At 41.3% G+C, this 57,671-nt stretch carries 48 protein-coding genes, 1 tRNA gene and 1 pseudogene (2 of these 50 running past the window's edge); 35 read left to right on the top strand and 15 right to left on the bottom strand.

What is annotated here, in order from left to right; all coding sequences use genetic code 11:
* The 3 genes in view from QJ048_RS16410 to QJ048_RS16400 are tightly spaced (at most 37 nt apart) and all read left to right on the top strand, a layout consistent with a single transcriptional unit that may run on beyond the window.
* Positions 1 to 2,735 carry the 3' portion of a SusC/RagA family TonB-linked outer membrane protein gene (locus QJ048_RS16410; protein WP_282335485.1) on the top strand. The gene continues 559 nt to the left of window position 1, outside the view, so 2,735 of the gene's 3,294 nt are visible here — the last part of the coding sequence; its start codon lies beyond the left edge, outside the window; it ends in the stop codon at positions 2,733 to 2,735.
* Positions 2,736 to 2,744: 9 nt separating this feature from the next.
* Positions 2,745 to 4,112 carry a RagB/SusD family nutrient uptake outer membrane protein gene (locus QJ048_RS16405; RefSeq protein ID WP_282335484.1) on the top strand — a complete coding sequence of 456 codons (1,368 nt, stop codon included), beginning with the start codon at positions 2,745 to 2,747 and terminating at the stop codon, positions 4,110 to 4,112.
* A gap of 37 nt (positions 4,113 to 4,149) precedes the next feature.
* Positions 4,150 to 5,472 (top strand): TlpA family protein disulfide reductase, encoded by a 1,323-nt coding sequence (locus QJ048_RS16400; protein WP_282335483.1) that lies wholly within the window; start codon positions 4,150 to 4,152, stop codon positions 5,470 to 5,472.
* A gap of 83 nt (positions 5,473 to 5,555) precedes the next feature.
* Here the strand turns inward: QJ048_RS16400 and QJ048_RS16395 are convergent, their stop codons facing one another.
* From QJ048_RS16395 to QJ048_RS16385, 3 genes are all read right to left on the bottom strand, one after another.
* The gene (locus QJ048_RS16395; RefSeq protein WP_282335482.1) at positions 5,556 to 5,846 is read right to left on the bottom strand and encodes a hypothetical protein; all 291 of its coding nucleotides are present in this window, start codon (positions 5,844 to 5,846) and stop codon (positions 5,556 to 5,558) included.
* Positions 5,847 to 5,879: 33 nt separating this feature from the next.
* Positions 5,880 to 6,326, bottom strand: coding sequence for a MauE/DoxX family redox-associated membrane protein (locus QJ048_RS16390; protein ID WP_282335481.1), 447 nt, complete (start codon positions 6,324 to 6,326; stop codon positions 5,880 to 5,882).
* A gap of 131 nt (positions 6,327 to 6,457) precedes the next feature.
* Positions 6,458 to 7,429 carry an AraC family transcriptional regulator gene (locus tag QJ048_RS16385; protein ID WP_282335480.1) on the bottom strand — a complete coding sequence of 324 codons (972 nt, stop codon included), beginning with the start codon at positions 7,427 to 7,429 and terminating at the stop codon, positions 6,458 to 6,460.
* 477 nt (positions 7,430 to 7,906) lie between these two features.
* On the opposite strand from QJ048_RS16385, the gene QJ048_RS16380 reads away from it, so the two are divergent.
* The 17 genes and pseudogenes from QJ048_RS16380 to QJ048_RS23475 all read left to right on the top strand — a co-directional run.
* Positions 7,907 to 8,647, top strand: a complete 741-nt coding sequence (locus QJ048_RS16380) for an RteC domain-containing protein (protein WP_282335479.1) — start codon at positions 7,907 to 7,909, stop codon at positions 8,645 to 8,647.
* 161 nt (positions 8,648 to 8,808) lie between these two features.
* Positions 8,809 to 8,991, top strand: coding sequence for a hypothetical protein (locus QJ048_RS16375; protein WP_282335478.1), 183 nt, complete (start codon positions 8,809 to 8,811; stop codon positions 8,989 to 8,991).
* 116 nt (positions 8,992 to 9,107) lie between these two features.
* Positions 9,108 to 9,443 (top strand): DUF4134 domain-containing protein, encoded by a 336-nt coding sequence (locus QJ048_RS16370; RefSeq protein ID WP_425607792.1) that lies wholly within the window; start codon positions 9,108 to 9,110, stop codon positions 9,441 to 9,443.
* A gap of 9 nt (positions 9,444 to 9,452) precedes the next feature.
* On the top strand, positions 9,453 to 9,773 hold the full coding sequence (locus tag QJ048_RS16365) for a DUF4133 domain-containing protein (RefSeq protein ID WP_282335477.1): 321 nt from the start codon (positions 9,453 to 9,455) through the stop codon (positions 9,771 to 9,773).
* Positions 9,773 to 12,220 carry a TraG family conjugative transposon ATPase gene (locus tag QJ048_RS16360; RefSeq protein ID WP_282335476.1) on the top strand — a complete coding sequence of 816 codons (2,448 nt, stop codon included), beginning with the start codon at positions 9,773 to 9,775 and terminating at the stop codon, positions 12,218 to 12,220. The genes QJ048_RS16365 and QJ048_RS16360 overlap by 1 nt, the downstream gene beginning before the upstream one ends.
* Positions 12,221 to 12,254: 34 nt before the next feature.
* The gene (locus tag QJ048_RS16355) at positions 12,255 to 12,644 is read left to right on the top strand and encodes a hypothetical protein (protein ID WP_282335475.1); all 390 of its coding nucleotides are present in this window, start codon (positions 12,255 to 12,257) and stop codon (positions 12,642 to 12,644) included.
* A 9-nt stretch (positions 12,645 to 12,653) separates the two neighbouring features.
* Positions 12,654 to 13,328: a conjugal transfer protein TraI gene (locus QJ048_RS16350; RefSeq protein ID WP_282335474.1), complete on the top strand. Its 675-nt coding sequence runs from the start codon at positions 12,654 to 12,656 to the stop codon at positions 13,326 to 13,328.
* 23 nt (positions 13,329 to 13,351) lie between these two features.
* Entirely contained in the window at positions 13,352 to 13,966 is a 615-nt protein-coding gene (locus QJ048_RS16345) for a hypothetical protein (protein WP_282335473.1), read from the top strand.
* A gap of 26 nt (positions 13,967 to 13,992) precedes the next feature.
* Positions 13,993 to 14,625: a TerB family tellurite resistance protein gene (locus tag QJ048_RS16340; RefSeq protein WP_282335472.1), complete on the top strand. Its 633-nt coding sequence runs from the start codon at positions 13,993 to 13,995 to the stop codon at positions 14,623 to 14,625.
* 31 nt (positions 14,626 to 14,656) lie between these two features.
* Entirely contained in the window at positions 14,657 to 15,775 is a 1,119-nt protein-coding gene (traJ, locus tag QJ048_RS16335) for a conjugative transposon protein TraJ (protein ID WP_282335471.1), read from the top strand.
* Positions 15,776 to 15,806: 31 nt separating this feature from the next.
* Positions 15,807 to 16,412, top strand: a complete 606-nt coding sequence (traK, locus tag QJ048_RS16330) for a conjugative transposon protein TraK (RefSeq protein WP_282335470.1) — start codon at positions 15,807 to 15,809, stop codon at positions 16,410 to 16,412.
* Between the two features lie 2 nt (positions 16,413 to 16,414).
* Positions 16,415 to 16,870: a hypothetical protein gene (locus tag QJ048_RS16325; RefSeq protein ID WP_282335469.1), complete on the top strand. Its 456-nt coding sequence runs from the start codon at positions 16,415 to 16,417 to the stop codon at positions 16,868 to 16,870.
* 6 nt (positions 16,871 to 16,876) lie between these two features.
* A complete protein-coding gene (gene traM, locus QJ048_RS16320; RefSeq protein WP_282335468.1) occupies positions 16,877 to 18,250 on the top strand; it encodes a conjugative transposon protein TraM in 1,374 nt (457 codons plus the stop codon).
* 26 nt (positions 18,251 to 18,276) lie between these two features.
* The gene (gene traN, locus QJ048_RS16315; RefSeq protein WP_282335467.1) at positions 18,277 to 19,119 is read left to right on the top strand and encodes a conjugative transposon protein TraN; all 843 of its coding nucleotides are present in this window, start codon (positions 18,277 to 18,279) and stop codon (positions 19,117 to 19,119) included.
* A 51-nt stretch (positions 19,120 to 19,170) separates the two neighbouring features.
* On the top strand, positions 19,171 to 19,452 hold the full coding sequence (locus QJ048_RS16310; RefSeq protein WP_282335466.1) for a hypothetical protein: 282 nt from the start codon (positions 19,171 to 19,173) through the stop codon (positions 19,450 to 19,452).
* Between the two features lie 457 nt (positions 19,453 to 19,909).
* Positions 19,910 to 20,050, top strand: coding sequence for a hypothetical protein (locus QJ048_RS16305; RefSeq protein WP_282335465.1), 141 nt, complete (start codon positions 19,910 to 19,912; stop codon positions 20,048 to 20,050).
* A pseudogene (locus tag QJ048_RS23475) lies at positions 20,047 to 20,823 on the top strand (recombinase family protein); the annotation flags it as partial. The gene QJ048_RS16305 and the pseudogene QJ048_RS23475, both read left to right, overlap by 4 nt.
* Positions 20,824 to 21,556: 733 nt before the next feature.
* Here the strand turns inward: QJ048_RS23475 and QJ048_RS16300 are convergent.
* Positions 21,557 to 21,630, bottom strand: a tRNA-Arg gene (locus tag QJ048_RS16300).
* Positions 21,631 to 21,714: 84 nt separating this feature from the next.
* Between QJ048_RS16300 and ung the strand changes: the two genes are divergently transcribed.
* The 9 genes from ung (at position 21,715) to QJ048_RS16255 (ending at position 34,411) form a co-directional block, all read left to right on the top strand.
* Positions 21,715 to 22,386, top strand: a complete 672-nt coding sequence (gene ung / locus QJ048_RS16295) for a uracil-DNA glycosylase (protein WP_282335464.1) — start codon at positions 21,715 to 21,717, stop codon at positions 22,384 to 22,386.
* A gap of 126 nt (positions 22,387 to 22,512) precedes the next feature.
* Complete coding sequence (locus QJ048_RS16290) at positions 22,513 to 23,271, top strand: lysophospholipid acyltransferase family protein (protein WP_282335463.1); 759 nt, start codon at positions 22,513 to 22,515, stop codon at positions 23,269 to 23,271.
* Positions 23,272 to 23,532: 261 nt separating this feature from the next.
* Positions 23,533 to 24,033: a carboxypeptidase-like regulatory domain-containing protein gene (locus tag QJ048_RS16285; RefSeq protein ID WP_282335462.1), complete on the top strand. Its 501-nt coding sequence runs from the start codon at positions 23,533 to 23,535 to the stop codon at positions 24,031 to 24,033.
* A gap of 404 nt (positions 24,034 to 24,437) precedes the next feature.
* Entirely contained in the window at positions 24,438 to 25,202 is a 765-nt protein-coding gene (locus QJ048_RS16280; RefSeq protein ID WP_282335461.1) for an MBL fold metallo-hydrolase, read from the top strand.
* Between the two features lie 296 nt (positions 25,203 to 25,498).
* Entirely contained in the window at positions 25,499 to 26,029 is a 531-nt protein-coding gene (locus QJ048_RS16275; protein WP_282335460.1) for a DsbA family protein, read from the top strand.
* 138 nt (positions 26,030 to 26,167) lie between these two features.
* On the top strand, positions 26,168 to 27,391 hold the full coding sequence (locus QJ048_RS16270; RefSeq protein WP_282335459.1) for a Pycsar system effector family protein: 1,224 nt from the start codon (positions 26,168 to 26,170) through the stop codon (positions 27,389 to 27,391).
* A 90-nt stretch (positions 27,392 to 27,481) separates the two neighbouring features.
* Positions 27,482 to 28,354 (top strand): SdiA-regulated domain-containing protein, encoded by an 873-nt coding sequence (locus tag QJ048_RS16265; RefSeq protein ID WP_282335458.1) that lies wholly within the window; start codon positions 27,482 to 27,484, stop codon positions 28,352 to 28,354.
* A gap of 98 nt (positions 28,355 to 28,452) precedes the next feature.
* A complete protein-coding gene (locus QJ048_RS16260) occupies positions 28,453 to 32,058 on the top strand; it encodes a BamA/TamA family outer membrane protein (protein WP_282335457.1) in 3,606 nt (1,201 codons plus the stop codon).
* Between the two features lie 4 nt (positions 32,059 to 32,062).
* A complete protein-coding gene (locus QJ048_RS16255; protein WP_282335456.1) occupies positions 32,063 to 34,411 on the top strand; it encodes a GAF domain-containing protein in 2,349 nt (782 codons plus the stop codon).
* A 406-nt stretch (positions 34,412 to 34,817) separates the two neighbouring features.
* Here the strand turns inward: QJ048_RS16255 and QJ048_RS16250 are convergent, their stop codons facing one another.
* The 4 genes from QJ048_RS16250 to QJ048_RS16235 all read right to left on the bottom strand — a co-directional run bounded on the left by QJ048_RS16250 (position 34,818) and on the right by QJ048_RS16235 (position 44,043).
* A complete protein-coding gene (locus QJ048_RS16250; protein ID WP_282335455.1) occupies positions 34,818 to 36,089 on the bottom strand; it encodes a glycoside hydrolase family 99 protein in 1,272 nt (423 codons plus the stop codon).
* Positions 36,090 to 36,176: 87 nt separating this feature from the next.
* Complete coding sequence (locus QJ048_RS16245; protein WP_282335454.1) at positions 36,177 to 38,435, bottom strand: glycoside hydrolase family 3 N-terminal domain-containing protein; 2,259 nt, start codon at positions 38,433 to 38,435, stop codon at positions 36,177 to 36,179.
* 327 nt (positions 38,436 to 38,762) lie between these two features.
* Positions 38,763 to 41,324 carry a Kelch repeat-containing protein gene (locus tag QJ048_RS16240; protein ID WP_282335453.1) on the bottom strand — a complete coding sequence of 854 codons (2,562 nt, stop codon included), beginning with the start codon at positions 41,322 to 41,324 and terminating at the stop codon, positions 38,763 to 38,765.
* A 427-nt stretch (positions 41,325 to 41,751) separates the two neighbouring features.
* Positions 41,752 to 44,043: a GH92 family glycosyl hydrolase gene (locus QJ048_RS16235; RefSeq protein ID WP_282335452.1), complete on the bottom strand. Its 2,292-nt coding sequence runs from the start codon at positions 44,041 to 44,043 to the stop codon at positions 41,752 to 41,754.
* An 834-nt stretch (positions 44,044 to 44,877) separates the two neighbouring features.
* Here QJ048_RS16235 and QJ048_RS16230 point away from each other — a divergent pair.
* Entirely contained in the window at positions 44,878 to 47,073 is a 2,196-nt protein-coding gene (locus tag QJ048_RS16230) for a GH92 family glycosyl hydrolase (protein ID WP_282335451.1), read from the top strand.
* Between the two features lie 225 nt (positions 47,074 to 47,298).
* Positions 47,299 to 48,585 (top strand): L-fucose:H+ symporter permease, encoded by a 1,287-nt coding sequence (gene fucP / locus QJ048_RS16225; RefSeq protein ID WP_282335450.1) that lies wholly within the window; start codon positions 47,299 to 47,301, stop codon positions 48,583 to 48,585.
* 190 nt (positions 48,586 to 48,775) lie between these two features.
* Here fucP and QJ048_RS16220 read toward each other — a convergent pair whose 3' ends face one another.
* The gene (locus tag QJ048_RS16220) at positions 48,776 to 49,222 is read right to left on the bottom strand and encodes a PepSY-like domain-containing protein (RefSeq protein WP_282335449.1); all 447 of its coding nucleotides are present in this window, start codon (positions 49,220 to 49,222) and stop codon (positions 48,776 to 48,778) included.
* A gap of 401 nt (positions 49,223 to 49,623) precedes the next feature.
* Positions 49,624 to 50,061, bottom strand: coding sequence for a DUF6526 family protein (locus QJ048_RS16215; RefSeq protein WP_282335448.1), 438 nt, complete (start codon positions 50,059 to 50,061; stop codon positions 49,624 to 49,626).
* A 152-nt stretch (positions 50,062 to 50,213) separates the two neighbouring features.
* On the opposite strand from QJ048_RS16215, the gene QJ048_RS16210 reads away from it, so the two are divergent.
* Together QJ048_RS16210 and QJ048_RS16205 are read left to right on the top strand one after the other, a co-directional pair.
* Positions 50,214 to 50,660, top strand: coding sequence for a PepSY-like domain-containing protein (locus tag QJ048_RS16210; protein ID WP_282335447.1), 447 nt, complete (start codon positions 50,214 to 50,216; stop codon positions 50,658 to 50,660).
* Between the two features lie 170 nt (positions 50,661 to 50,830).
* Complete coding sequence (locus QJ048_RS16205; RefSeq protein ID WP_282335446.1) at positions 50,831 to 51,280, top strand: hypothetical protein; 450 nt, start codon at positions 50,831 to 50,833, stop codon at positions 51,278 to 51,280.
* Between the two features lie 126 nt (positions 51,281 to 51,406).
* On the opposite strand, the gene fabF is transcribed toward QJ048_RS16205, so the two are convergent.
* The gene (gene fabF, locus QJ048_RS16200; protein ID WP_425607798.1) at positions 51,407 to 52,651 is read right to left on the bottom strand and encodes a beta-ketoacyl-ACP synthase II; all 1,245 of its coding nucleotides are present in this window, start codon (positions 52,649 to 52,651) and stop codon (positions 51,407 to 51,409) included.
* 273 nt (positions 52,652 to 52,924) lie between these two features.
* Here fabF and QJ048_RS16195 point away from each other — a divergent pair, with 273 nt between their 5' ends.
* On the top strand, positions 52,925 to 55,075 hold the full coding sequence (locus QJ048_RS16195) for an alpha-galactosidase (RefSeq protein WP_282335444.1): 2,151 nt from the start codon (positions 52,925 to 52,927) through the stop codon (positions 55,073 to 55,075).
* Between the two features lie 100 nt (positions 55,076 to 55,175).
* Positions 55,176 to 55,478 carry a thioredoxin gene (gene trxA, locus QJ048_RS16190; protein WP_282335443.1) on the top strand — a complete coding sequence of 101 codons (303 nt, stop codon included), beginning with the start codon at positions 55,176 to 55,178 and terminating at the stop codon, positions 55,476 to 55,478.
* 42 nt (positions 55,479 to 55,520) lie between these two features.
* On the opposite strand, the gene QJ048_RS16185 is transcribed toward trxA, so the two are convergent.
* From QJ048_RS16185 to QJ048_RS16170, 4 genes are all read right to left on the bottom strand, one after another.
* The gene (locus tag QJ048_RS16185) at positions 55,521 to 56,000 is read right to left on the bottom strand and encodes a DUF488 domain-containing protein (protein WP_282335442.1); all 480 of its coding nucleotides are present in this window, start codon (positions 55,998 to 56,000) and stop codon (positions 55,521 to 55,523) included.
* A gap of 214 nt (positions 56,001 to 56,214) precedes the next feature.
* Positions 56,215 to 56,400, bottom strand: a complete 186-nt coding sequence (locus QJ048_RS16180; protein WP_282335441.1) for a hypothetical protein — start codon at positions 56,398 to 56,400, stop codon at positions 56,215 to 56,217.
* A gap of 223 nt (positions 56,401 to 56,623) precedes the next feature.
* A complete protein-coding gene (locus QJ048_RS16175) occupies positions 56,624 to 57,418 on the bottom strand; it encodes an MlaD family protein (RefSeq protein ID WP_282335440.1) in 795 nt (264 codons plus the stop codon).
* Between the two features lie 5 nt (positions 57,419 to 57,423).
* Positions 57,424 to 57,671 carry the end of an ABC transporter ATP-binding protein gene (locus QJ048_RS16170; RefSeq protein WP_282335439.1) on the bottom strand. It continues 538 nt past the right edge of the window, so the window shows 248 of its 786 coding nt (coding positions 539-786); the start codon falls outside the window, past its right edge; it ends in the stop codon at positions 57,424 to 57,426.

Raw genomic sequence — 57,671 nt, 5'->3', positions numbered from 1 at the left:
CCGAAGAATTTACTGTTCGCGAAGCAACGTTTTCTCATGTGTTGAAAACGGCGGTTACAAGCCTTGACGAGACTGTCGTCATCGCCTACGGCACCACTACCCGACGTCTGAACACCGGTGCTGTAGGCAGGCTTACCGCTAATGATATCGGAAAGCAACCAGTAGCCAATCCTTTAGGCGCACTCGAAGGAAGAATTACCGGCTTGCAGATCAGTCAAACCAATGGCCTACCGGGCTCCAATTTCAAGGTATTGATACGTGGCACCAACTCCATCCAGAGCGGTACGGATCCCTTGTACATCATAGATGGCGTACCTTTTATTAACAACGTGAACAGTTTCACTCAGAGAAGCGGACTCGTTGCGAACAGTCCTTTCAACAATATTGATCCGGCAACGATTGAAAGCATCGAGGTATTGAAAGACGCGGACGCTACTGCCATTTATGGAAGTCGTGGTGCAAATGGCGTCATCCTCATCACCACAAAAAAAGGCAAGGAAAGCGGTACGCATCTGAGCTTCAGTTACACGCAAAATTTTTCTAAAGTCCGCAATGCTTTGCCTTTCATGAATACCCCCACCTATTTGATGATGCGCCGGGAAGCTTTTAAAAATGACAATATCCGACCTACTGAGACCAACGCGCCGGACTTACTGGTTTGGGATACGACGCGATACACCGACTGGAAAAAGATGCTGATCGGCCACACCGCTCATTCAGAAAATGCGCAAGTCCAGTTAAGTGGTGGAAATGCCCACACTAAATTCGGATTTGGACTCGGCTATTTACATGACGGCACTGTGTTTACCGGTAGCTTTTTTGACAAACGCATCAACGGTAATGTATTTGTGTCCCATCTGTCCGACGATAAAAAATTCAATTTTAATCTTACCGCCTCTTATACGGATGAGCAAATGCATTTGCCACAGCAGGATTTAACGGCTTATATTAACCTTCCACCGAACATGTACCTGCCTTACGACTCGAGAGGAAAATTGCAATGGCGTGAAAAACCGGGCTCTATCTCGATCGGCAACCCATTGGCATCGCTCGAACAACCTTATAATACAATCACCGACAGGTTTACTACAACCGGGCTTATCAGCTACCAACTGCTGCCGAAGCTTACTTTTAAGGCGTCGCTTGGATATAACCAGTTTATGTTTAATGAAAAGTCATATTACCCGATTTCATCCCAAGACCCTTCTTACGCGCCGCAGGGAAGCAACTCTATTGGCATCAGTTCCGAAAAGACATGGAACCTGGAACCACAAATTGAATACGCCAATGACCAGGTGGGAAAAAAAGGAAAACTATCCGTATTACTGGGCACCACCTTCCAGGAAAGTATCGACCAGTCGCAGGTGACAGATGGTTCCGGCTATACCAGTGATTTGTTGCTCCAATCAATAAAAGCAGCACCGAGTGTCACCGTTTCAAGTGCGTATAGCCAATACCGGTATAACGCGCTATTTGCCAGGATAAACTACAACTGGGCAGGAAAATACCTGCTCAACGTAACGGGCAGAAGAGACGGCTCCAGCAGGTTTGGGCCAGGCAAGCAATTTGCTAACTTCGGCGCGGTAGGGGCTGCGTGGATATTTTCCGAAGAACGTCTTCTTCAAAACATGTTACCATTCTTGTCATTCGGTAAACTTCGCGGAAGCTATGGCATCACGGGTAACGACAAGATCGGGAACTACCAGTACCTTGATTCGTACGCGGTCACCACTTATCCTTACCAGGGGCTGTCAGCACTCAGGCCCGCAAGACTCTATAATCCTGATTTCAGTTGGGAAAATAACCTCAAGGGAGAGATCGCGGTAGAGCTTGGGTTTTTAAAGAACAGGATCCTGTTGAATGCTGCGTGGTTCAAAAACAAGAGCACCAACCACATCATCCAGTATAGTTTGCCCGGACAAACCGGTGCCAGCAGTATACTCATGAATTTTCCAGGCGTAGTCAGTAACCGTGGTTGGGAGATAGAACTTCAAACCCTTAATATCCGCAAAGGAGGATTTGATTGGAAAACCGCTTTTAACATCAGTATAACGCGTAACCGGCTTGACCAGTTTCCGGGCTTGGCAAGTTCCACTTCCGCGACAAGATATGAAATCGGGCAACCTTTGAATCTCAAACGAGGTTACCAGTTCCTGGGGGTGGATCCTGCTACCGGCGTGTATAAGTTTAATGACCTCAATAAAGATGGCCTGATCAATACCGCGGATTATATTACTATTGGTACGACCGATCCTGTTTTTTATGGTGGCTTACTCAATACTTTTCATTACAAGAACTGGCAACTGGATGTTCATTTACAGTTTACTAAACAGAAGGGGAATGACCCGGTGTATAATTCATTGATAAAACCGGGCACAATGACCAATCAACCGGACCTCCTTCTGCAACGTTGGCAACAGGCCGGAGACTTGCAACCTTATCAACAATATACGCAAACAAGCACCAGTAATGCCGGCAAAGCAACGGCCCTGGTTACTAAATCAAGCGCCACACTGACGGATGCGTCTTTTGTCCGGCTTAAAAATATTGCGTTACAGTATAGCCTCGGCAATACTGTAGTGAGCAGGTTAAAATTAGCCTCCGCTCAACTATTTGTGCAGGCGCAAAATCTTGCCACCATAACGAAATATAAGGGTCTTGATCCGGAGTCTCAAAGTACCCTTACGCTGCCTCCGCTATTTACTGTTGCAGCAGGTATTAAACTAATCTTTTAAAAACAGGCTATGAAAACATATTTAATATTGTTGTTGATAACGCTTATCATTATTGGAGTAGGTTGTAAGAAGTTTGTGACCATTGACCCTCCTGGCGACCAGATCGTCAATCCCAAACCCTTTACTGATGATGGAACTGCCACCTCCACGATCACAGGCATCTACAGTGAAATGATGAATAACCCCCAGCAATTTTCATGTGCTTACACTACACTGCTCGCCGGCATGTATGCAGATGAACTCTATTATTACACGCCCGGCAATTTCGATGAATTTACCACCTGTAATATTTCAGAGGTCAATCACGGGCTTATTGAAAGTGCTTTTTGGCTGCCTGCGTATAAATACATTTATGCCGCCAATCTTGCACTGGAGCAATTGAATGCGACGACCACACTTAGCTCTTCCGTAAAGCGGCGGCTCACCGGCGAGGCGTTGTTTATTCGTGTATTCTGTTACCAGTATCTTGCCGGTCTTTTTGGTGACGTGCCACTGGTCCTGGGATCTGACTACCGCCAAAGCATCTCCCTTCCAAGGACTTCAAGGGAAGATGTCTATGCCCAAATGAATAAAGACATTGCGAAGGCCGTTGATCTATTGCCGGCGAATTTTCCCGAAAGTGATAGGGTAAGACCCAACAAGTGGGCGGCTAAAGCTTTGCAGGCAAGAATTGCACTCGTTTCAAAAGATTATGCTACCGCATCGGCAGCAGCAGGCGAAGTCATCAATAATTCTTTGTTTGTTTTGGAAACAACTGTCAACAATACCTTTCTCAAAGACAGCAAAGAGGCGATCTGGCAATTACAACCGGTGCGCCCGACCTATAACACCACAGAGGGTAACCTTATCTTACCGGCTAACAATAATACACAACCGACATTTGTCGTATCCAGTTATTTGCTGAATGCCTTTGAGGCGGGTGACCAAAGAAAAACAGCCTGGATAGGTCAACGTGTATACAATGGGAATACAATATTCTATCCTTATAAATACAAGATCAGAACTAATCAAACGGTAACTGAAAACTATGTCGTGTTGAGACTGGCAGAAATGTATCTCGTCCGGGCAGAAGCGAATGCACGCCTGGGGCAAATGCAAGATGCATTGAAGGATCTAAATATCATTCGAAAGAGGGCAGGACTATCTAACGCTACAGCGAATGACACGCAAAGCGTATTGCAAGCCATTGAACAGGAAAAAAGAATAGAGCTTTGCTTTGAATGGGGGATGCGTTGGTTCGACCTCCAACGAACCGGTCGGGCTGCTGCGGTTTTAAGCCCTATCAAACCTGGCTGGTCGCAGCATGATACTCTTTGGCCAATCCCCATCTATCAGCTTAACCTTAATCCATTTTTGACCCAGAACCAAGGGTATTAATCACCACTTTTTTTACGTTTAAAATTTATACAACAGTATGAATAAGTTATTTTTTTGCCTATGCCTGATGGTGTTGGTAAGTCCAAGCTATGCTCAAAAAACTACGAAGAACGGGCTTCAAATCGGCGATACTGTTCCCAATGTATTTTTCGGCGAAACCTTACAAGGCGATTTGCCAGTTAAAAGTATGACCGATCTGAAAGGAAAGCTAACCATCCTAGATTTTTGGACAACGGGTTGCGTTGGATGTATTTTAGGTATGCCAGCACTCGACAGCTTGCAGTCAACATTTGGCAACAAGATCCAAACGATCATTGTTTGTAAAAATGAAAGACAGGAGGTTGAAAAAGTTTTTAAGAGGATCAAAAAGCCGTTTCCTAAAACACCGATTGTTTTAGCGGATTCCATTTTAAACGCCTGTTTTCCGCATAGAACCGTGCCCCACCATGTTTGGATAGATGGCAATGGCGTAGTGAAATTCATCACTTATGACCATAACGCGACAGTAGAAAACGTTCGAAAATTCCTACAGGGAGAACACTTACATTTTTCAGTAAGAAAACAGATCCCCGATTTTAATGATAAGGTTATGTTGTATAATGAGGGAGGTGGAAGATGGAACCAGGAGATCAAATTTCATACACTTTTTGCCACTTTTCTCGACGGTGTTGAACATGCAATGCCTCAAATGATTTACGACCCTGTGTCCAATACTCAAACACTTCGGGTAGTCAATTATCAGTATAGCTACTTATTTGGAGTAGCCTACAATGAGTCATTTGGTGACGGATTATATAATCAACCTGCGAGGTGGTTGCTTGAGACTAAAGACTCTGTTGATTTTTTTCAGAAGGAAGTTGAAACAGACAGCTTGATTGATGATTGGAACAAAAAATATATGGCCAGTTATGAGGCAGTGATTCCGGGCAACCATCAAAAACAATTATTCAAAACCATGCAACGGGACCTCAATGCCTATTCTCCTTATGTTGCCCAAGTTGAAAAGAGAAAAGTGAAATGCCTCGTTCTCGTTAATAAAGGAATTCGTCCGACTACATATAAAGGGAAGGATTCTGTTTTTGTAGAAGAAGCTGATAAATCATGTGTTGTCAGGAATTATACCATCCGGAATTCTGTACTGGCTGCATTAACAACACATAATTATTTCTTGAGAATACCCATTTTAGACGAAACAAATTTTACCAAAAAAACCGATGTACATTTTTCTAATTCGCTCGATAACCTATCAGATCCTACACAACTTAAGCGCGTGCAGGAAGAATTGCGGGTGAACGGTTTAGGATTGGAATATGGATATAGAACCCTTGATATGCTGGTCGTTCGGGACAAGCACGAATAATGCAAATGGGCTGCAGTACTACCAATGTGCATAGAAAAACTTACCTATGATGTAGCTGGTTTTCCTGCAACCCATTTTTCATCCTAGTTCCTGGTCACAATTGTAAAAGCCTGGGTTAAATCTGGTAAACCAGTGCCATCGTCTTGTGCGATAACGCCACACCTGTGCGAATTGCCATCCGGGCAGTCCAGGTCATCTGTTCCATCATGACCGGTCAGGGTATAATAATTCGGATCGCTGGCATGGCTGTCATTCGGATAGGCCGTGTACGTGAAATTTTTCGTGATGGTAGGGTGTTTTGAAGTCTTTACTGTAAAAGAATTCAACGTGATTGCTGTTACGAGGGCAATAAAACCCAGAAGGTACTTTTTCATAATTAAAAGTTAGGTTTAAAAAAATGGTGCCTACTATGTCACAGGTGTTTGGCTTCTCCTGATTGCAATATTGTTATTCGTATCACTAGTTTCGCGCATACTGTACCAACCGTACAAAGCGAGACCAATGAAGATGATATTAAAAAGTATATGTTGCTTCCATGACAAACTGCTTATAATGCCTCCGCAGGTACAAGGCAGGGATGAAGAAAATAGCAGCATGCATACAATGTAAATAGTGAAAACGGTTAGTAACACAGCAGAACATAGCAAGCCAATCTTTCTTAGTAATGGAAAGAGTAGCAAACAAACAATCGCCAACTCTGTGATGGGCACTGACCATGACACAAATATTGCAACAGGGCGTAAGAGCGCTGAGTTGTGTAATGTGTTTAGAAAAGTACCATGTCCTATAAATTTTTGGAAAGCTGTATACGCAAATAACAGGATAAGCAATGCAGCAATAATTTCGGATTTCATATTTCGCATATAGGTTAAGGTTAAAAGTGGTCAAACGAACTTGCTGATGTAAAGTTTGTAAATCTTATGATAGCTTTTCAGGCAAAGTGTTTTGCAACTGGTAGAAAAAGTTATTCAATTGGTTGGACGGATCACTTTCTAAGTGACCCCGGTGTATAGTTGAAGTGTCTGTTAAACGCGTTCGCGAAACTTGATTGCCTTGAATAACCGACTATCCTAGCGATTTCTTTGAGCGGCTTGTCTGTTTCGACGAGGAGTCGCTTTGCAGTGTTGAGCCTGGCATCGATCAGGCACTCGAAGGGTGCTATACCAAAAAGCTCTTTAAACCCTGTTTTAAAAAAATACGAACTCAGGTGTACTTTTTTTGCCAGTTCTTTATTGGAATAGTGTTTCGTTAGATCGGCCAGTATGATCCGGCGCGCTTCATGTAAAGCATCTTGTTGATAACTTGCCACCGTTGTGGTTCTGGCCGGTTCTTTATACATCTCTGCCAATTGTAAAAAGAAAATGTCATCAACATTATTGTCGATGAATTTCTCGCGCCAGGTTCCCTCGTAGGGACAATGGAGAATATCGTAAATGTCATCCAGTATTTTACGTGGCGCATGCCTGGGTGTTTTGGTAATAAGGGTCATTTGATCCTCTCTTAATTTAGAATAGGTTTTTTTAAAGGAAGCAAAATTGTTCAAATACTCATCAATGAAAGTGGGAGCATAGGATGAACCAAACGCGAAATATTTTCTGCCTTTCTCGAATAAAAAAGTTACTTCACGTGAAGGATTTTGTAGCAACATAAAATGTCCCTGGCGCAATTTTACGTGTGCTGTACGATCAATATACGCATTCACATCTTCGTTCAGTACGATGTATGACTGGAAAACAAATCCTGAAATGTGCAGGGTGATTTTTGTCTTACTATTAAACTGGTAGTCGGCAAAAAAGATCGTGTAGTTTGATGAAACAATTTGCTGGATAAGGATCTGGCCTGCTTCTCCACTATAAGAATAGGGTTCACTTCCGGCGATGATATAGCTTTTGAACCCTTTCGGAAGCAGCGGTTGTAGTAATATCTGGCCATATACATCTGAATACAGTTCGATCATAAGGGATAAGGTTATCTTCTACAAAACAGGAATATACAAAAATCTTAAGCGGTCTGAAAGCGGACTAATACGCCTTCGATAATTTTTCGTCGTTGCAAGTGCGATTGGTTACCGGTTCGTGGTATTGTTCAGGATGTTGAATAATTAAAGTGGATTACAATGCCTGTATCTATGCGTGAAATGCCTGATATCAAGCAACGCCCGGATTAGAAGCCCGCACATTTTCTGCCACTTGCAAACATTTTTCTGCTAATCTCGAAACAGTTTCCGTTCTACTACGCTTTTAAAACGCTTATAGGAGAATGATCTTTACCCTTAAACTTTACCTATGACCTTCAACAACAAAAAGATTAGTATGCTCCCTTTTGCAAAAAGCTCTATAACGAATTAGAAGCGGCTTTAGAAAAGATCGCAGGAGAAGAGGACGACAGGATATTGCCGCTGGCGGAGCGATCTATCCAGGTCGCTAAAAGCGTTATGGAGCAATTACGAAAAGATGTCGCTGCCTATGTATTCACTACACAGGAGGAGGAAATACATTTTTTTAAAGACGAGAAACCTCTCTTCTATAGTAAGCTGATCTATTTTTTAAAAATCTACCGGATTGAAACGAGACGTCCCACCGGCAGCAATGAAACGCAACAAAAATATCTGCAAAAAGAACTCAGGCGTCTAACGCATTACTTCGAAGAGAATCTCCAGTTTTATCAATATTACCGTTCCGGTTCGACCTATCTCGATGAAAAATATTTCCTGCGTGGTCGTGAGGATATTTATCTCACCTTGGATACCTATCATTTTGACGCCGATCCTAATTTCTCTACCAGCCATGATTTCAGGGTCGCGAAGATTCATGCACACGAGTTACTACGGATATACCTGATCGGTGCACTCGAAGATTTGGAAAGAAAGGATGATGTGATAAGGGTACCGGCGTCCACCCGTCAACCACTTGCGTGGACAGCATCAAAAACGGCACTTATTGAGTTACTCTACGCATTACAATCAACCGGTGTTTTTAATAACGGCGCAGCAGATATAAAACTACTCGCTACCTATTTTGAACAGATGTTTTCAATTGATCTCGGCAATTATTACCGGATATTTCAGGAGATCAGGATCCGAAAAGGAAGTCGTGCCGCTTTTCTAGAATCACTTGCAGAAAAGCTCGTTCAAAGAATGGATGACAGCGACGAAAATCCCAAACAATATTTATAAAAACAGTGATCGAAAAGAGGCCAGTAAATACTTGGCTACTTTCCCGTAAGGGATTTTTTGAATAGAAAAAGGAATACCGTATACGGGTCGTAGTGTGAAAGAAGGCTTTTTTCTGATAGCATCTTTGTGTAGCAAAAGCAATCAACTAAAAAAGAAAGAAGATGATTAGCTCATTAATAGACTGGCCTGGTTACTGTAAAATGATGGCGCTGGCACTTGTTCTTTATTACGGTTTTGTCGGAGTGAAATTCTATAAATATGAAATCCTCCACTTGTTCGGGATAAAGAAAGAAACAAACGAAAAGTCGTCACCAGAACCAGGCGACAAAGATCCTGAGGGTTAGGTTGTAGGTTAACACTTTCCGGGAGCTGCCAAAGACGGGAATGAATGGTGTGAGTTAGAAGAGGCAAGCGACCGGAAAGTTTTTGACAAGATTTTTCAAACTTTAAAATAGAGGTTATGTGGAAAGAGAAATGGAGAACAATAAGCAACAATCAAAAAAGGATCATCCTGCTTATTGCACTAGGGATGAGTAATGCTCTACACTCGCTCTACGCGCAAGACGGGGTGGCGGGCATCCAGGAAGCCAATACCAAGGTGCGCGGTTACTTTGATGTAGGATGCAATTTGATGTATGCCGTTGGTGCCATCCTCGGGTTGATCGGGGCCGTTAAGGTGTACCAAAAATGGTCAAACGGGCATCCTGATACTGGGGCGACGGCAGCGGCTTGGTTTGGAAGTTGTGTTTTCTTGGTAGTAGTAGCAACAGTGCTGAAATCATTCTTTGGCATCTAACAACCGCAAATGGCAGCAAGTATCTATACGATCAACAAAGGAGCAAACGCCGACGTAGAATTTAAGGGGTTAAGAGCACAATACATCTGGTATTTGGCAGGAGGGCTATTATGTTTACTGGTGTTGTTTGCCGTGATGTATGTGGTGGGTGTAAATACTTATGTATGCCTTATTATCATTGTTGGTTTAGGAGCACTACTGTTTACACAAGTGTACAGGATGAGTAAAACTTATGGGGCATACGGGCTCATGAAAAGATCGGCGAAGAAAAAAGTGCCCAAAGTGATCAAGTGTAATTCAAGAAGAATGTTTATTAAAAAACAAGAATAATGCAAAAATGGTTCAAGGACATATTTCCAATCATGGATGTAGAGTATGATGCGATCATTAGTAACCAAGGCGACATCAGTATTGTTTATAAATGTACGCTACCGGAGATATTTACGCAGAGTGATGAGAACTATGAAACCTTGCACCAGAGTCTGATCAAGGCCATTAAGGTATTGCCCAAAGACACGGTGCTCCACAAACAGGACTGGTTTATCCGTACCCTATATTCAGCAACTGGGCAAACAGAAGAAGATAGCTTTCTAACTAATAGAAGCGAAAAGTACTTTAATGGTCGGCCATTTTTAGCGCATGATAGTTTTATCATTCTTACAAAAAAAGCAAGCAGTAGAAAACCTGCCAGCTCTATTATTAGTAACCTATTAAGGCCAACGATTGTCCCAGATCAAACCATTAACCCTTTAGCGCTTGACGCATTTGAGGATAGTTGCGGCCAGTTTCAACAAATCCTGCAAAGCGTGGGTATCTTACTTCAAAGGGTAAAGGACGACGAGCTGTTAAGTAATAATAAAAAAGGGGGTTTGATTGAAAGGTATTGCAACCTGTCTGCATCTCATGAAAGTGTTTTTATAAAAGACATACAGTTTAAAGAGGAGTTCAGGATCGGTAGTAACTATCTGCAATTATTTACGCTGGCAGATACCGAACACATGCCAGCTTTGTGCGGTGCTAAAGCAATCTTTGAAAAGTACAGCACAGACAGGACAAAGTTTAGTATTGGGTTTGCCGGTTCGCTGGGGCTACTGCTTCCTTGTGATCATTTGTATAACCAATATATTATGATCGGTGACGCGCAAGCAAGCATCAAGAAACTGGAAAGTAAAAGACTAAGGTTGCAATCGCTTTCCAACTATAGCCGTGAGAATGCTATTGCAAGAGACGCTGTCAATGAATTTTTAAACGAATGCATCAGCCAGTCAAGGTTACCGGTGAGGGCGCATTTTAATATCATGGTTTGGACAGAAAAGAAAGAGGAATTAAAGGACATCCGAAACCAGGTGGCAACAGCACTTGCGCAAATGAATGCTATTGCCAAACAGGAAACGGTAGGGGCCGCACAGATTTGGTGGGCTGGCATACCCGGCAATGCAGCAGATTTTCCAATGAATGATACGTTTGAAACCTTTGCCGAACAGGCTGCTTGTTTTCTCTCGCTTGAGACAAACTTTGAAAGTTGTGATCCAAATGAAGGCATCCGGTTTTGTGACCGCCTTAGCGGTAAGCCGGTATATGTTGATCTTTTTGACGCACCAAGAAAGCAAGGCATCACTTCGAATATGGGGATGCTGGTATGTGGTACGAGTGGTGGCGGGAAAAGTATGACGGTGAACCATATACTGCGGTCAATGCACGACCAGGGATCGCACTCGGTGATCGTGGATATTGGTGGCAGTTATAAAGGACTTTGCGAGTTGGTAAAGGGATATTATTTCACGTATGAAGAAACAAATCCCATTCGCTTCAATCCTTTTTATATCGCCAAAGGAGACTTGTTAGATACTGAAAAAAAGGAAAGTTTGAAGGCGCTACTCGTGGCTTTGTGGAAACAGGAAAACGAAAAGTTCAACCGGAGTGAATACGTGGCATTATCCAACGCACTAAGTGGTTATTATGAGTACCTGCAAAATAATGAAACTGTTTTCCCTTGCTTCAATACGTTTTATGAATACCTGCATGCAGAATATGTAGGTGTGTTAAAGGGGCACAATGTAAAGGACAGCGATTTTGATGTCAGTAATTTTCTATATGTACTCAGGCCTTATTACAAAGGTGGTGAATTTGATTACCTGCTTAACGCCAAAGAAAACTTGGAATTGTTGCATCAACCCTTTGTCGTATTTGAACTCGATGCGATAAAAGATCATCCGATATTATTTCCGGTGGTAACGCTTATCATCATGGAAATGTTCATCTCCAAAATGCGTAAGCTGCCAGGTAAAAGAAAAGTACTGGTGATTGACGAAGCCTGGAAAGCCATTGCCAAATCAGGGATGGCGGAGTTTTTAAAATATGCGTTTAAAACGATTCGGAAATTCAACGGCGTGCCTTGCGTGATCACCCAAGAGTTGGATGACCTGGTAAGTTCACCCATTATCAAAGATGCCATCATCAACAATGCCGATATAAAAATACTCATGGACATGCGCAAGTTCATCAACAAGTTTGACAAGTTGCAGGACGTGCTGGGTTTGTCAGAAAAGGCAAAGACAATTCTTTTGTCCGTAAACAAAGACAACCGGGAGATATTCATTGATCTCGGTGGACAAGTGTCAAAAGTCTATAAGAATGAACTCTGCCCGGAAGAATATTTTGCCTTCACTACTGACGGAAGAGAAAGGGTGAAAGTCCTGGAGTATGCGGAAAGATACGGTAGCATGGAGAAAGGAATTGCTAAACTGGTAGAAGAAATGAAAGCAGGCAGAACATAAACATTTTATTCATTAACCTACAAATAGACTTTCTATGAAATCGATCGTTTTATTGACCATTGCATTAACCTCAATTTTCGGAAGCTGCACCAATTCAACTTCTGATAAAATTCGCGAGTTTATTCCCGGCATGTATGTAAGGCAACTTCACGATGAGTTTACAAATGGTGCAGATACTTTGGTAATCTCAGAACAAGACCTGTCCGGCGGGGTCTATTTTATTGATAACATGACGGGTTATCAGCAACAACTGGACGGAAAAGTATTTCCACCGGAACATAAAGTGGAAAAGAGAACGGGCGTTTATGATCGAAGGACACATCAGTTAATAATTCAAAACACGGGGGATATTCTCACCTTTTTACCAAGGCAAAATAAACTCTTACAGGGAAGAACGGAATACAATAAGGTCAAAGACAAGTAAAGACAACGTATGAAAAAAGTATTCATCACCATTGTGCTTAGTTGCACGCTCATCGTTATGCCTACACAACAGAGCCATGCGTTTATTTGGGAGATTGTAAGACAGGCCATCATTGCAGCTATCAAGGCTGCTGACCTTGCCGTGCAAAGATTGCAGAACAAAACCATTTGGTTGCAATCGGCGCAAAAGAACCTGGAGAATATTTTATCCAAAGTAAAGCTCGACGAAATCACCGACTGGACAAAAAAACATAAAGAACAATATCAGCAATATTTTGACGAACTGAAGCAGGTAAAAGATGCCATTAGTACTTATAAGAAGATCCGGGAAATAATGGAACATCAAAAGCAACTGGTAGATGAATATAAGATCGCGTTTAACCGGTTCAAACAGGACAGGCACTTTACAGCAGATGAGATCAGCTACATGGCAAAAGTCTACACGGGCATCATGGATGAAAGTCTGAACAACCTTGATCAGTTGTTTTTAGTCATCAATGCGTTCAATACGGAAATGACAGATGGCAAGCGGTTGGAAATAATCGGGAGTGTGGCGAAACAGATAGATGACAACCTAAATGATCTCCGGGATTTTAACCAGCAATGCATCCGGTTTAGTTTGCAGCGGAGCAAAGATGAAAATGAATTAAAAACGATGCGACTGTTTTATGGTCTCTCCAATTAGTAAAAAACAGAATTGAACGGTATATGAAAAAAGTAACGGCGATCATACTGATATTGATCTTTGCGACGACGACAAACGCCCAGAACCAGCAGATCAAAGTTTATTTGCAACAGATCGCAGCAAACAAAGCATATATTGAACTTTTGCAAAAGGGTTACCAGATCGTGAAGAAAGGATGGAAGACCATCGGCGATATAAAGCAAGCGCATTTTACCCTGGATAGCGATTTTTTCAAAAGCCTGGAAGCGATCAATCCGAGAGTAAAGAACTATGCAAAAGTTGCCGCTTCACTTGTCTTACTCAACTCGGCAAAAAAGCTAATGCAAAACCTGTCGAATGCGACAAACACCAATGAATTGTTTAGTCCGGATGAAAAGGACTATGTAAGTAAGGTGGCCTCCAATGTTCAAAGCGAATGTGCGATAAAATTTGATGTGCTGCAAACGATGATAACAGCATCGGAATTAAAAATGACCGATGATGAGCGGATAAAAAGAATAGAAGCGGTGTATGAGGTAGCGACGGATGTCTACTCATTTGTCAATGCGTTTATTTCAGATGTGCAAATATTGGCCTTGCAGAAAACAAATGAACAAAGAGAAGTGAACGATTACCGCAAAGCGGCAGATTTGAAATGATATTATACGAACTGAAAATGTGATATATGAAAAGGAAGATCATTCTTTTATGCTGTACGTTTTTGTTAAACCTAGGTTTGATGAAGGCAAGAGCGCAAGCTACTGAACTCGCGCAACTGGCACTCAATATTGAAAAGCTGGCGCAATTCAAACAGATATTATCGGACTTAAAGAAGGGTTATGAAATACTCTCCGGAGGTTACAGAACCATCAAAGACCTGTCGGAAGGAAATTTTAATCTGCACAAGGCATTTTTGGACGGATTGCTTGAAGTGAGCCCGACGGTAAAAAAATACAAGCGGGTAGCTGATATTGTCGAGTGTCAATTGCAATTAGTGAAAGAGTACAAAGCGGCATTCACGAGATTTAAAGATGGCGGCTGGTTCAATGCGGATGAACTTAGCTATATCAGCAACGTATATGATAACCTGTTTTCTCTTTCCTTACAAAACCTGGATGATCTGTTAACAGTTGTTACGGCGGAAAAATTGCGCATGAGTGATGATGAACGATTGAATTCCATTGATAGGATTTTTGAAGACATGCAGGATAAGCTTGTGTTTCTGCGTTCATTCAATGGAAGTACCTCTTTACTTATGGGACAACGAATAAAAGAAAAACGAGAAGTTCAGGGTATGGAAGGTTATTACAAACCTTGAAAAGAATAGGCTAATATTTAAAAAGTGTAGTATGAAACGGTGTAGAAAGATAATCGCCTGGATGGCTTGCGTACTGTTGCCCTCATCGCTGTTTGCGCAAAATGGATTAGGTGATGAGATAACGGGCTTGCGTTCCGTGCTGGATCAATTGTACAAAGAACTGATACCGCTCTGTTCGCAGCTAATCGGTGTGGGAAGAGGCATCGCTGGATTTGCCGCCCTGTGGTACATCGCTTATCGAATCTGGGGACATCTTGCCAGGGCAGAGCCCATCGATTTTTATCCCTTGTTCAGACCCTTTGTGGTGGGATTTGCGATTATCATCTTTCCTTCTTTAATCCAACTCATTAATGGTGTCATGCAACCTACGGTCAGTGGCACAGCCGCGATGGTTAGTCATACAGATGATGCCATAGCTGCGCTTCTAAAACAAAAAGAAAACGCTATTAAGCAAACGGATGCCTGGCAGATGTATGTGGGGCTGACAGGAAGCGGCGACCGGGACAAGTGGTACAAATACACTCACCCAAAACAAGATCCTGGTGATGAAAATTTTGTCGATGGCATTGGCAATGATATAAAATTTGCGATGGCAAAAGCGTCTTACAATTTCAGGAATTCTATTAAAGAGTGGATGAGCGAAGTCTTGCAGGTGTTGTTTGCTGCCGCGTCTCTTTGTATCAATACGATCCGAACGTTTAATCTCATTATTCTTGCTATTCTTGGTCCACTCGCGTTTGGATTGTCAGTATTCGACGGTTTTCATCATACGATCCGACATTGGTTTGCGAGGTATATCAACGTGTTTTTGTGGTTGCCCATTGCCAATATATTCGGTGCGGTGATCGGAAAGATACAGGAGAACATGCTAAAGATTGATCTTAGTCAAATCAATCAAAATGGAGATACTTTCTTTAGCCGGACGGATATGGGTTATTTAGTTTTCCTCATCATCGGCATTGTCGGATATTTTACCGTTCCTTCCATTGCCAGTCAAATACTTTGGGTCGGGGGAGGTGATGCACTCACTTCAAAAACAACCGGCCTTACGATGAATACAGCAAGCTCCGCTGCTAGTATTGCCGGATCGGCCGCAGGTTCCGTTGCCAGTCAAACCGCCGAAAAGGGCCGCGAAATGATGGGACTCTAAGCAATAAAAACTTACAAGGATGTTTTCAAAAATGAAACAAATAGATACCGCTTTCCGGTATGTACGGATGTTCACGTTCATCATCATAACAGGATCATTATCGCTGTGTGGGTTTGTGATCTACAAGAGTTATGAACTGGCAACGGCTGCCAAAAACAAAGTATATGTGCTGGCGGGAAGCAAGGCGTTGGAAGCACTCGCAGCGGATAGGAAAGACAATGTGCCGGTAGAAGCAAGAGATCATGTGTATATGTTCCATCATTATTTTTTTACACTCGATCCAGATGATAAAGTTATCCAGAGAAACATCACCAAGGCATTGTATCTCTCCGATGCTTCCGCCAAACGTCAATATGAAAACCTGAAAGAATCCGGTTATTACTCCAATATTATTGCAGGCAATATCAGTCAACAAATCAGTATTGACAGCATTAACGTCAACGTAGATAGCTATCCGTATTATTTCCGGTGCTATGCTACACAGCAAATCATACGGGCGACGTCTTTTGTGTATAGATTACTCATCACCGAAGGGTATTTGCGCAATGTGGAAAGAAGTGATAATAACAGTCACGGCTTCCTGATTGAAAAATGGCACACGATTGAAAATAAAGATGAAAAAACAGTCAATCGATAAGTATGTTCCAGCTTTTCAAACGACATAAAAAGCCAGCATCTCCGTTATGCCCATTTTGGAACAAGACGGCGCTGGTAATACAAGCGAGACAAAGGCGACTGGCGTCGTGGCTTGAACAAAGAACAAGGTTATGGAGCAAGCGAACATGGCAAACAGTGCTGATCTTTTTTTGCATTGGCGCTTTTATAATAGGTGGTTGGTTGATCCGTGTTGCTTTTGTAAACACTCCTAATACAATCTCTGTGCAGGAGCTCATTAAACCTCCTCCAATAGTTCCAATTGAAACACGTGTTAATAATACGCAGAAGACATTGCACTATTTGCAACAACTAAAATGTCATGTGGATAGCCTAAAACAGAATGAAAAAAACAGTTTTGAAGAGTTGATAAAAAAAGAACCTCGTCTTTTAGACAGCCTAAATGGACTGATAGAATTATACAACGAACAACTAAAATAAAAACACATGCTACAGGATAACAGTACTAAAAAAGGATATACGCAAAAGTATTTGAGGCAGCGAAAGTTCTTGCTGTTCCTGCCAGCCTTTGTATTGCCACTTATAAGTTTTTTGCTGTGGTCATTAGGCGTGATCGGTAGCAGGCCATCAAAGGATACTTCAGCAATAAAAAGCAACGCTTTAAACATGACGCTGCCGGGTGCCAATACTGCCAGAGATAGTTCATGGAGCAAACTGAATTTTTACGAAGCAGCGGATAAGGAAGCGGCACGCAAAGCCTCGCTTGCCAGGAATGATCCTTACTACCAATTATCACCATTAGAAGATCAGGAAGTGGTTGATTCCAACTTGTTGCCTGTTTCAACAAAAAGCAAAACTGTATTGAACACAACTTCAAAAATACCCGGGAACAATTTGTCGTCCTATTACGCTTCATCGAAAGACCCAAATGAAGTTAAAGTCTATGAAAAATTGGAAGCGTTGAATAAAGCACTGGTAAGTGAGCCAGATAAAAATGTGTCATCGCGATATAACGAAAAATCGGAGGCCATGCATGCGCTACAAACCAGTCAACCTGAGATTGACAAGTTGGAAGCCATGATGCAGCAGCTGCAAAATACCGGCAGCGCAACCAATCCTGAAATGGAACAGATCAATATGATGCTGGAAAAGATACTGGACATACAACATCCCGAAAGGATAAAAGAGAAGTTTGCAGAAAGGGAGCAGCCCTTGCAACAACATGCCACATTGAGTGCGATAAAACCTTCAGATGCATTAGTGGCTTCTGTTTTGCAACCCGAAGATGTCAGCACAATAATAGATACAGTCACTACTTCGCGAGAGCCTAATGAAACCATAGAAACCAATAAGTTTTATTCGTTGGGAAATGAAGAAGAACGTGTTGAAAAATCAAACATGATTGAGGCGGTGGTTCCGGAAGCGCAAACACTTGTCAGCGGGGCCGTTATAAAACTGCGATTAGAAAATGACATCTATGTCAATGATGTTCTTGTTCCTAAGGGTACGTTTGTATATGGGACATCTTCCATTAATAATGAACGTCTGGTTATAAATATATCGTCGATCAAATGTCTTAATAATATTCTTCCGGTGGCTTTATCTGTTTATGATCTGGATGGCTTGGAAGGTATCTATACGCCGGGAGCGATCACAAGAGATGTTGCCAAACAATCATCGGATCAGGCCATGCAGGGTATGTCGTTGTCGGCGCTGGATAATTCAGTCGGAGCGCAGGCAGCAACTGCCGGAATACAGGCAGCAAAAACATTGATAAGTAAAAAAGCAAAACTGGTGCGTGTTACAGTCTCGGCGGGTTATCGGGTTTTGTTGCGCGATACCAAAGCGAAACCGGAATAGAATTTATAACAAGTAAAAACAAGGATATGAAAAAGTGTGAAAGAATTGTGATGCTGGCAATGAGTGTGCTGTTTTTTGTTAAAGCACATGGTCAATCAAAAGATGCCAGTATAGAACTTAGGGGCATTAAGCAATATGCGCTGGAAATAGGGTATTGTAAAACCAGCAATATCATTTTTCCCGCTAAAGTTGTTAGTGTTGATAGGGGTAGTCAAACTATAATTATACAAAGAGCCAAAGGTGCAGAAAACATTTTGCAATTAAAGGCGGCAAAGAAGCAGTTTCCTGAGACCAACCTAACCATCGTAACGGCAGATGGGAAATTTTATTCCTTTTTAGTGAACTATTCTGATGCACCACAGATGTTGAATGTTAGCATTGGCCAGGAACAAGAAAAAGACGAACAACCGATACTGCTAAATGGGGGGAGGGATATTTTTTTACTGGAAAAAGAAAAAAGCGAAATCGCAAAACAACATTCTTTTTTAAGGAGAAAACATACCAACCAAAAAGTCAGTATAAATCTTAGAGGTATTTACCTGGGCGAACAGTCCATGTGGTTTTCTTTTGGACTAAAAAATAAATCGTTCATTGATTATAAGCCTGCTGATTTTCGCTTCTTCATAAAAGACAAGCACCGTTCAAAAAGAATGGCCGTACAAGAACATGAAGTAGTGCCTGTTTGCTCAAGCGAGTTGTCTGCACTAAAAGGATTAGAGGATACATCTATTGTAGTTGCATTTATTCCTTTCACTATCCCATCAACAAAGAGGTTAGTGATCTCAGTCAGCGAAGAGGGTGGTGCTCGTGAATTGGTCTTGCGGATCAAGCATAATGTACTGGTAAAAGCAAGACCAATTACCCGGTAAGAATTCCGAAAAGTTGGGGTACTAATAGCTAAATGTTAAATCATCTCTAACATGAAATATTTTATTGTTCGAAAAGGAGTGGAGTTTGTGATCTACAAGGTAAGTGACGAACTCGAACAAGCATTCCGCCAGAAATATGATAAGGAAATCCTTATCGAAGAAAATGCTTTAACGGATGCATTGATAAGGTTTGAACAAGAGTTTATGTTCTCCATTGACTTCAACACGGAAAACTCATTTCCATCTGAAAAGGACACAGGCTCTGCGGGAGCGCAACCTGCCAGCGATAAGATGGAAGGCGGGGATAGTGATCCACCAGGTAAAGCCCGATAAGGGCTTTATCCTTTTAAGGAATTAACATCAGTGCAAGTAGCTGCTTTAATGATAGAGGGAGTAAAATGAATGAGAAAGATAAAAATATTATCTCCACACTTTTAAACGACGACTGTTTAACATCGACGCAGTTGACCGTTTATTTAGCAATGTATCTGATATTGTTAGAACGCGGGTTTTCTGACAGGGTTTTTATTTCGAGAAGGGAAGTGATGCAATTGTCAAGGATCAACTCTTTTGCGACCTATCATAAGAATATTCAACATCTCAAAAGATTAGGTTATATTGAATACCTTCCTTCGTATCATCCACACAAGGGTACTATGATCATTTTTAATTTTAAAATTTCCTGAAAGTAAGTACAGGGTAGTCATAGTGTAATTAATCTTTATTCGTACTTTAGATAAAGAAGTGTTACCTGCACCGGTTTTGTGAACATTGTAAATGAGGAGTGTGTATGGAAACAATTTCGCCAGAAAAAATAGTTGAGATTTTAAAAGAGCACGGAACGCATGTGACAATAGAGGAAGCAAAGATTATTCTGGAATTTATGAATAACCTGGCAAGTATTGCCATAAACGTGTATGTAGGAAAATGAATGCAGATTTATATATCCGTGTGAGTACCGATGAGCAGGCCGATAAAGGCTTTTCTCAAAGAGACCAAGAAGAAAGGTTGCGCAAGTATTGTATGAGCAATCAAATTACTGTTCGCAAAGTCATTTTGGAGGATCATTCCGCAAAGACCTTCGAGCGTCCTGAATGGATAAGGGAAATTGCCGACCTTAAAAAAAGAAAGGGACAGGTAGATGTTATTTTGTTTACCAAGTGGGACAGGTTTAGCCGCAATGCGGGTGATGCCTATCAAATGATCAATATCTTGAGAAAATTAAGTGTTGAACCTCACGCCATAGAACAGCCGCTTGATATGTCCATCCCCGAGAGTAAGATCATGCTTGCAGTTTATCTTGCTACACCCGAAGTAGAAAATGACAGGAGAGCCCTAAATGTCTTATATGGGATGCGCAAAGCAAAGAAGGAAGGGCGTTGGATGGGGCCTGCACCAATTGGGTATAGAAATAAAATTACAGAAGATGGTAACAAATATATAGCGCCGATAGAACCAGATGCAGGGATTCTTAAATGGGTTTTTAACTCGTTCGTCAACGGACAAATTGCAGTTGAGCAACTATATAAAGAAGCTCGCCTGAAGGGACTTAAATGCTGCAAAAGTCAATTCTGGAATTTGCTCAGAAATCCTGTTTATTGCGGAAAGATCTATTTGTCAGCATACAAGGATGAGTCGGCTAAGGTCGTTGCAGGTTTACATGAGCCTATTATCTCGGAATCTCTATTTTACGATGTGCAAGATTTGCTCGATGGTAAAAAGAAAAATTATCGTACCAAACTTGGAACTCAGGAAATAATGCAGCTCCGTGGTTATTTACTTTGCCCTCTGTGTGGTAAAGTGCTAACGGGAAGTGCTTCCCGAGGCAGGTCGGGTCGTTATTATTACTATCACTGTACCTCTTCGTGTGGAGCGAGGTTTAAAGCAGAGGTAGCAAATGACCTTTTTGTGAGAGAGCTAGGAAAATTAATTCCCTCATCAGGAATGATTGATTCTTATAGACATGTGATAAGTTCCGCCTACAAGAATCACTCGCAAGGTCGAAGAGGGCAGGTTAAACAATTAAATGAACAGTTAGATCAAGCTAATGAGGATATTGTTAAGGCGAGAAGATTATTGCTGAGGGAGGAAATAACACCGCAGGATTATAAAGAAATAAAAGCGGACAGTGAAAAAAGAATAGAACAGTTAGAAGTTAAATTACTGGAAGCGTCTAAACAAACTGATAATATCGAATTGTTATTGGATAAAGCGATAAGTTCTTTGTCAAGACTTGACCAATTATATGTGAATGCTGATGTAAAAAGGAAGCGTCAGATCATTGGTTCGATATTTCCCGAAAAAGTCATTTTTAATGGAGATAATTATCGAACCGCAAGATTGAATAAGGCAGTTGAGCTAATATATAGTCTGGACAAGGATTTGCTGGAAAATAAAAATGGACAAACCAAAGAAAATTTTGATTTGTCCACTGCGGTGAACCGGATTGGATTCGAACCAATGACCTACTGCTTAGAAGGCAGTTGCTCTATCCAGCTGAGCTACCGGTCCTTTTTGAATTTTTTTCCCTAACAGTTTGTTCGAGAAGGCTGCAAAAGTAAAAAATGTTTAGTTTGCACCCAAACAATTTTTGTAATGGATGTAAAAATAGATGAAAGTTGGAAGGAAGCGCTTAAACAGGAATTCCCTAAAACCTACTTCCAGCAAATAGTTACGCACCTGAAAACAGAAAGAATGACCGGTGAAACTATTTATCCACCGGGATCATTAATTTTCAATGCATACAACCTTACACCATTTAAAAACGTAAAAGTGGTGATTATCGGCCAGGATCCTTATCACAATCCCGGTCAGGCGCACGGACTGAGTTTTTCTGTGCCCGACGGCGTAACGCCGCCACCTTCCCTCATCAATATTTTTAAAGAACTGCACTCTGATATAGGTATGCAGATACCCAAATCGGGCAATCTTACCAAATGGGCAGAGCAAGGCGTAATGCTACTCAACGCATCTCTTACGGTCAGAAAAAACGAACCTATGAGCCATGCAAAGATCGGATGGGCAGAGTTTACAAATAGCACTATCAAAAAAATATCGGAACAAAAAGAGAATGTGGTTTTCCTTTTGTGGGGAAAATTTGCGCAGGAGAAGCAGGAGTTGATCGATGAAACAAAACACCTTGTATTGAAAGCTGCACACCCTTCACCGTTTAGTGCAGATAAAGGTTTTTTCGGTTGCCAGCATTTTTCAAAAGCAAATAATTATCTCGTAAAAAATGGCATCGACCCCATCGATTGGAAATTATAAAAAGTAAAAATCAAAAGTAAAAACTTTAGACTTGTATAGTCAACAGCATTTTGAATTTTGCCTTTTTACTTTTGCTTTACCATTAATTCAGTAAACCGGATTGACCAATACAACTTTTCGCAGCACATGAGAATCATAAGGGAGATACTTGGAAGAATATTCGCATTATGGGGCCTCTTGATTTTTTTCATTACCATGCTTGTAGCCTTGCCCATTATTTGGCTAACGGGTTTTTATGAAGAACCCAAAAGCACCATCAGTTTTGTAAAAATTGCAAAAAGGTGGATGCATATTTATCTGTATCTGATCGGTTGTCCGGTGTCTGCAAAAGGACAACAGAATTTTAAAGAAGGGGAAACGTACATAGTGTTGTGCAATCACAATTCCCTGATGGATGTACCGCTTTCATTTCCTGAAATTCCGGGTGGTAACAAAACTATTGCAAAAGCAGAATTTGCAAAAGTACCGCTGTTTGGCATGATCTATAAAAGAGGCAGTGTGCTCGTGGACAGAAAAAGCGATGAGAGCCGCAGAAAAAGCATTGACGCCATGAAGAAAGTTTTGCTCTCTGGCATGCACATGTGCATCTATCCCGAAGGTACCCGCAATCAAACCAATAAACCCCTGAAAGACTTCTATGACGGTGCTTTCAAACTGGCAACAGATACCAAAAAGCCGATTATTCCGGGGATTATTTTCAATACAAAAGAAACGTTGCCTGCGAGCAAGTTCTTCTTTTTGTGGCCACACAAATTGTCCATTCATTTTCTACCGCCCATTTATATTGACGACAATATTTCCAGCAAGGAGCTAAAGGAAAAAGTGTACAAGGTGATGGAGAAGTATTATGTGGAAATAGCAGTGCTGAATAACGGAAGCAATTAAGAATTAGGAATTAAGAATGCTTTCTGCGCAGCTTTAGTTATCAATCGATGCATAACCTATGTGGAAACTGATTGTTCAGTCACAATCGATTTTACTTAAAACAGAAAATACGTTACTAAATTCAAACGAACTTGCCGGGCAACAATTCATAATTCCTAATTCTTAATTCAAACTGTTTTTCCTCTCCGCGTAAACCTTTTTCCCGATTGCGCTTTCTATTTAAGTGTCATCGTTACAATTTTGCTGGCAAATTAAAAGCTTATGCACAGGAAATACTGCAAGCAGATTTGTAAACTACTATTCATTCTTACACTTATTATATTTTCAACTCCGGTAATTTTTGCAAACGACATAGAAGATGGCAATGGCACCATCAAAGGAAAAGTTACAACCAGTGATGGCAGCGCGGCGGCAGCAGTGTCGGTAAAATTGAAAGGCTCAAAAAAAGTTGTTGCAACCGAAGACGACGGCACGTTCATTTTTAAAAACATAAAGCCAGGTAATTATCAATTAGAAGTTTCACTGGTGGGCTATGAAGAAGTGTTGCAGGAAGTAACTGTGATAGAAAAAACAACAACGAGTGTTGCGATTCAATTGACTGTGACAAATAAACAACTAGAAGAAGTTATCGTGAGCGCATCAAACAATAAGCTTACAAAAAAAGAAAGCGACTATGTGGCTAAGATGTCTTTGAAAAACCTAGAGAATCCGCAACCAGAACAACAACAGGCGTGTTCACATTGCCTTCTTACACCGTGTTGAACGCATCTTTGTTCTACAACGCAGACAAATTCACAATCACAGCGAAACTGGATAATATTACCAATAAAGAATATTACAAAGGATGGTCAACAATCGAACCTCAAATGCCGAGAAGGTTCGCAGTCGGTATGTCTTTCCGCTTCTAGTTTTTATCATCTACAGTTTGATTGCAAGTGCGTCCTTCGGGGCGCATTTTTTTTAATCGCAGAGTTAACAGAGTTTTTTTTACAGAGGAAAGGAGAATATTCACATTCATATGATCTTTTGTTTTCTGCCGTTGTGTATTGATGATTTGCTACTTATGTTAGCTGCTCTTCTCCTTCCCTCTGTGAAAAAAACTCCTTCCCTCCGTGGTGAAAAACAAGTGCCGAAGGCACTCAAAAAAAATCGTTTATTTGCAGCTCATGGCACTCTACATCACATCTTTAAATTCGGGGAGTAACGGGAACTGTTACTACGTGGGCAACGAGACAGACGCTATTTTTATAGACGCAGGAATTTCCTGCCGTGAAACGGAAAAAAGAATGCGCAGGCTTGAGTTATCGATGGATATAGTGCGGGCAATTTTTATTTCTCACGAACATACCGATCATATAAAAGGCGTGGCGGTATTGGCAAAAAAATACCGGCTGCCCGTGTATATTACAGCAACAACTTTGCAGTATGCAGGACTCTTGCTGAACGATCATGTCGTAATGCCCCTTCATGGCAACTCTATTATAAACGTTGGCGACCTGGTGGTGACTGCATTTCCAAAATTGCACGATGCGGCTGATCCACATAGTTTTATGGTAAGCCACAATAATATCAATATTGGTGTGTTCACTGATATTGGATTTCCTTGCGAACAATTGAAACATCATTTTCAGAAATGCCATGCGGCGTTTCTTGAAACAAATTATGATGAGGAAATGCTGGAAAAAGGGCGCTATCCCTATTTTCTTAAAAACCGAATTCGCGGCGGCAAGGGGCATTTATCGAATACACAGGCACTGCAGGTTTTCAAAGATCACAAGCCTTCATTCATGACGCACCTATTGCTTTCTCATTTATCAAAAGACAATAATAATCCTGAGCTTGTTCAAAATCTTTTCACCGAACACGCTAACGGGACCGAAATAATTGTAGCCTCAAGATTTGCTGAAACCGCTGTTTATTGCGTCAGGTAAGAGTTGCTACTCACTGGGTTCTCGCTTATTTTTAACCACAGAGGAAATGAGTTTTTTTCACAGAGTGAAGGATGATTGTTCATTATAAGCAATTGCTTATCGGAAGAAAGAAAAGGAGGGAGTTGCACCAATCTCCGTTTCCTCTTTGAAAAAAACTCCGTGAACTCTGTGGTAAAAAAACTGTGGAAACTCTGTGTCCTCAGTTCCTCAGTGGCAAACAAGTGCCGAAGGTACTCCCTAAGGTTGCTTCTAAACATATTCCTCCCTAAATTGTATTACAATCAAAAACAACACTCATGCCGTTAAGACCACCGGTGTCCGACCACGACCATATAGAGGGGAATTTTTTTGCTACCATAGAATTGGTGGAATATGGCGACTATCAATGTCCGCATTGCGGACGTGCATACCCGATAGTAAAAAAGCTGCAGGAAACGTTTGGCTCCAAACTTAAATTTATTTTCCGCAATTTTCCTTTAGCTAAAATTCATCCCGAAGCGACAATAGCTGCAGTCGCTACAGAGGCTGCAGCACGCCAGGAGAAGTTTTGGGAAATGCACGATATTATTTTTGAAAACCAGCAGGATCTTAGTCGCGAAGCACTGCTTAAATATGCAAAGCAGTTGGGGCTTGATATAGAACAGTTTAATTACGATCTTGATGATGAAATGTTGTATGAAAAAGTAGACAGCGACTTTGAAACCGGCATTCGCAGCGGCGTTAATGCCACACCAACTTTTTTCATCAACGGAGAAAAATATAACCTCGGTTGGGAAGGCAACAGGCTGGAGCAATATATCAAAAGCAGTATTCTGGGAGAGGGGTGAAGCGGAGGTTGTTTTCTAAATTGTTTTAATTTACTGAGACTGAGTAACTGAGGGGTTGAACTATTGAATAATTAAATTATTGATGAACTGGCTGACGTTCAAGTTCAGTTATTCAGTCATTGCCACAAAACCACTCATATGAACTACGCCCAAAAACTTGCGGATATAAAACATGAAGTCACGATTTTTTTTCAGATTAATGATAAAGGAATTTATTCCTACCACAATCTCGCACATACGCAAAACGTAGTAGCCAATGCCGGAAAAATTGCCCGCTATTACAAGCTTGATGATAAGGATTCGTTCATTGTAAATGCGGCTGCGTGGTATCACGATACTGGTTATCTCATCGGAGGGGGAATGGATCATGAGCAGGAGGGAGCCGCTATGGGCGAAAAGTTTTTGCTTGCAAGAGGTGTAGATCAATCCATTATAGAAGCTATCAAAAATTGTATACTCGCTACAAAGCTGCCGCAGGCGCCACAAACCTTGCTTGAGCAGATCGTATGCGATGCGGATCTTTATCACTTGGGAACGGAAGAATTCAGGGAGCAAAATAAACAGGTTAGGAAAGAAATGGAGCATAGGTTCGGTAAAGAAATATCAAAACAGGAATGGCGATTGGGAACGATAAAACTTTTTGAATTTCATCATTATCATACAGATTATGCACACAAATTTCTTGATCCTGTTAAGCAACAGAATCTTGAAAAGTTGAAGAAGAAAGAATCGGAAGACGAACACAACAAAGAAAAGAAAGTGAAAAAACCAAACCATACAGGAGTAGGAGAACAGCCGGCTGCAACAGAAAATAAAAAACAGAAACCAGACAGACCGGAAAGAGGCATTGAAACAATGTTTCGCATCACTTCCAACAATCACCAGCGACTGAGTGATATGGCCGACAATAAAGCGCATATCATGATCACGACAACATCCATCATTTTATCCGTATTGCTAAGTGTGATGTTGAGGAAGCTGGAGGACAACCACCATCTTATCATTCCAACCATTTTATTGCTGGCAGTATGTGTCGTAACAATGACGCTATGTATTTTGTCAACACGTCCATCTATACCTCCGGGAACTTTTATCCCTCAGGATATTGCAGATAAAAAAGTGAACCTCCTGTTCTTCGGAAATTTCTATCGCATGAATTATGAAGAGTATAGGGATGCAATGAAATCCATGATGAGCGATCGAGAGTTTCTTTATGGTAATCTCACACGCGATGTGTATTCGCAAGGCGTAGTGCTGGGGCGCAAATACAGGCTGCTTCGTGCAGGATACAACGTCTTCATGTTTGGAGTGATTGTTTCTGTAATTGCTTATTCAATAGCGGCAATATTCTTTGCTCATTAATAAGTTCTGTTGTTATGCAAGCGCTGTCAATTCATAGCGAGATGATCACAATAAAAAGTGCGACTTAAAAGTATTTAAAGTAAAAAAACTATGACGTGGATTCGTAAGACATATTTTTTAAGTATGCTGATGGCTCTGCTCACTTTATTCGCCTGCGATTCTGTCGACGGTGACGATGGCGATAAAAAAAATAAATTGCCCCATTACGACTTGTCAAAACCTGAGCGTTTTACCATGCCTGAAACATTGCTGGAAATTTCCGGGATCAGTTTTCCCAAAGGTAAAAATGACACTGTTTACGCGATCCAAGATGAGGAGGGGAAATTGTTTAGGCTAGCATGGGGCACCAAGAAGCAATACCATGCAAAGTTTGCAAAAGGCGGCGATTATGAAGATGTGAGCATTGCCAATGATAAAGTGTATATTCTTAAAAGCAGCGGGAGTATTTACGTAATAGATTTTGGTGATGCTGTGTATGAAGAGATAGATAGCACAACAGAATGGAAGGGCCTGTTGCCAAAAGGTGAATACGAAGGTTTGTTTGCAGAGGAAGCTACAAACAAACTATACGTGCTTTGCAAAAACTGCGAGACTGATGAAAACAAAGATTTTGTAACCGGCTACATTTTGCAGGGCGGTGATTCATTATACCAAACAGGAAGTTTTACAATTGATGTGCAGTCCATCAAACCCTTTACCGGAAAGGTTAAGCGGGGATTCAGGCCTTCTGCCTTAACCAAAAATCCAATCACGGGAGAATGGTTTATTTTGTCAGCGGTCAATAAATTATTGGTCATTACAGACGGTCAATGGAAAGTGAAGGGCGCGTATCACTTAGACGGTAACATGTTCAATCAACCGGAAGGTATTGCATTTGATGCGGAAGGCAACATGTACATATCAAATGAAGGAGATGATTTGTCAGCAGGAAATATTTTGAAGTTTAAGAGAAAAGAGAAATGATAGGCAATGTACGATGTACGAAAGTCATTCGGATGCAACACTATAAAGAGTTTCGTACAACATACGTCGTACACTGCAAACAATACCAAACCAATTCGATGAGAATTTTATTAACCATACTAACCCTCTTATGCTTTGGTGCATCGTACGCTCAGGACAGCATTCAGCACCGGGTAATATTTATTGGTGATGCGGGTGAAATGAATCCTGCACAGCAAAAGGCACTAATACATGCTTCCAATCACATACTGCAGGGAAAAACGACCGTGATGTATTTGGGGGACAATGTGTACCCCAGGGGAATGGCGCTGCCGGACGCCAAGAATGCAGACAAAACAAAACAAATACTGCAATCGCAATTTCAACCGATGCGGGCAAAAGGGGCACCCGTATACTTTGTGCCGGGCAATCATGACTGGGACAAGATGGGGCCTAAAGGATTGTCGAAAATTAAATATCAATGGCAGTATTTGGAGGAACAGAACGATTCATTGTTGAAGTTGATTCCGCCAAACGGTTGCCCTGATCCTGTGGAGATACATCTTACCAATGATCTCGTAATCATTGCCTTTGACAGCGAATGGTGGTTGTTTCCCTTCGATAAAAAAAATGAAGACGCTGATTGTGACTGCTACACAAAGAAAGATGTGCTCGCCAAGCTTGCGGAAATGCGTTACCGGAATAGAGGCAAGATTGTTTTGCTCGCATCGCATCATCCGTTTCAAAGCTATGGCGTACACGGCGGCAAGTTCACGTGGAAGGATCATATTTTTCCGCTAACATCGGTCAGCAAAAACTTATACATCCCATTGCCTGGTATCGGTTCACTGTATCCTTTTTTGCGTTCTACTTTTCCCAACCCGGAAGATTTAAAACATCCATTGTACAAGGATATGATCAACCGTGTAGATGCTGTGTTTGAAGGGGCGCCTAATCTTGTGCATGTCGCAGGACATGAACATGGCTTGCAATTCATTGAAGATAAAGGCACACAGGTTGTAAGCGGCGCAGGAGCAAAACATACCAATGCAAAAAAAGGAAAGGGCTCCTTGTTTGCAGATGCCACGCAGGGGTATGTTACGGTTGATTTGCTGAATACCTCAGCGCTGCGTGTGACGTATTATATCTACGAAGATGATACGGTACATCAGGCCTTCACTTATACAATACCTTATGCACCCGAGCAGGAAATAGTTGCATCAAACAGCGTGCCCATAAAAGAAGATAGTGTTGTAGTTAGTGTACATGCGGCATACGATTCTGTTGGGAAGACTCATCGCTTTTTCTTTGGCGAAAATTACCGAAAGGAATGGGCCGCTCCCACAAAGCTCCCGGTGTTGCGCATCTCTGAATTGTACGGAGGTTTAAAGCCGTTGCAACTCGGCGGTGGTATGCAGTCAAAATCATTAAGGCTGGAAGATAAAGACGGAAAAGAATGGGTAATACGCAGCGTTGAGAAATTGCCAGACGCACTATTGCCTGATGCGCTGAAAGGTACATTTGCAAGGGATTGGTTGGATGATGTAACAAGTGGCCAGCATCCTTTCTCCGCCTTGGTTGTGCCGCCAATTGCGAATGCTGTAAGGGTGCCACATGCATCACCTGTTATTGGTGTATTATCTCCGGACAAGAACCTTGGCATGTATGGCAGAGTGTTTTCAAATCTTGTTGTGCTGTTGGAAGAAAGAGAACCTTTGGGCAAGTCTGACAACTCCGAAAAAATGAAAAAGAATTTGCAGAAGGACAATGACAATCAGCTTCATGCAAAAGAATTTTTACGGGCGAGAATGTTGGATGCGCTGCTGGGAGATTGGGACAGGCATGAAGATCAATGGCGATGGTACAACGACAATGATGACAAGAAGGCTAAAGAATATCTCGCTGTGCCACGCGATCGTGACCAGGTTTTTCACGTAGTGCAAGGCTTTATTCCTAAAATAGTTTCGAAAGAATATGTGCTCCCTACATTCAGAAACTTTGACGCGGAAATGTCGCACGAGAAATGGTTGTTGTACAAAACAAGATTTGGCAATGTCTATCCGGAGATGCAATTCACTCGTGAAGAGTGGAAGAAAGAAGCCGACAAATTTGCGAAAGCAGTTACAGATTCAGTAATAGAAGAAGCGCTGAAACGATTGCCTGCTGTATCTTACGCGATTCGGCATGATGAGTTGACAACCATATTGAGAGCTCGTCGTGACAGGCTTTCGGAAACGATGCTACATTATTATGACTTCATTCAGAAGATCGTTGACATAAGGGTGAGCAATAAAAATGAACTGGTGGAGATAAGCGATACGCCTGACAAAGGAATGAATATCCGCATTTCAAAGATCAACAAGGATGGCAAGGTGAAAGACGAATTGATGAACAAGACCTATCCTGCTAATGCCACTAAAGAAGTGCGTTTGTATCTTGGCGACGGTAATGACAGCGTAATTCTCAACAGTCCAGCATCGGCTGTTAAACTGCGCATCATCGGTGGCGATGACAGCAAGAGCTATAACATTGTTGATTCGAAGAACAAAGTAAAATTGTACGATAAGAATAATGGCTCTCATTTCACGGGCGATACGTCTCAATTGAAACGACATATTTCTGATGATAGTTTGAACACATCTTACACTCAAACGAATCTGTACAATATCTGGATGCCGATGGCATTGGTGGGTATTAATATTGATGATGGTCTTATTATTGGCGCGGGCTTCAAATACACGAAGCAGGAGGGTTTCAGGAAGTTTCCTTATGCAAGTATGCATCAATTGGTGGCGGGTCATTCGTTCTCCACAAAAGCATACCGGATCAGGTATAATGGCGAATGGATCGATGCTGTTGGTAAAGCAGATTTTACTTTACAGGCAGTAATAAGGGCGCCGAATAATACCATCAATTTCTTTGGCCGTGGCAACGAAACCGTCTACGATAAAACAGGTGATTACAAAAGATATTACCGCACAAGATATGGTGCCTATCAACTTGATCCTGCGCTGCGCTGGAATGGTAGAAAAGATGGTACGCTGAGCATCGGGCCATCATTGTATTATTATGCGTATGACTCAGAAGACAACAAAGGCAGGTTTATCGAGAATACTTCACACATCGGTTCGTACGATAGTTTAATCATTGATAAAAATAAACTGCATCTTGGTGGTCAGATAACATTGTTAAGCGACAAGCGAAACAGCAAGGTCATTCCGCAATGGGGCACCTATGTAAGCCTTCGCATACAGGCCTACAAAGGCATTGGTGAATATGCCAATGATTTCATGCAGTTTATACCGGAGGTGGCCCTGTACAAGAGTTTGAATCCCCGTGCGACTGTCGTGCTGGCAGAAAGATTTGGTGGAACTGTAAGTGTTGGCAAAACAACTTTTTATCAATCTGCATTTATCGGCGGACAAGAAAACTTGCTGGGCTACAGGCAATATCGTTTTGCGGGGCAACACAGCTTTTACAACAATCTGGAACTCAGAATAAAACTGGCAGATGTTGCTAATTATATTTTACCAGGACAATTGGGACTTACTGGTTTCTGGGATATTGGCCGTGTTTGGGAAGTGCCTGACAATTCGAACAAATGGCACAACGGTGTAGGAGGTGGCATTTATTTTGCGCCTGCATCAATGCTCTCTTTTAATTTTGTAATGGGATACTCTCCCGAAGGCTGGTATCCATATTTTACAATGGGATTTAGATTTTAATACTATGCAGAACACGATAATAAACGTCTTCCCTGATTTGCCGCCTGATTCAACTGTTGAAATAGCGTTGTCATTCGGGCCGTTTATCCGCTTTTTAAAAAGCAGGAACGACAAAGACAACATGCATAAAAATCATTTCTTCAAATACATCATCGATCAGTTCGAACGTCATCCGGAACTGTTGAGCCCGATTGATGTAAAAGAAATGTACAAGTATTCAAAACAATTGGAGCTTGTATATGCAGCGGTATCGCCGGTTGTAGCCGATGAAGAAAGTCATTACTGGGCGCTTTGCACGCCAGGTGTGCCATCATTGTTTTTTAGCACCAATGCATTTTTCAATCTCATTACCAACAAAGATGCAAAGGGCGTGATCAACAACGCGATCACAAAAGGCAATGAAGATTTACAGAAAGGACTTGCTGAAATGTCCTATTCTCTTATACTTGAAATGTTCTACGATATTCCCAGTTTTTTCAACCAGGAAATGATCAAGCAATTGGACGATAAAGAAACGGGGTTGGCTAAATATTACAAGATTAATCCTGATACAAGATTTACAGACATCGTTCCCTTGAAACCTTTGCCACAACTGGACATGACATTGTTCCAATCAAGGCAAACAGATAAAGATGAGATACTTGCAAGGCTGCATGAACTCATGCCGCTAAACATGTTCCGCTTTGAAGGTTTTGGTATCACAAACGCGGAGGATGTGACGTCTTCTTATGCGCTGGATACAATTAAAAATCTTTTACTGTCGCATTCCGATGATGAAAGTGAAAATTATGCGAAGATCACCAACGCTTTGAAAACGCTTATAGGCAGCAAGGATATTGAATTTGGTGCGTTACCGTTTTTGCAGATAAACAACAAACTCGTTTTTAAGGATAAGGTGTGTACAAACAGTATGCTGGTAAGATCCACAAAAGATTTTGTACACATGGAGACTGCATACGCAGCGCTGACTGAAAAATACTTCAAAAATCCGAGGATTGTTTTTTATAATGAGATTAGCGAAGATGATACGGAAAAGGAAAACTATCTCAAGTGTATGAAATTGGCAGGCGTTCGGTCTTTTGCATTTATTCCGGTTTTCTTCAACAACCTGCTGGTTGGTATGCTAGAAGTATTTTGTAAAAAAGAAGGCGTATTTACTGAAGGTCTGTTGTCGCGCCTTGATCCTGCAATACCATTGATTTCTCAGTTAATGAAGAATACCATCGATGAGTTTGGAAACGGATTGAATAAAGTGATCAAGGAAAGGTTTACCGCCATTCAGCCTTCTGTACAATGGAAGTTTAATGAGGTAGCATGGCATCATATGCGTGATGTATCGCAGCAGGTTCCCGATCCGGAGATCGAAGACATTGTTTTTGAAAATGTATATCCTTTGTATGGAGCTGTTGATATTCGTAATTCAACGATAGAGCGCAACGCCGCATTGTACAAGGATATGCAGGTGCAATTCAATATTTTGGTGAAGGTGTTACAGGAACTGAAAAAGCGTTCCGGATTTGGATTGATCGACGAAAAGATATTTGTTACCCAGCAATGGATTCAAAAGATAGCGGCAGTTTCGGAGTTTAATGAAGAAGTAAAGCTGAATGATTTTCTTGAGAATGACATCACTCCCTTCCTGATCAATTTCACCGAAAGCAATCCGGCCTATAGAAATGTAACAGATGAATATTTCAGTGCGATTGATGAAAAAGCCGGTAAGGCTTATCATAATCGCCGGCAACTCGAAAGGTCGATGAACACTGTCATTTCATCGCTTAACAATTATTTTGAGTTGCTGAAAATTGAGATACAGCAGGCGTATCCATGTTACTTTGAAAAGTTCAGAACCGATGGTGTTGAGTACGATATTTATATTGGTCAGTCTATCACGCCCGACAAGCCGTACAATGATATGTATCTCAGCAATCTTCGCCTGATGCAGCTTACATCAATGGTTACAGTGGCGAAGTATTCGCACTCCCTGTTGCCGCATATTCCAAGACAGGTAGAAACAACGCAGCTTATTTTCATTCACTCACATCCGATTGATATACGATTCAGAAAAGATGAAAAGCGTTTTGATGTAGAAGGCGCTTATAACATCCGCTATCACATCATTAAAAAACGAATTGACAAGGTGCACGTTCGCGACACAGGCGAACGTCTTACACAACCAAACAAGATAGCGTTGATCTACTTCAATCAAAAAGAAGCAGACGAATACATCTCTTACATCAAATATTTGCAAGGCGAAAAAATGCTGATGGATGATCTTGAATATCTTGATCTCGAAGATCTTCAGGGAGTGTCGGGATTGAAAGCTTTGAGAGTGGGAGTGATGGTAGATTAACGAGGAATTAGGAGTTAGGAACTAGAAATTAATAGGTGTGTCATGCTTTTTGGATGGGCACTTGTAGGTTTCTGTTCGAGTCGTTATTTTTTACCACAGAGGAAAGGAGTTTTTTCACAGAGGGAAGGAGATTTGTGAAACCCTCATTCCCTCTCTGTGTTTTCGGGAGTTAGATTTATGTTTTGATATAACATCTCTGTTTACTCTGTGAAAAAAACTCCTTTCCTCTGTGGTTAAAAAACTGGCCTTTGCTTCCTTTGCGCCACCTTCGCGCCTTTACGGTTAAATGCGGTTAAAAAGGAAAACCCTCCCAACTTTCAGGCTGCTTCTACATTACTTGTCGAAAGGGTTACTTCCATGTTTTAAGGGTCATGTTCTGTGTTAAAAACTAAAAAACCAAGAGAAACTATTTTCTTTCAGGCATTGAAAAGCTCAGTGGAACTTCGCCGCGCAATGTTTTTCCCGCTTGTCCCGTTAACCATAAATATTGATCAGGTGGCGTTCCGCCCATTTTTAAGAACTCTACATTTTTTCCAACAGGCACATTGTCTGTACACTTAAAAATGGCCGTGCCTTCATTCACCTCATCAAACATCGCAACGTACAACATTTTGCCACCGGCTTTAATAGCCGTTGAGATCAGCTGCCAGTAGAAACGACCGCCCTGGCGCGGAATAGAACCAACGGGTTTAATATCATCCGGAAAGGCATGTACACTCAGGTTGTGCCAGCTAAAGCCTGGATATACACAAGGCACATAGTCAATATTGTTTTGCCTGCACCATTTCATGTCTTCAATCATCAGGTCACGATAACGATCCATATCATTATGTAGCAGTGGAGAGAAACGTTGAACCGTCCACGGTAAGATCATGTCTGCCATGCGGATCAATTCATGCAGATAATTATCCTGCAAACAATCAGCATTCAGTTCACGCCATGCTGTAGGTACGCCAAGCATTACAGTGCAATTGCCATACACAGGATCATTCTTCAGGAAGTTGATCAAACGCTCTAAACCAATGTTGCGGATATTATAAGGTCTGTCAGGAAAGCCAACGCCCCAGATTACAACAACGGGTTTGCCGCGATGATGCAGGTATGTTTTTTCGCTGTCCTGGTTGGTGACTTTTAATTGATCAACAAGATATTTCCAGTCGTTAATAATAGCGGAGCAATCTTCGCCACTGCCCGGTAATCCGGATAGATCGTACATCACAGCGATTGCCCTTTTATATTTAGAAGCAGCTTCGAAGGCATTTTTTAAAATAGCCGAAGACTCTTTCTTTCTATTTTCATTTTTTACATCATCAAAAAAACGCTGCATGAAAACACCGTCAACGCCATATTGCTGCATCCATTTGAAGTGTAAGTCTGTTGTGCTTTTATCAACAGAGCTAAAAAACTTTGCAGGTTTTCCATCCGCTAATTTCAATGGTGTTTCATACGTCTTTTCATATTCACTTACGTCCGGCCATGCATCAACGCCCGATCTGTTTTCATTTCCGTAAGCATAACCTTTTGCAGAACTACCATCTCCTGCGGCCCTGAACCAGCCTTGATATCCGGCCATCACCAGACCATCATACGTTGGGAAAAGTGTCGAGCTGCTGTGTTTTGATTGTGCGCGGCTACCTAAGGTGCAGACCGCGAGAACGATTGCTAATAGTCTTTTCATGTTAGTGATGAGTGATGAGTTATGAGTGATGAGATTTATCGTGCAGTTGAGAAAACGTTCGCCGCTGCACCTATTAATTATTAATTATTAATTCGCCTTCAACGTCGCCGTTTGACGAATGTCTTCAGACGAGCTTCCTATCATGATCTTAAAGTCACCCGGCTCTACAACGTGTTTCATGTCGCGGTTCCAAAGTGCTAAGTGTTCGAAACCAATTTTAAAATCAACCGTCTTACTTTCGTCCGGTTTCAAAGTAACGCGGCCAAAGCCTTTCAGAGATTTAACCGGAGTAGTTACACTGCTCACAACATCACAGATGTACAATTGAACAACCTCCGTGCCTTCTGTTGTTCCCGTGTTCTTAATAGTAACGTGTACAGTCGCATTTCCGTTAACAGGAATGGTTGCAGGAGAAATAGTAAGATTGCTGTAATCAAAAGTTGTATAGCTTAAGCCATGGCCAAACACAAATAGCGGCGTGTTTGCTTCGTCTACATAAGCATGTCTTGATGTCGGTTTGTGGTCATAATAAAATGGAAGCTGGCCAACCGATCGAGGAAATGTCATCGGCAATTTACCGGAAGGATTTACATTGCCCAGCAATATATCTGCAACAGCCAAGCCACCCTTCTCACCAGAGAACCATGATTCTACAATGGCAGGAATATTTTTTGCCACCCAGTTAATGGAGAGAGGTCTTCCATTGGCAAGCACCACCGTTATTGGTTTTCCGGTTGCTTGCAATGCTTTTAAAAGATTTACTTGTTTTTCATCAAGATCAAGATTTGCGCGATCCTTTCCTTCACCCACGATTTTCAAATCTTCTCCGATCACGACAACAACAGCGTCCGCATTTTTTGCAAGTGCAACCGCTTTTTGTTGTAAGTCGTTTTCGTTTTCATTCTTCTCTGTTGAGTAACCTTTTTCGAAGTTGATGGAAACGTTTTTGTCCGCTCTTTGTTTTAATCCATCCAAAATGGGAATGGCTTTTCCTTCTTCGTTTGAATATCCGCCCAGATAGTTGCTTTCAGCCAATGCACCAATCACTGCGATAGATTTCACATCTTTCTTTATTGGCAACACATTGCCTTCATTTTTCAACAGGCAAATACTTTCCTGCGCAGCCTTCAAAGCGAGGTCCTGGCTCTCTTTTGTGTGAAATACTTTTGCTTTCAAAGAAGTGTCGGTGTATGGATTGTCGAACAAGCCGAGCAAAAATTTTACACGCAATACATCGCTCACCGCTTTGTTTAATTGAGAGATCGAAAGTTTTTTGTCAGCGATTGCTTTGTTCATCGCAGTTAAGAAACCATCATGAGGGAAATCGTAGAATTGCATATTCAAACCTGCGTTCAACGTTTGTGCCAATGCATCACTGGTGTCGCTTGCTACATGATGATTTTCGAGGCTCATTCTTATCGCACCAAGATCTGACAGTACAAAACCTTTGAAACCCCATTCTTTGCGCAATACATCTGTTAATAGCCATTTATTATCAACGCACGGGATACCATCAAGCTCGCTGTATGCTGCCATCATAGACAGTGCGCCACCTTCTTTAACTGCTTTTTCAAAAACATACAGGAAAGAACTTCTCCCTTCACGTTCGCTCATGAAAACCGGAGAAGTGTTACTGCCGCCTTCAGGAATGCCATGTATGGCAAAGTGTTTGGGTTCAGCCACAACCGAGTTTGGTTGGCTCACGCCTTTGCCTTGCAAACCCTTTACCATTGCAACACCATTCAATGCAGCGAGATAAGGATCTTCACCGTAAGTTTCTTCTACACGTCCCCAGCGTGGATCACGCGGAAGGCAAAGCACCGGACCAAGAATCATATCTACACCATGCGCTCTTGTTTCTGTCGCGATGGTTCTGCCGATGTCGTGTACAAGCGTGGTATCCCATGTACCTGCGAGTTGTAGAGGAATAGGAAACGATGTGCTGCCAAAACCGCTATAGCCATGCAAACCTTCTTCAATGAAAAGTACAGGAATGCCTAAACGTGTTTTTTCCATCGCATATTTCTGTATGCTGTTCGTGACCTCTGCTGTCAGGGGATATAGATCGTGAACGGAGCCGATGCCTGTTTTGCCAACGACTGCAGCGGTTTTTTCTTCTGAGTAAGAGGAGGCTTCGTGACCGCCCATGTTGGCAACTTCTTTTCCCCACCACATATCAAGCTGTTTGATCTTTTCTTCTGTGGTCATTCTGCCAACGAGGTCAGCCACTCTTTGGTCAACGGGCAGTGATGCATTTTTGTAGGGTAGAACAGTTGATCGCACCGGATCTTTTGCAAACGAACATAACGCCACCAGTGCAACCGCCAGAGAGATTTTAGCATTCATATTGCAAGCTTTTAATTAAATATGAATGCAAATAAAGGAGCGGGGAATTAATTAATGACTAATAATGGATTAATTGGAGGAAAAATGAAGAGAAAGAACGCAGATTTTCATGAGAGAGCACACGGATGACACGGATTGGACTGATTTACACGGATCTTTTTTAATAACTGAATAACTGAATTATTCCATGAATAGGTTTACGACTAATGACGAAAAAATCAGTGCAAATCAGTCCAATCATTGTCATCAGTGTGCTTAAAAAATAAACGGATCTCCACAAAATAAATCCGTGAAAATCCGTCTAATCAGTGTCATCTGTGTGCTAACTTAATTGATCACATCGTGGAAGCTCTTATCGAACTCTTCGCCGTAAATGTCTTTGTAATCTTTTACAAATTTCAGGTATGTGTTATTGGCCAGTGTGTGCCGCTTCAGTTGTATCAGGCTTTTGCACTTGTATGTCAATGCATCTTCGTTCAGTTGATCGAAGTAGAATACATAGTGCGTTAATTCTATGATAAACTCAGGGTCCTTAGTTATATTCTGGTTCTTAATATAGTTAAGGCAGAGATCGATCACAGAATTAGAAACTTCGGACTTCACATTGTCCAGCCAGTTATATTCAGTTTGCGAAAGGAAAGGTCCGCGTCTTACAACTTCTGCTAAGGGATGAATGTATTCTTGCGCATGTTCCGCAGCATACCTCAGTTGCGTGAAGCGTTTGTAATCAATATAAATGCTGTCATCCGGTGTTTGAAACTGCCAGTAGCCGGCTTCTTTATTAATCACGCAAGTGCCAATCTTTTCAAGTATAACTTTTAATTTGGCAATGTTTACCGATCGGTTATTCTTCGCGTCTTTGGCTGATTTATCATGCCATAAAATTTCATCCAATCCTTCCGAAGAAATGCCCCTGCCATCTTTTACCGTGTAAATAAGAATGATGAGAAACAACTCTTTCAGCAGCGGTGTAAACAATCTCGTGATGTCGTTTCCTTCTTTATCATACACCTGGAAGTGACCGAAAAGAAAGATTGAAGACTTGAATTGTTTCTCATTACTGTTTGGAGAAAATGCATTGGTGAATATCGGCTGAAACACTTCCTCTTTTTCTGATTGTGCCGGTGTTGATGCAGTTTCGTTTTTCTCCGGCTGTGCTTTCTTTTTGCGAAGCAGATAAATAATTATTCCTGCTGCAATCAATGCCGGAATGATCAGCCAGTAGCGGTTTTGTTTTTTTATAGCGGTTACAAAAACGTTACTGTCTGCCGCTTGTGGAGGAAAGTTGAGTGTAAATATTTTTACAATAGTGTTCTTGTCTTTTACTTCTTCCTTTGAATACAACATGGTAACTGCAATCAGTTTGTTGCTGATAGGAGAGTAATACAAGTCTGCATAAGATTCAATATCGTGAAAACTATATGGAATAGAATCTGCTACCAGGTGCAATGTTGAATCGGTTAAAGAACCTTTCACCAATTGAAGCGCCGAGTTGAAACGGTCATTGTTCGGGAAGATCAAACCATAAAAATCATCTTTGCCCGGGCCTATCACAAGGCTGTTGGCAAAAGCAAACTGAGAACCAAATGGTTTGAAGTTGTATACTTTTTTAAACGTCGATGTTTTAATATCAAATCTGTAGAGATCGTAATAGTTCTTTGGGTCAAGCATTTGGTCGCCTGTCTGACTTCCGTAACCGCCAATGATGTACGCAACGTTTGCATTCTTGTCTACACCAAGCGCAGACAGATAACGCGGCGGAAAATAATCTCCTTTAGCTTTTACAGAATCCCATTGTTGCGTAGCGAAGTTATAACGCAACACTTCATTTTTATAACGCAATTGTCCGTAGCCGCCAACGACATACAATGAACCGTCAACAGGAGAAATAAATTTATTTGCATGCCAGAACTCTGTAAGCGGGCCGGCTGCAAAGGTTCCGTTCCATTGGCGTTGATCGAAATCGTATCCGAAAACCTGCTGCTTGTCTACATAGATATCATAGATTTTTTTCGTAGTGCTGTCATAAATCGCCTGGTTGCCTACCAGCAAGTTTTGATGCTTGGCATTAGGTGTCCACTGTACTATGCCGCGATCTCCTTTCAGTTGATAAATACCAACAGAATCATTGCCGCCAATGAAAAGCCTGTCCTGCACCGGATCGTAGCCCACGTTTGCGAAACCATTGATCGTAAAAGAAGCCGCCATTTCCCATTTCTGGTGCTTTGGTTTTATCCAAACCGGGTTGGTTACTTTCGCTTGTTTGTTACCATTTTTGTCATTGCAAACATCGCCGTCAATTTCGTCAAGCGGCCAGTAATGCAGAAGTTTCCCTTGCTCAGATAATTTGATGTCCTTTACCTGCATGGGAGGGATGTCCCTGGTTTTGAATTTCTGAAAGTCATTTGCGCCCCACAAAAATTTATAGCAATTCGCGGCAAATGGCACATTGCTTTTGCCAACAGATTTTCCATTTACCAGCAACTCGATAGTATGTGCAGCGAGATCAAATTTGAGATCAATATTTGACCATTGCTTATAAAGATGCATACTGTCAATGAAAAAGCTGATGCCAGATAAGCTTTCACCAATGATCACTCTAAAATCAGAAGAACGCTGATTGTATATGAGATCGATGTTTTGGTTATCATGCGTTATTATGCGCAGCACATAGCCAAAATATGTTTCATGATTGGGAAGAAATTTGATATCGAAATTGAGATCAAAATTTTTGGAAAAGCATATTGAATCTTCGGGGGACAGATCAAGAGCCGTTCTTTTTTCAAGTACGACTTCATGACTATTAAAAGTTAACCCATAGGATTGGGAAAAACCAGTAACGTTCAGTAATAAAAAAGCAAGTGCAAAACAGAATATATTCCTCATCATAAGCAATCGTAAAAATAAGTATCTTTTATAAAGAAACCGTTATATCCGGCGCGTGGCCAAATTAAAATTTCTCAAACGAATAAGTTCGTGTTTTTTAGTGTTGTAATACTGCTGATGTAATGCAAGCGTCGGGGTTAAAAATAAGGTAAATGATTGTTTTTCCGTCAAATAAAATGATAAAAAATGGGAAGAGGAGAGAAGGCTCACAGATGACACTGATTGGACGGATTTACACGGATTTTTTTCTAGAGTATTTTTACGAGATTACTAGTTTGTATTATTGGGCCGCTACACATAAAGCCTAACAACTACCAACTAACAACTTTTATAAAAGCGAGAGGCCCGGATGATCTCCACCCAGGCCTTCGAAAGATTCACAAAGTAAACGTCAATAAAGATTATGTTTTAAAAGCGAATGCGATTGGCACTACTTGCTTGCAAAAGGTTTCGCCGGTTTCAAATCTGTGCCCCAGGTCTTGTTTGGCTTAGGACCCATTTCTAATTCTATGGTGCAGCCGCTTACAAGTTGATCATGGGTGAACCACGGCGTTTTTAAAACTTTGCCATTCAGCTTTGCACTCTGGATATATTTGTTCACTTCATTGCTGTTGCGTGCAACAAGCGTAAACGTTTTCCCATTTTCCAGGGCTATTGAAACTTTGCTGAAAACGGGGCTGCCAATTGTATACACGGGAATGCCCGGTGTTACAGGATAGAAGCCCATGGAAGAGAAAACAATAAAGGCAGACATTCCTCCGCCATCTTCATCCCCAGGAATGCCAAACACATTATCCTTGAACCACAGCGACAAAAGGCTCCTTACTTTTTTCTGCGTTTTCCACGGTGAAGAAGTGTAGTTATACAAATATGGTATGTGGAAACTCGGCTCGTTGCCCATGGAGTATTGCCCTACCAGGCCTGTAGCATCGGGGAACTTTGCCCAGAATTCATATTTTGATCTGCCAAGATCTTCGCGGAACAACTGATCAAGTCTCAGTTCAAAACTGTCTCTTCCACCCATTAAGTCAATCAGGCCGGGAATGTCCTGTTGTACCTGCCACATGTAGGTCCAGCCGTTGTTTTCATCGTAGTAATCCCTTCCACCAAGACCTCCATCAAATTTTGGATCGATCAAAATCCAGTTACCTTTATCATCCTTTGGTAGAAAGAATTTCGTTTGTGGGTTCCAGACATTTCTATAATTCTGTCCTCTTTTTTCAAAATTGTTATAGTCATTTGTTTTACCAAGGTCCTTCGCAAACTGCGCCAGCGCCCAGTCATCAAAGGCTCCGCCGAGTGTTACAGCAACGGCTTGTCTTTTCTCGAATGAATGTACTTCTGCAACTGTTTCTTTTTCGCCCTCGCGAAGCGCAGGGAAGTAGCCGTTACTGTGATAGAAATCGTCGAGCGATGTTTTGGGGCCGTTTCTCCATGGCAGCATCGTTGCGTCTGTCGCATTTTTTCTAATGCCTTCATAGGCTTTTTCCACATCATAATTTCTCAAACCTTTTCTATACGCATCCAAAAAAACGATAGAAGAATGGAAGCCGTTCATGCAGGCATGATCGCCGAAAAGTACCGGAAATGTTGGCATCCAGCCGCTTTGCTCATACATGCGCACGTACGATTGCAGCATGTCTTCTTCTTGTTTTGGATGTAAGATTGTTCTCAGGGGATGTAGTGCCAGATAAGTATCCCACGACCAGTCATCCACATAAAACGGACGTTTATCTGTATTGATCTTTTTGTTGTAACCGCTGTAGTAATGTGCATCTTCGCTAATGTCCACCATGCGTTCGTGACATCTGTACAAAGCTGTGTAGAATGAACGCCTTTGTGCTTCCGTACCACCTTCAGTTTTTATTTGCGACATCAGATCGCTCCACGCAGTTTTTGCATTTTTTTCTACCGTAGCAAAATCTTTCGAGGCAATCTTTTCTTCAAAGTTCTTTTTCGCCTGTTCCGCACTTACAAAACTGATCGCATATTTTAATTCAACCGTGCGGGCACTTGCAGGAAAATTGATATAAGGCCTTGCCCCTTCTTCATTTATACTTGATGCGTTTTTGATCACGTTGTTGCTGTCCACATAACCGGTTGTTCCTGCAACGTTGAATATGCCGTAAGTGTAAACCCTTACATCGTTGTGATAAGTTTCCATTCCTTGCAGCGCATTGCCGCTGAACTTCCACGAAGTCGCGCCGTCGTTAAAGTTGCTGAACAACAGGAATTTATTCCTCCCTTCGGGAAATGTAAATCTAAAGTAGCCGCTTTTTTCCGAAGGCGTAAATTCTACCGTAATGCCATCTTCGATCAAATATGTTGAATAGTACCACGGACGGGTTACTTCAAGATTGTGATCATAGGGCATTCGCTTGCTCCAGTTCGCCGCCGCCAGTTCTTTTACCGAAGGCTTTACGGAAAAGACTTCGCCGAGGCGGTGAGACACAATGGTTAAAGGAAAGCTTGATATCTGATCGTCAAGATAATCCTTGCGGATCGGGTACATGCGGATAACCTGGTTAGGCAATTGCGCAGTGGGTCTTGTAGGTTCGAGCAGTTGTCCAATGTTTCCAATTGTAGGATCGATGTAATCTATGTTTTGCTTTTTGGGCGCCGTCGTGTCTTTTGGGGCGTTCGCGCTGGCAATGCCTGTAAAAAGCGCCTGCTGCAAAAGCAGTAGAAGGATGCCCTGCTTACTCAAAAAAAATTTCTTCATTCAAAGTTCTTTTTAGAATATTCTATTCAGCCAGGCATTCATAAATCCTTGAGGTCCTGTTGTGATCGTAAATGGCAAGGCATAACAAATTGGTTGTTTTAAAAACTCATTATCCCGCCCGTGCTTGTAAAGGCGGGTGAAATAATGAAATCTTTCGAACCTGAAACACAGTGAATTTCAAAATGCAAATAAGAGGTGGAGGTATTAATAAATGATCTAACAAACTATTAATACAGAAATTAATTGACGGGAAATGGAAATTAATGCAGCAACTAATTCGTAATTAGGAGATTAAAGCGTGGAAAATGTTTCAAAACAGGTCGCCTGCCAACTAATAACTATCCACTAATAACCGATTAATAGTGTCTGTTTGACAATTTTTCTATCGTTTGCCGTTCCATAATTTTCAATTAATAGAAAAAAGTGGCATTAATTTTCTCAATTAAGCAGTTTTTAGCCTTCTTGTTAAGGTCGTAACAGTTTCTTGCAGGCAATTACGAAACAAAACGATTGCCGTATGAGGTTACTGCCGGGTGGCGAAATGTCAATAAATGAATTCCGTAGAGACGCTTTGAAAGCGTCTCCCGAAAAACAGATATGTCTGCAAAATAATCAAGGGCGAATGCGATTCGCCCCTACGGATATTCAAAAATTTCAACGATATAATATTAATATACACAACCCCTGATCCTTTTATCTCACCTCTTTCGTTGGAATAACAAAGTAGTCTTTTTCTCTCCTTACATGCAAGCAATCATTCGTTAGCTATCAGTTGTTCCGACGAAAGAGGTTTTACAAATCTTAATAATTCACCCTTGGTTAAAACGATTTCAAATGAATTTTTCGCATTCTAAAAAAATATTGCTGCAGGTCATTTGCCTGTGTTTTGCAATGCAGGGTAAAATAAATGCACAACAACTCATTTCCTATGTCGACCCATTTATCGGCACTGGAGGTCATGGCCATACATACCCCGGCGCCACCGTACCTTTTGGAATGGTGCAGTTAAGTCCAGACAATGGCACTTCCGGCTGGGACTGGTGTAGCGGTTATAATTACAGTGATACGGTGATCGCCGGGTTTTCTCACATGCATTTGAGCGGAACGGGCATTGGCGATTGGGCAGACATATCGGTACTGCCGCTTACGCAAATGGTTTCCGGGAAGGAAGCGATGTATAAAATTGGCTTCAGTCATGCCAATGAAAAAGCGACGCCGGGATTTTATTCTGTAAAACTCAACAATGGGGTGCAGGTTTCACTCACTGCGACAGAAAGATGCGGGTTGCATAAATACATATTTCCGAAGGGAGATGTAGCTGTAATAAGATTTGATCTTGGATTCCGAATAAACGGCGATCATCCAACGGACACCTATATCCGCCAGGTAAATGATTCTACAATTGTTGGCTATCGCTTTTCCTCCGGTTGGGCGAGGGTGCAGCGTGTGTTTTTTGCTGCAAGAACATCTGCGCCAATTAAAAAGATTGAAGCGACCAACACGAGCGACAAAGTTGCCAAAGCGCAATTGATCTTTGATGGCGGTAAAACCATTTTAATGAAAGTAGGGCTCTCATCTGTTGATGAACAAAGTGCTCTGCAGGCATTAAATGAAATTACTGATTGGAATTTTGAAAATGTTTCTAAAAATGCAGCAGCAAAGTGGGAAAAGGAATTGCGGAAAGTAAAAATAGAAACGGGGGATGAACATTTGAAGCGCATTTTTTACACCGCATTTTATCATACTTGTCTGGCACCTGTTTTATATTCCGATGCAGATGGCAGTTACAAAAATGTACAGGGCAATGTCACAAAAATGGCTTCGGGACAGCGTTACACGGTTTATTCATTATGGGACACCTTCCGTGCGTTGAATCCTTTAATGAGTGTTACACAACCCGATCGCTATGGCGACATCTTGAACACGATGCTTGCATTTTATGATGAAAACGGACTACTGCCGGTTTGGGATCTCAATACTTTTGAAACCAACACAATGACAGGCTATCACGCCATTCCTGTGTTGGCAGATGCAGTGCTGAAAAACTGGCCGGGCATAGACGCAGAGCGTGTTTACAAGGCGATGCAGAAAAGTGCTTATCAATCAATAAGAGGCATTCCCGATTACATAAAATATGGTTTTTTACCGCAGGACAAAGAAGCGAGCAGTGCATCCATCACGCTGGAATATGCGTATGATGATTGGTGCATTGCGCAGGTGGCCCTGAGGCTTGGGAAAAAAGATGATTATAACCTGTTTATGAAAAGATCACAGTCGTACATTAATCTTTTTGACAAAAGCACAGGGTTCATCCGCGCAAAAAAATCCGACGGACAATTTGTAACGCCTTTCGATCCTTATTATTCTGAACACAACGGAAGGAGAGCAGCTTATACAGAAGGCAACGCATGGCAGCATTCTTTCTTTGTACCGCAGGATATTCGTGGCCTTGCCAAATTGCATGGCGGTAATGATAAGCTTGGACAAAAACTCGATTCACTTTTTTCTGTAACTTCTAGCGTAACGGGTGAGAACGCCTCTGCAGACATCAGCGGAATGATTGGGCAGTATGCCCATGGCAACGAGCCGAGCCACCACATAGCATACATGTATGACTTCATTGGTCAGCCGTGGAAGACACAAAATATTGTTCGCCTGATCATGGATTCGTTGTACCACGATGCACCCGATGGCTATTCAGGTAACGAAGATTGCGGCCAAATGAGCGCATGGGCGGTGTGGAGCATTTTGGGCTTATATCCGGCAAACCCCGCAAGCGGCAGATATGTGTTTGGAAGTCCTTTGATTGACAATGCAGTTATTACTGTAAAAGGCAATAAACAATTCACTATTAAAGTAAAAAACAACAGTCGCGAAAATAAATACATCCAGTCAGTAGTACTAAACGGCAAGAAGTACGACAAAGTTTATGTTGATCATGCGGATCTTATGAAAGGCGGAACGCTGGAATTTACGATGGGCAAGGAGCCGAATAAGAAGTGGGGCATTGAAGCATCGCAATGGCCGTGATTCAATTAAGAATTAAGAATTAGGAATTAAGAATTAGTTTCCTCGGCGAGTGACTCTCGTTTTTTAAAGAAATTTGCCGTTCAGGATTTCAAACATGGTTGCAAGTAATGCCTTTGCATAAGTGGTCCCTTCACATACTAACAATGTCACACAGAAGAATTCTTAATTCTTCTTAATTTTTAAAGCGTTCTTTCTCTATATTCGCGATTAACGATTCAAAACTATATGATGAATAAAATATCTTTCACAGAGAAGAGATTTCTGGTAACTTTTGTATTTGTAACTTCTCTTTTCATGCTTTGGGGTATCGCCCATTCTATGAGCGACGTATTGAACAAGCACTTTCAAAACGTATTAAATTTATCCAAGGCCAACTCCGGTTTAATACAATTATCTGTCTTTGGCGCGTATGCAGTCATGAGTATTCCCGCGGGCATTTTCATGAAAAAGTTTGGGTATAAGGCGGGTGTATTGTTTGGTCTTATATTATTTGCCACCGGAACATTTTTATTTGTGCCTGCGGCAAATGAACAGTCTTTCACTTTCTTTAGAGTAGCATTATTCATTTTAGGTTGTGGAATGGCAACGCTTGAAACCGTAGCTCACCCATTTGTCGCTTCGCTTGGCGATCAAAGGGCAAGTGATCGACGCATCAATTTTGCACAATCATTCAATGCCGTAGGAACCATGATTGGTCCTGCGTTGGGTTCTTACTTTTTATTGCGAGCCAATACAGAAGTTGCAGGCGATCTATCTTCTGTGAAAGCGTTGTATGTTGGTATAGGCAGTTTCATTGCTCTTGTAGCAGTTTCATTTGCTTTTGTAAAAGTGCCTGCGCTGGTTGATCCACATGTTGTTTCAGCAGCGGATCTCGAAAAAGAAAATGTAGACACAGAGCCTGGAAAAAAATTATTTCAACACCGTCACTTTGTGTGGGCCGCAATTGCGCAGTTTTTCAACGTTGCTGCACAAGCAGGAACATGGAGTTACTTCATTAATTACGGACACGAAAAAATGGGTTTCACTGATCAGAAGGCAGGCAACTTTATGGTAATATTTATGGGCATGATGGCACTTGGCCGTTTTGTAGGAACCTTCCTTATGAAATACATTGCGCCCAATAAATTGCTTAGCTACTTTGCTTTGGGTAGCATTGCAATGTGTTTGATCGTCGCACAAAGCTGGGGTTGGTCGTCATACATCGCATTGCTGATGATAAACTTTTTCTTCAGCATTATGTTCCCAACCATTTTCAGTTTAGGTTTGAAAAATCTTGGAAGCCATACGCAACAAGCTGCGCCATTCATTTCCATGGGCGTTGTAGGCGGAGCATTTTTCCCTTTCATCATGGGACTAATCGCCAATCATGATGTTGCCAAAGCATACTATCTTCCTATAGTTTGCTATTTCGTGATCTTTTTATTTGGCTATAAGTTTTATGAAGTGAAAAAAGGGACTGCGCGGAAGATAAGAGCAGTGGTGAAGGAGGAAGAATTAGAAATTAAGAATTAAGAATTAAGAATTCTTTAGATGCAGGATGTTATTTGATTTTTGACCTTTCATCCCGTGCAACAAAAATTTAGGCAATATAAGAAGGCATCGACAGTTTAAACTATCGATGCCTTCTTTGCATCTACGCGTTTTATCGTAATGACTTTGTTCTTAAGAATTCTTAATTCTTAATTCCCAATTCTTAATTGATCTACAGTCCCGAATTTGCCTTTATTTCCTTCCCCGTTTTATCGAAATACAAATACTTCTTTTCGATTCCATTTTTAAGGTTGAAACGATAAAGACTTTGTCCTTTACTATCCTCTACAAAATCTGTCGAGAGGACCTTCCAATCCGAGAAGCGGCTTTTGGTAAAAGCTTCGTTAACGTCCTTTGACAGATCGCTTTTGTCGATCTCAGTTTCGGTGTTGTCCCATGAGCCATCAATATTGTAATGGGCTATATAGGGTTTGTCGTTTTGCTTGAACTTGGCTGTATAGTTCGATACATTGTTGCTCCATTTCACATCAGTGGCATTAGGGTACTTTTTCGCAAAACCCTCTTTTGCTTTATCTGGAATATTAACTACTTGCGCACTGCATAAATTGGTTACCAATAACATACAGGCAGCAAAAAAAGACAGAATTGTAAGTCTCATAAATGTTTGTTTTCAATAACAAACTTATAACACGTTGGCTGGGATTTGGTTCGGATTAGAAACTAGGAATTAGGAATTCAATGTCATTTAGTTAAGGTGTTTGAAAAAACAAAAGCATCTCACTGTCATCCCGAGGAACGAGGGATCTGGGCTTAACACTAATGAACACTATGCGTAAACAATCACGCAGATCCCTCCTTCGTCGGGATGACAAGCGGTCTTTCTTTCCTGAATATAGCTACCAAGTAATTGAAAAGTTGCTTAACTAAACGACATTGAATTAGGAATTAGAAGGGTGTAAGTGATCCAAGGGAGGTGCAAACTGAGTTTGTTGAAGCTTTATTTGACAGACTCGATGATTACCATTTAATCGCAGCTAACTGCCCTTAACTAATTCCTGCCTAAACTCTCATATCATCCGCCACCCAATTTTTAATCGATTTCTTTATCGCGTTTGGAGATAACTTTTCCTTAAGGGTTTTATCTATGAGAGACAATAACTCTTCATCAGACGCGAAACGTAGTGCTGCAATTTGACCGAAACTTAGTTTGCTCTCCAGTTCGTCCATTTTTTTATTGGTCAAAATAAAATAACGCAAACGCATTTCCAGTCGCACAATCCTGTTTTGATTGTTCAACGCATAATGTTGTCTCAACATAAAAGACAGCCATCCGATAACAAGAAATGCTACTGCAATCGTCATCCAGAGATAATGTTGTTCGGGGTGCTTAAAACCGCATCGAACACTAAAAATAGTTGCCAGTAAAATAATAGGATAGAACACAAAATGATGGGCAGGATAGTACTTCGAGTGGTTACTGTAATTCTGCGATGGCATGAGTTGAGTTTTTTGTAAATCTATTGTAAAAAATGTACCAGAATTCCTCAATCATGGCACGGTAAGGTTTTTGCATTTACTCGGATAAACCTTTGATAAATACCTCCACAGTGCTGTGGGGAACTAATTTGTTTACCATTAAAACCAGATTTATGAAACTTACAATTTTGTCTTTTTTTGTAGCCATTACCTTATTGGCAACCAATCTATGTGAAGCTCAGGTAGTTAGCATTCCTGACAAAGCTAAAAAAAGCTTTTCGGAAAAATATCCTGCCGCCACTAATGTTGATTGGGACAATAACGTCTCGAATTATACCGTGAAGTTTAAAGAACACGGAAAAAGTTATGAAGCCCATTTTAATGTAGACGGTATATGGAACAACACAGAAACGCAGGTGGCAAAGGCCGACATACCCGGGGAAATTAAAGAGTCATTTAATAAGAGCCGTTTCAAAGATTGGGAAGTGACTGCTACGGATTATGTGGTTGACAATAAGAATAGCCACTACTATCGTTACAATCTAAAAAAAGGAATCGAAAAGAAGTATTTGTATTTCGATAAGAACGGTAAGGAAGTGAAAGTGAATACAGGGATATAGAGAAATTAGGAACTAGAAATTAGAATCTAGAAATTAGAAATTAGGAATTAGGAGTTAGCGACAGCGTACATAATTTGTGGCTTTGGTGAGTTTGGCGGAACGAAAGGCTGAACTTACCAGAGCCTTTTTATTTTCAAACAATTAATTTTGAAGGACATGAAATTATTGAAATGACTTTTAAAGAACGGGTGTATATACAGTGCATGAGCATTGTTTCTCAAAGAATTACCGATGTCCAAAGAACGTTGGATGATTTAAGAGAGAGTATTAAAAACGAAACAAAAAGCACTGCAGGTGATAAATACGAAACGGCAAGAGCGATGCTTCATATAGAACAGGAAAATGTGAGCAAACAAATGACCGACCTGCTTGAACAAAAAGCACAACTGGAAAAGTTTTCAATGGTCGGGGCCAGCGAGTCTATTATTAAAGGTAGTCTTGTAAAAACAGACCGTGGATATTTGTTTGTTAGTATAGCGCTTGGTAAAATAAAAGTCAGCGATCAAACTGTTGTTGCATTGTCGCCGCAATCACCGCTTGGTAAGCAGTTGATGGGGTTAAAGTTGCAAGAGAATGCGGTGATGAATGGAGTGAGATATGTTGTTGATACAATTGAATAGCTTCTCCACATTGCAATATTTTTATTACCACTAAGACACTAAGTTTCACTAAAAGACTTCTAAATTTAAAACAATTCTTAGTGAGTCTTAGTATCCTTAGTGTCTTAGTGGTAAAACTTAGTGTGGCTACGGTTCATACTTCTTAAACACCGTCGTCGCAATGTGACCGCCAAAGCCAAACGTGTTGCTCATGGCATAGTTCACGTTCTTTCTAACAGCTTTGCCTAAGGTATAATCATAAGCATCTGCAAACTCAGGCTGCACATTCTCTGTGTTGATTGTTGGAGGAATAATACCATTTACAATAGCATTCACACAAGCGATCGCTTCAACCGCACCCGCTGCGCCAAGCAAGTGCCCAGTCATGGATTTAGTAGCGCTGATATGTAATTTCGATTTATCGGTAAATACTCTTTGCACGGCTTTCAATTCGCTGCTATCACCAAGAGGAGTAGAAGTTGCGTGTACGTTCAGGTAATCAATGTCGGAAGCAGAAATGCCAGCATCGCTCATTGCTTCCAGCATACCCAGGTAAGCACCTTCGCCCTCAGGGTGCGTGCCTGTCAGATGATACGCATCGGCAGCCATACCGCCTCCCGCAACTTCGGCAATGATTGGTGCGCCCCTTTCCAATGCGTGTTCAAGGCTTTCAAGAATCAAAGTGCCTGAACCTTCGCCCATCACAAAGCCATTGCGTTTTACATCAAACGGACGTGAAGCTTTTGCCGGATCATCATTATACGTAGACAATGCTTTTGCTGCATTAAATCCGCCCATACCAGATTTTGTGATTGGTGCTTCAGATCCACCGGTGATGATCATATCTGCCTTACCCCATTTGATATAATTAAACGCGTCAATGATAGCGGTGTTAGATGTAGCACATGCCGACACTGTGGTGAAGTTTACACCACGCAGGCCATGCTTGATCGAAATGATACCAGATGCAATATCCACGATCATTTTAGGAATAAAGAACGGGTTGAAGTGCGGCGTACCATCACCTTTTTCAAACTCTGCCACTTGTGTTTCAAACGTGCCAATACCACCGTTACCTGAACCCCAGATAACGCCAATACGGTTTCTGTTCAATTTGTTGAAATCAATCTGAGCGTGTTTAATAGCCTCTTCTGTTGAGATAACTGCGTACTGTGTAAAGAGGTCGTATTTTCTTGCCTCAGATTTTTCTATAAAAGAGAGCGGATCGAAATTCTTAAGTTCGCAAGCAAATCTTGTTTTGAATTTAGAAGCATCAAACTTGGTAATAGGAGCGGCACCACTAACGCCATTTTCAAGTGCAGCACAAAAATCTTTCAAATTGTTACCAATAGGAGTTAACGCTCCCATACCGGTAATTACAACTCTTTTCATTGACATGAAGTGTATTTAATTTTAGAATGAGATAGGATAAGCCGCCGCAAATGTATGAAATTATTTTTTAATAAAATACCGGTTGGTATATTTTGTCTTTCTCGTTTTATGGTATATTGTATTAAATCAAAAGTATTTACCGTATTTTTCGTTTTTCCCTTCGCAAGCACGATTTATATAAATTATCCTGCATTTTTATTTGGTAACATTCAATTGATGTTTATATTGAGAGTTTTCACATAGTACATTACATAAATTTCTTAAAGTAATCAAATGAAGAGAACACTCGTTTTATCGCTGACATTCTTGTTTGCGGTGAATGGCTTTGCCCAGCAACAAAAGATCATTATTGAAACGCAGGATGCTGCAATGGTTTTTTCTGTGAAAAATGATGGTAAGCTGTACCAGAGTTATTTTGGTGAAAAGTTGATTGGTGGCGATGCCTATGCTCAGTTATTTGCCGAAGGCAAAGAAAGTTATATTCCTGCCGGAACAAACAACCTATTTGAACCTGCAATCAGAATAGTGCATGCGGATGGCAATCCTTCGCTAGAGCTGAAATACGAAAGTTCAAAAACAGATAAACAAGGAGATGTTTCTCACACTTCCATAGTTTTAAAAGACAATCAATATCCTGTAACAGTAGTATTGCATTTTGAAAGTTATTTCAAAGAAAATACATTCAAAGAATGGACAGAAATCAAGCAGACTGAAAAGAAGGATGTGCTGTTAACACGATATGCTTCTTCCATGTTGCATTTTAGTGCAAACGATTACTGGCTCACCCAGTTCCACGGAGATTGGGCCGCTGAAATGCGCATGCAGGAAGGCAAATTAACAAACGGTATTAAGACCATCGATACCAAACTCGGCACCCGTGCCGATATGTACGCAACGCCAACTTTCTTCCTTGCGCTTAACAAACAAGCAGATGAAACAAGCGGAGAAGTAATTGCAGGTACATTAGCATGGACCGGCAACTTTCAATTCACCTTTGATGTGGATGAGAAAAATGATCTGCGTGTGATCTCTGGCATTAATCCTTTTGCTTCAGAATATTCATTGAAATCCGACGAAGTGTTTATAACACCGGCATTCATTTTCACATACTCTCACAACGGTAAAGGTGAAGCAAGCAGAAGCCTGCATTCATGGGCAAGAAACTATGGCGTACTCGATGGAAACGGAAGTCGCCTTACGTTGCTCAACAACTGGGAGTCTACACAATTTGATTTTGATGAAAAAAAACTCTCTGGTTTGTTTACCGATACAAAGAAATTAGGCGTTGATATGTTCCTGTTGGATGACGGTTGGTTCGCCAACAAGTATCCACGCAAGAATGATCACGCGGGCCTTGGCGACTGGCAGGAGAATAAAACAAAATTGCCAAACGGTCTCGGGTATTTGGTAAAGGATGCAGAAAGCAAAGGTGTGAAATTTGGCATTTGGATAGAACCTGAAATGGTGAACCCCAAAAGTGAATTGTATGAAAAACATCCTGACTGGATACTGAAACTTCCTAATCGCGATGAAGATTATTATCGTAATCAATTAGTACTTGACCTTACAAATCCTGAGGTAAAAGAATTTGTGTACAATATAGTGGACGATATGATGACGAAGAATCCGGGCATTGCATATATCAAATGGGATTGCAATAGGATGATGACAAATACATACTCGCCATATTTAAAGAACAAGCAATCGCATATGTATATTGAGTATGTAAGAAGTTTGTATAGCATCCTAGACAGGCTCAGACAAAAATATCCTACACTCCCGATAATGCTTTGCTCGGGTGGTGGCGGCAGAACGGATTACGGTGCATTAAAATACTTTACAGAATTTTGGCCAAGTGATAATACGAATGCAGTAGACCGCGTGTTTATACAGTGGGGCTACTCTTACTTTTTTCCTGCAAACACCATTGCTAATCACATTACATCATGGGGTAAACAATCACTCAAATTCCGCACGGATGTTGCAATGATGGGAAAGCTCGGCTACGATATCGATGTGGAGAAAATGAACGCCAATGAATTTGCTTTCAGCCAGGAAGCGGTTAAGAATTACAAACGCCTGAGTGATGTTATCTTGCACGGTAATTTGTACAAACTTGTTTCTCCTTACGAGGAAAGCCGCGCAGTGTTAATGTATTCTAACGATGCAAAAAACAAAGCAGTTGTCTTCGCATACAACCTCAATTTCCTCTACGGAAAAAGCTGGGAAGCAGTGAAGCTGCAAGGTCTTAATCCTGCAAAAAAATACACTGTAAAAGAAACGAATCTTTTTCCGGGTAACAACTCATCTGTTCCAGAAAATGGTAAAACATTTACAGGCGACTATCTGATGAAAGTGGGCATCAATCCGAGTTCTGGCAGAGAGTTGACAAGTACTGTAATTGAAATAACAGAAGCTCCGTAAATAAGCATTTTTGCGGTTACTGCAATCTGCACAGAAATTACCAGGCAGTATAAAAAACTGCTTGGTATAGTTTTTTTCACAAATAAATTAAATTGATGTTATGGATGGAAATCAAAGCTTTGGTAATCTTATAAATGGCAGCAAACCCGTGGTGGTAGATTTTTTTGCAGAGTGGTGCGGTCCTTGTAAAATGATGCCGCCCATTCTTAAAGAATTGAAGGACATGGTTGGCGATAATGCCACCATTATAAAAATAGATGTCGATAAAAATCCGAATGTCGCTACTGCCTACAATATACAAGGAGTTCCTACGATCATGATATTTAAAAACGGTAAAGTAATGTATCGCCAGAGTGGAGTGGTGCAGGCGAAGCAGTTGAAAATGGCCGTAGATCAGATGTAGAGACAATGTATTGCCTTGTCTGCACGAGGTGCATCCCAATCCCTAATTCCCAATTTCTTTCTGCGATTGTAACTCCCCGTTCTCATCAATATGCTGCACGTTAACGTTCATTTCATTCAGCACTTTGCCAATCAATTTACTACGATGGCATTCAGAAGGTTTGCTTTCGCTGCACATTATTGCGACCTTGATATTTTTTTCGTAAGCCGTTTCAATTCTTTTGATACCGTTTCTAAAAGCCTCGCTTTCGGCTAACAAATCGTAATTCACCTTTCCTTTTTCATCGTAAAACTTACTGTTCGCGGGTCTTCCGCCAAGCGCTTCTCCCATGAAGAGGTAAATGATATTATTGTCTTTCAATGTATCAGCAAGTTTCCTGGCTATGAATTGAGGATTGTATTTAGAGTAGGGAATAGAGCGCACATCGATCAGGTATTGAATATCAAACTGCTTCAATAGTTCAATGAATTCTTCGATTGTACGTGTGCCGTGACCGATTGTGTATACGGGGTGTTTAGTCATGTGATTGCAGCCAGTAGCCGGTAGCCTGTGGCCGGTGTTTTAGTGCGGGATTGTTTATAATAATTTCATACCAAAAGGGTGTTTGTCATTTTACTGAATGTTTTAACCGACTACTGGTTACTGGCTACCGGCAACCGGTCACCGGAGATAATACCAAAAGGAGGCTTTCGCCTCCCTTTTCCATGTACGCCTATAAACGGCCCTGTTTATTAGCTTAAGCTTCGAAAGATTGTTTATTTGCATTGGCCTCTGCCATCAGTTCTTTAGCAGCCTGCAATGCAAGTTCCTGTATTTGTTTACGGATCGTCGAATTTTTAATTTCATTCGCCAGCGAAATGATGGCCAGCGTGGTTTCTATTTCCTTATTTACCCTTCTTTCTGTGTTTAAATCGTTATTCATAAGCTTCTTTTGATTTCAATTAACAAGCGATGACTTAGTCGCAGGAATTTCCGGGAGGGAAACAGGCGGAGGGAATTTTTTTTGGGTACGCAGATGACGCTGATTGGACTGATTTACACAGTTTTTTTCAAGTAAGAAATAACAGGCTATTTTCTTGATACTCAGTTATTCAATTATTGATCCGTGTAAATCAGTCCAATTAGCGTCATCTGCGTGCCAATCTTCAATTCTTCGCGGCTTTCGTAGAATCAGCGTCATTTCCCTCGTGTTTCTTTTTCGCATCGCGTTCTTTCTTTTTTTGTTCCTTTTCCTGTTCCTTTTCTTTCTTGCGGTAATATTTTCTGAAGAGGAAGTTTCCATGTAACGCCTGCATATTTTCGCTGAAACCTTCAGAACCCTTTTTAACCGAATTTAAAGCTGACTTGGCTGAGTTGGCTGTCCCTTCAAGATTTCTCGCCAGACTATCGCTATTCAACAATCGCCCGATGCTGCCATGACCTGAATTTACTTTTGCAACAATGTCTGATAAATTGTTAGTTAGTGCCTCGGCATTATCAATGATCCGTGTGGCTTTTCCCAGCACCTTATCATAGTCGATCGGGTTAATTGTTTTAATCTGATCACCATCTTTCAATGCTGTTGCAGAAGCCGTCATTGTTGAATCATTGATGCTGCTGATTACAATTAATTTATCGCCCATCAAACCATCGGAACCAATGCTCGCAACTGCGTTTTTCTTTAAGAATTTTTTCACTTTGGACTGTAGCAACATGTCCACGCGGGCCAGGGAATCGGAGATGATTTCAATGGCATCTACCGTTCCTACATTGATACCAACGAAACGCACGTTGTTGCCAACCTGTAAGCCGCCAACATTTTTAAATGTACCGTATACAGTGAAGGTGCTTTTAAACATGTTTTTCCGACTGCCGATCACAAAAATGCCGACAAACAGCACGAGCAGTGCAACAATAGTGAATATACCCAGTTTTATTTTTTGTTGCGATGTAACTTTCATTTTATCTATTTAAAGAATGAGCGTACCAGCTCGTTCTGTGATTTTTCAAGGTCTTCGTAAGAACCTTCTGCAATGAACTTTCCGTCATTCAATACCATAATCCTATCACCTGTGATCTTTGCACAAGCCATATCATGAGTAATGATGATCGATGATGTCTGATATTTTTTTCTCAGGTCAATAATTAATTGACTGATTTCTCTCGATGTGATTGGATCAAGGCCTGTCGTCGGTTCATCATACAACATGATTT

This window comes from Pinibacter soli (assembly GCF_029961145.1).
Classification (GTDB): domain Bacteria; phylum Bacteroidota; class Bacteroidia; order Chitinophagales; family Chitinophagaceae; genus Pinibacter; species Pinibacter soli.
The sequence above is the reverse complement of the archived record's forward strand: the minus strand, read 5'-3'. Positions and strand labels throughout refer to the sequence as shown.

Bases quoted from the DNA above. Each gene is read 5' to 3' on its own strand.
- QJ048_RS16405 (WP_282335484.1), top strand. From the start codon at position 2,745: ATGAAAACATATTTAATATTGTTGTTGATAACGCTTATCATTATTGGA.
- QJ048_RS16400 (WP_282335483.1), top strand. From the start codon at position 4,150: ATGAATAAGTTATTTTTTTGCCTATGCCTGATGGTGTTGGTAAGTCCA.
- QJ048_RS16395 (WP_282335482.1), bottom strand. From the start codon at position 5,846: ATGAAAAAGTACCTTCTGGGTTTTATTGCCCTCGTAACAGCAATCACG.
- QJ048_RS16390 (WP_282335481.1), bottom strand. From the start codon at position 6,326: ATGAAATCCGAAATTATTGCTGCATTGCTTATCCTGTTATTTGCGTAT.
- QJ048_RS16385 (WP_282335480.1), bottom strand. From the start codon at position 7,429: ATGATCGAACTGTATTCAGATGTATATGGCCAGATATTACTACAACCG.
- QJ048_RS16380 (WP_282335479.1), top strand. From the start codon at position 7,907: ATGGAGCAATTACGAAAAGATGTCGCTGCCTATGTATTCACTACACAG.
- QJ048_RS16375 (WP_282335478.1), top strand. From the start codon at position 8,809: ATGATTAGCTCATTAATAGACTGGCCTGGTTACTGTAAAATGATGGCG.
- QJ048_RS16370 (WP_425607792.1), top strand. From the start codon at position 9,108: ATGTGGAAAGAGAAATGGAGAACAATAAGCAACAATCAAAAAAGGATC.
- QJ048_RS16365 (WP_282335477.1), top strand. From the start codon at position 9,453: ATGGCAGCAAGTATCTATACGATCAACAAAGGAGCAAACGCCGACGTA.
- QJ048_RS16360 (WP_282335476.1), top strand. From the start codon at position 9,773: ATGCAAAAATGGTTCAAGGACATATTTCCAATCATGGATGTAGAGTAT.
- QJ048_RS16355 (WP_282335475.1), top strand. From the start codon at position 12,255: ATGAAATCGATCGTTTTATTGACCATTGCATTAACCTCAATTTTCGGA.
- QJ048_RS16350 (WP_282335474.1), top strand. From the start codon at position 12,654: ATGAAAAAAGTATTCATCACCATTGTGCTTAGTTGCACGCTCATCGTT.
- QJ048_RS16345 (WP_282335473.1), top strand. From the start codon at position 13,352: ATGAAAAAAGTAACGGCGATCATACTGATATTGATCTTTGCGACGACG.
- QJ048_RS16340 (WP_282335472.1), top strand. From the start codon at position 13,993: ATGAAAAGGAAGATCATTCTTTTATGCTGTACGTTTTTGTTAAACCTA.
- traJ (WP_282335471.1), top strand. From the start codon at position 14,657: ATGAAACGGTGTAGAAAGATAATCGCCTGGATGGCTTGCGTACTGTTG.
- traK (WP_282335470.1), top strand. From the start codon at position 15,807: ATGAAACAAATAGATACCGCTTTCCGGTATGTACGGATGTTCACGTTC.
- QJ048_RS16325 (WP_282335469.1), top strand. From the start codon at position 16,415: ATGTTCCAGCTTTTCAAACGACATAAAAAGCCAGCATCTCCGTTATGC.
- traM (WP_282335468.1), top strand. From the start codon at position 16,877: ATGCTACAGGATAACAGTACTAAAAAAGGATATACGCAAAAGTATTTG.
- traN (WP_282335467.1), top strand. From the start codon at position 18,277: ATGAAAAAGTGTGAAAGAATTGTGATGCTGGCAATGAGTGTGCTGTTT.
- QJ048_RS16310 (WP_282335466.1), top strand. From the start codon at position 19,171: ATGAAATATTTTATTGTTCGAAAAGGAGTGGAGTTTGTGATCTACAAG.
- QJ048_RS16305 (WP_282335465.1), top strand. From the start codon at position 19,910: ATGGAAACAATTTCGCCAGAAAAAATAGTTGAGATTTTAAAAGAGCAC.
- ung (WP_282335464.1), top strand. From the start codon at position 21,715: ATGGATGTAAAAATAGATGAAAGTTGGAAGGAAGCGCTTAAACAGGAA.
- QJ048_RS16290 (WP_282335463.1), top strand. From the start codon at position 22,513: ATGAGAATCATAAGGGAGATACTTGGAAGAATATTCGCATTATGGGGC.
- QJ048_RS16285 (WP_282335462.1), top strand. From the start codon at position 23,533: ATGCACAGGAAATACTGCAAGCAGATTTGTAAACTACTATTCATTCTT.
- QJ048_RS16280 (WP_282335461.1), top strand. From the start codon at position 24,438: ATGGCACTCTACATCACATCTTTAAATTCGGGGAGTAACGGGAACTGT.
- QJ048_RS16275 (WP_282335460.1), top strand. From the start codon at position 25,499: ATGCCGTTAAGACCACCGGTGTCCGACCACGACCATATAGAGGGGAAT.
- QJ048_RS16270 (WP_282335459.1), top strand. From the start codon at position 26,168: ATGAACTACGCCCAAAAACTTGCGGATATAAAACATGAAGTCACGATT.
- QJ048_RS16265 (WP_282335458.1), top strand. From the start codon at position 27,482: ATGACGTGGATTCGTAAGACATATTTTTTAAGTATGCTGATGGCTCTG.
- QJ048_RS16260 (WP_282335457.1), top strand. From the start codon at position 28,453: ATGAGAATTTTATTAACCATACTAACCCTCTTATGCTTTGGTGCATCG.
- QJ048_RS16255 (WP_282335456.1), top strand. From the start codon at position 32,063: ATGCAGAACACGATAATAAACGTCTTCCCTGATTTGCCGCCTGATTCA.
- QJ048_RS16250 (WP_282335455.1), bottom strand. From the start codon at position 36,089: ATGAAAAGACTATTAGCAATCGTTCTCGCGGTCTGCACCTTAGGTAGC.
- QJ048_RS16245 (WP_282335454.1), bottom strand. From the start codon at position 38,435: ATGAATGCTAAAATCTCTCTGGCGGTTGCACTGGTGGCGTTATGTTCG.
- QJ048_RS16240 (WP_282335453.1), bottom strand. From the start codon at position 41,324: ATGATGAGGAATATATTCTGTTTTGCACTTGCTTTTTTATTACTGAAC.
- QJ048_RS16235 (WP_282335452.1), bottom strand. From the start codon at position 44,043: ATGAAGAAATTTTTTTTGAGTAAGCAGGGCATCCTTCTACTGCTTTTG.
- QJ048_RS16230 (WP_282335451.1), top strand. From the start codon at position 44,878: ATGAATTTTTCGCATTCTAAAAAAATATTGCTGCAGGTCATTTGCCTG.
- fucP (WP_282335450.1), top strand. From the start codon at position 47,299: ATGATGAATAAAATATCTTTCACAGAGAAGAGATTTCTGGTAACTTTT.
- QJ048_RS16220 (WP_282335449.1), bottom strand. From the start codon at position 49,222: ATGAGACTTACAATTCTGTCTTTTTTTGCTGCCTGTATGTTATTGGTA.
- QJ048_RS16215 (WP_282335448.1), bottom strand. From the start codon at position 50,061: ATGCCATCGCAGAATTACAGTAACCACTCGAAGTACTATCCTGCCCAT.
- QJ048_RS16210 (WP_282335447.1), top strand. From the start codon at position 50,214: ATGAAACTTACAATTTTGTCTTTTTTTGTAGCCATTACCTTATTGGCA.
- QJ048_RS16205 (WP_282335446.1), top strand. From the start codon at position 50,831: ATGACTTTTAAAGAACGGGTGTATATACAGTGCATGAGCATTGTTTCT.
- fabF (WP_425607798.1), bottom strand. From the start codon at position 52,651: ATGAAAAGAGTTGTAATTACCGGTATGGGAGCGTTAACTCCTATTGGT.
- QJ048_RS16195 (WP_282335444.1), top strand. From the start codon at position 52,925: ATGAAGAGAACACTCGTTTTATCGCTGACATTCTTGTTTGCGGTGAAT.
- trxA (WP_282335443.1), top strand. From the start codon at position 55,176: ATGGATGGAAATCAAAGCTTTGGTAATCTTATAAATGGCAGCAAACCC.
- QJ048_RS16185 (WP_282335442.1), bottom strand. From the start codon at position 56,000: ATGACTAAACACCCCGTATACACAATCGGTCACGGCACACGTACAATC.
- QJ048_RS16180 (WP_282335441.1), bottom strand. From the start codon at position 56,400: ATGAATAACGATTTAAACACAGAAAGAAGGGTAAATAAGGAAATAGAA.
- QJ048_RS16175 (WP_282335440.1), bottom strand. From the start codon at position 57,418: ATGAAAGTTACATCGCAACAAAAAATAAAACTGGGTATATTCACTATT.